This is a genomic window from Roseivivax sp. CAU 1761 (assembly GCF_054482755.1).
The window spans coordinates 1-48,754 of the sequence record NZ_JBTLRM010000027.1; the positions used below are offsets into that span (position 1 = coordinate 1).

Below are 48,754 nucleotides of genomic sequence, written 5' to 3' on the forward strand. Positions count from 1 at the left end.
CCCCCCCCCCCCCCCTCCCCCCCCCCCCCCCCCCCCCCCCCCCCCCCCCCCCCCCCCCCCCCCCCCCCCCCCCCCCCCCCCCCCCCCCCCCCCCCCCCCCCCCCCCCCCCCCCCCCCCCCCCCGGCGGCCTGCGGCCTTGATTCCGCGCCGGGGGACTTGTCCGGACCGTTGGGTGACGGTGCGGGCCAAGTCGCGCGGAGGAATGCTGGGGCGTTGGACGGCAGGTGCTATCCCGGCCCGGCTGTCGGCGTTGCGTAGCACCCTGTCCGGCAGAGCGCCGCCCGTCGCTCCCGCAGACCGCCGGACGCGCCCCGGCGCTCACACCCCGTAATACTCCCGGTACCAGTCGACGAAGCGCGGGATGCCCTCGCTCACCGGGGTCTGCGGCACGTAGCCGGTGAGCCGCTGCAGCAGCCCGGCATCGGCCCAGGTGGCCGGCACGTCGCCGGGCTGCATCGGCATCAGGTTGCGCCGGGCCGGGCGCCCGGTGGCGCGCTCGATCTCGTCGATGAAGTCGGTCAGCCGCACCGAGCTGTTGTTGCCGATATTGACCACCCGCCAGGGCGCCACCGGCGACAGCGTGTCGCCCTCGGGGATCGCGGCGCCGGGCCCGGGCCGCACCGGCGCGGCGTCGAGCAGCAGCCGGATCGCCCGCACCAGATCGCCGACATAGGTGAAGTCGCGGAACATCTCGCCGTGATTGTAGACGTCGATCGGGCTGTCCTCGAGGATCGCCCGGGTGAACTTGAACAGCGCCATGTCGGGCCGCCCCCACGGCCCGTAGACGGTGAAGAAGCGGAACAGCGTCGTCGGGATGTCGTGCAGGTGGGCATAGGCATGGCCCATCGCCTCGCCGGCCTTCTTGGTGGCGGCGTAGAGGCTCATCGGGTGGTCGGCCTTGTGCACCTCGCGATAGGGCATCTCGGTATTGGCGCCGTAGACCGAGGAGGTCGAGGCCATCATCAGGTGCCGGACCTCGGCCGCGCGCGCCGCCTCCATGACGTTGAAGGTGCCGATGACGTTGGCGTCGAGATAGGCGCGTGGGTTCTCGAGGCTGTAGCGCACCCCGGCCTGCGCCGCGAGGTGGACGATGGCGTCGGGGGCAAAGTCCCGGGCCAGCGCCGCCACCGTGCCCTCCTCCTCGACCAGCGCCTCGGTGGCGGCGAAGCCCGGGCTCTCGCGCAGCAGCGCGTGCCGGCGCTCCTTGAGGCGGACATCGTAATAATCGGTCATGCCGTCGAGGCCGTGCACCTCGAAGCCTTCGTCGAGCAGCAGGCGGCAGAGATGGAAGCCGATGAAGCCGGCGCTGCCGGTGACGAGGATGCGGCGCATGACGGCCTCCCTGCGGATGTGGTTGCCGCCTTGTCGCGCAAGCGGGGCGGCGGCGCAACGCCGCGGGCGGGACGGTTTGCCGCTTTTCTCTTCACCGGGCGGCGGGTAAAGACGCCGGCGAAGGAGACGGGGCCATGACCAAGATCGCGCCGCAGCCCGGCATTCTCGACATCGCCCTCTACGAGGGCGGCAAGGCCCATGTCGAGGGCGTCGCCAACGTCGTCAAGCTGAGTTCCAACGAGAACCCCTACGGGCCGAGCCCGGCGGCGCAGGAGGCGGTGCGCCGCAGCCTGCACGAGATGCACCGCTATCCCTCGACCGATCACGCCGGCCTGCGCGCCGCCATCGCCGAGGTGCACGGGCTCGACATGGGCCGGATCATCTGCGGCGTGGGCTCGGACGAGATCATCCACTTCCTGTGCCAGGCCTATGCCGGGCCGGGCGACGAGGTGATCCATACCGAGCACGGCTTCGGCATGTACAAGATCAGCGCCCGCGCCGCCGGGGCGACCCCGGTCGAGGTGCGCGAACGCGAGCGCGTCACCGATGTCGACGCCATCCTCGCCGCCTGCACGCCGCGGACCCGGCTGGTCTTCATCGCCAACCCCAACAACCCGACCGGCACGATGATCGGCGCCGCCGAGGTCGAGCGGCTGGCCGAGGGCCTGCCGGAGCAGGCGATCCTGGTGCTCGACGGCGCCTATGCCGAATATGTCGAGGGCTATGACGGCGGCGCCGGGCTGGTCGAGGCGCGCGCCAACGTGGTGATGACGCGGACCTTCTCCAAGCTCTACGGGCTCGGCGGCATGCGCGTCGGCTGGGGCTACGGCCCGCAGGCGATCATCGACGTGCTGAACCGCATCCGCGGCCCCTTCAACCTGTCCAACGTGGCGCTGGCCGCGGCCGAGGCGGCGATCCGCGACACCGCCTACCTGCAGCGCTCGCGGGCCGAGAATACCCGGCTCAGGACCTGGCTTGCCGAGGCGCTGATGGAGCACGGCGTGCCCTCGGACATCTCGACGGCGAATTTCGTCCTCGCCCGGTTCGGCGACCGGGCCGAGGCCGAGGCCTGCGACCTCTACCTGCAGAGCCAGGGGCTGATCGTGCGCCGGGTGGCGGGCTACAACCTGCCGCAGGCGCTCCGGATCACCGTCGGCGACGAGGCGTCGTGCCGCCGCGTGGCGCATTGCATCGGGCTGTTCAAGGCCGGCGCGCGATGAGCGAAGGTCAGGTCTACGACAAGGTCGCGCTGATCGGCCTCGGGCTGATCGCCTCGTCGATGTTCTGGGCGGCGCGGCGGCGCGGGCTCGCCGGCCATGTCGCGGGCTATGCCCGGACGCGTGAGACGCGCGAGACGGCGCGCCGCATCGGGCTCTGCGACGCGGTCTGCGACAGCGCCGCCGAGGCGGTGGCCGACGCCGATCTGGTGGTGCTGGCGGTGCCGGTCGGCGCCATGGGCGCGGTCGCCGCCGAGATCGCGCCGCATCTCAAGCCCGGCGCCACGGTCACCGATGTCGGCTCGGTCAAGCGCACGGTGATCGAGGCGGTGGCGCCGCACCTGCCCGAGGGGGTCGATTTCGTCCCCGGCCATCCGCTCGCCGGGACCGAGCATTCGGGCCCGGAATCGGGCTTTGCCACGCTCTTCGACAACCGCTGGTGCCTGCTCATCGACCTGCCCGAGGCGCGCGCCGCGGCGCAGGATCGTCTGGCGCGGTTCTGGCAGGGGCTGGGCGCCCATGTCGAGACCATGGATGCCGACCACCACGACCTGGTGCTGGCGGTAACCTCGCATTGCCCGCACCTGATCGCCTACACCATGGTCGGCGTCGCCGACGACCTGCGGCGGGTCACCGACAGCGAGGTGATCAAGTATTCCGCCGCCGGCTTCCGCGACTTCACCCGCATCGCCGCCTCCGACCCGACGATGTGGCGCGACGTGTTCCTCAACAACAAGGACGCGACGCTGGAGATCCTCGGCCGCTTCACCGAGGAGCTCTTCGCCCTGCAGCGGGCGATCCGCACCGGCGACGGCGAGCAGCTGCACGCCTATTTCACCCGCACCCGGGCGATCCGGCGCGGCATCATCGAAGCGGGACAGGATACGGACGCGCCGGATTTCGGCCGCGCCAAGGTGGAACGATGACACGATCTCTGCTGGCCCTCACCCTCGCCGCGCTGAGCCTCGCGCCGGCGCTTCATGCCGCCGCCCCGGACAGCGCCCTGCGGCCGGTGGCGCGGCCCGAGGCGGCGCCGGTGGCGCGCTTCGCCAGCGACGGGCTGGAGGCCGGCCGCCGGCCCGAGGCCCGGCCCGAGGCGTTCCGCAGCGCGCTGGCGGCCAAACTTGCGCAAAGCATGGCGGCGCCGGCCGCGGCTGCCGGTGCCTCTGCCCCCGGGGAGCTTTCGGCCCGCGGCTTCGCCGCCGCCGCCAGCAGCCTTGCCGTGGCCGCGGCACCGCGGCCGCAGCGGCGCGAGGGCGGCCAGCTGCACCAGGCCATGGCGCGCCAGGTCGAGCGCGCCGGCAACGGGCTCTGCGGCGATCCCTCCATCGAGGGCGAGCCGGTGGGCTTCGTGCCGGGCAAGCTGCCGGCCTGCGGCGTCGACGACGCGGTCCGGGTGCGCGCCGTCGGCGGCGTGCGCCTCAGCCAGGCCGCGCTGATGGACTGCACCACCGCGCGGGCGCTGAAATCCTGGGTCCAGGGCGGGGTGAAGCCGGCGGTGGGCCGGGCCGGCGGCGGCGTCGCCGAGCTGCGGGTGGCGGCGCATTACGCCTGCCGGACCCGCAACAACCAGCCCGGCGCCAAGGTCTCCGAGCACGGCAAGGGCCGGGCCATCGACATTTCGGCGATCCGGCTCCGCGACGGCACCGACCTGACGGTGCTGGGCGGCTACCGGGCGGCCGGGCAGGGGCCGATCCTGCAGCGCATGTACCGCGCTGCCTGCGGCCCGTTCGGGACCACGCTGGGCCCCGATTCCGACCGCTACCACCAGGATCATTTCCACTTCGACACGGCGCGCCACCGCGGCGGCAGCTTCTGCCAGTGACCCGGCCGGGCGGGGCCGCCGCGGGGCGCTCCGCTCAGCCGCCGACCAGCTCCCGCAGCACCGCCTTGGCCGATGCCGAGGACCAGTCGGCATCGCCCTGCAGCCGCGCCACCTCGCGGCCCTCGGGGTCGAGGATCAGCGTCACCGGCAGGCCCAGCACCGCCATGTCGCGGGCCAGCGCCGATTTCGGATCGCGGTGCAGCGGCAGGTTCGACACCCCGATCTCCGAGAAGAATTTCTTCATCGCCGGCTGCGGGTTGCGCCCGGTGGCGATGGTGACGACCTCGAAGCCGGCGCCGCCCATCTCGCGCTGCAGCTCCGAGAGCATCGGCATCTCCTTGCGGCAGGGCGCGCACCAGGTCGCCCAGAAGTTCACCAGCACCCATTTGCCGCGGAAATCGGCGAGGTCGAGCGGCTTGCCCTCGAAGGTTTCGAAGCCGGTCCCGGGCGCCGGCTTGGCGGCGGAATGGAAGACCAGCTTCTTCATGTCGCCCGAGCGCAGCGCCGCGGCGGCCTCGGTGCCGGCCTGGGCCGGAATTGCAAGCAGCGAGGCGGCGGTATAGAGCGCCAGGAGAACCCGTTTCATCTTTCCTCCGAAGGGTCTGAGCACATGACGGACACGACCTCGAACCAGATGTGGGGCGGCCGCTTCGCCGCGGGACCCGATGCCATCATGGAGGCGATCAACGCCTCGATCGGCTTCGACAAGCGGCTCGCGGCGCAGGACATCGCCGGATCGAGGGCCCATGCCGCCATGCTGGCAGCCACGGGCATCGTCGAGGCTAAAGAGGCCGAGGCGATGCGGGAAGGCCTTCTCACGGTGTTGTCAGAGATCGAGGGCGGCCGCTTCGCGTTGTCCACCGCGCTCGAGGACATCCACATGAACGTGGAGGCCCGCCTGAAGGAGATCGTCGGCCCGGCGGCCGGACGGCTGCACACCGCGCGGTCGCGCAACGACCAGGTGGCGACCGATTTCCGGCTCTGGGTGCGCGACCAGCTCGACGCCGCGGCCGCGGGGCTCGAGGCGCTGATGCGGGCGCTCTTGGCGCAGGCCGAACAGGGCGCCGACTGGGTGATGCCCGGCTTCACGCATCTGCAGACCGCGCAGCCGGTGACCTGGGGCCACCACATGATGGCCTATGTCGAGATGTGCGGCCGCGATCTGGGCCGGGTGCGCGACGCCCGGGCGCGGATGAACGAATGCCCGCTCGGCGCCGCGGCGCTGGCCGGCACCTCGTTCCCGATCGACCGCCACATGACCGCCGAGGCGCTGGGCTTCGACCGGCCCTGCGCCAATTCGCTCGACGCCGTGTCGGACCGCGACTTCGCGCTGGAATTCCTCTCCGTGGCCTCGATCTCGGCGATGCACCTGTCGCGGCTGGCCGAGGAGCTGGTGATCTGGTCCTCGGCGCAGTTCCGCTTCGTGACGCTGTCGGACCGCTTCTCCACCGGCTCCTCGATCATGCCGCAGAAGAAGAACCCCGACGCGGCCGAGCTGATCCGCGCCAAGATCGGCCGCATCTTCGGCGCCAACGTGGCGCTGATGACGGTGATGAAGGGCCTGCCCTTGGCCTATTCCAAGGACATGCAGGAGGACAAGGAACAGGTCTTCGACGCCGCCGATCACTGGCTGCTGGCGCTGGCCGCGATGGAGGGCATGGTGCGCGACATGGCGGCCAACCGCGACGCGCTCGCCGCCGCGGCGTCGAGCGGCTTCTCCACCGCCACCGACCTCGCCGACTGGCTGGTGCGCGAGGCCGGCCTGCCGTTCCGCGACGCCCATCACGTCACCGGGGCGCTGGTGGCGCTGGCCGAGCGCAAGGGCTGCGACCTGCCGGAACTGACGCTGGACGACATGCGGGGCGTGCATCAGGATATCACCGAGTCGGTCTTCGAAGTGCTCGGGGTCGACAATTCGGTGGCCAGCCGCACCAGCTTCGGCGGCACCGCCCCGGTCCGGGTGCGCGAGCAGGTCGCGGCATGGAAGGAGAAACTGGGATGACGGCGCGTCTCGCCCTCGTGCTGCTGACGCTGGGCCTCGCCGGCTGCGGCGCCGATGGCGACCCGGTGCCGCCCGAACCCGCCGCGGCGCGGCCGGGCGTCGGGCTGGAGGTCAGCGGCAGCGCCGCCATCGGGGTGGCGCGGCGATGAGACGGGCCGGGCTCCTCGCGGCGGCGGGCCTTCTGGCGCTGGCCGGCTGCGCGGCGCCGAAGTCCGGCGAGAAAGCTGCGACCGAGCCCGAGCGGCCCGCCGTCGAGACCACCGGCTATACCGAGATCGGCATCAGCAACCGCGGCGTCGTCGGCGGCGCCGGGGTGCGGATGCGGCGCGGCAACTTCACCTTCGGCCTGGATTTCTGATGACCGGATTGCGGCCGCTCTGGCTGGCGCTGGCGCTTTGGGGCGCGGTGCATCCGATGTACTGGTTCGTGACCTTCCTGGCCGCCAATGGCTGGTCGCCGGCGGCGCTGCTGGACGCCTGGCACGCCAATGCCGCGACCACCGGGCTGACCTGGGACCTGACCATCGCGGCCGTCACCCTGACGCTCTGGATCCTCGCCGAGGTGGCGATGCGGCGCAACTGGGCGGCGCTGCTGGCGGTGCCCGCGACCTTTCTCATCGGGGTGAGCTGCGGGCTGCCGCTCTATCTCTGGTTCCGCTCCCGTCCGGTCGTCTGACCGGGCGCCGCGCCCGCTTGCCTCCGCCGCCGCCGCTCAGAGCGGCAGCCAGGGCGTGGTGCCGCTGTCCTCGAGCTCCCAGCGCGCCTGCCAGACGCCGTCGCGGCGCTCCACCTGCAGCCAGTTGCGCTCCGCGGCGTAGAGCCGGCGCTGCCCGGGCAGGGGGCGGATGCGGATCGGGTGCTGCGGGATCGGCGCCTCGCCGAACCGCGCCAGGAGGCCCAGCACCCTTGCATAGGCGCCGGGCGGGGCGCGGTGCGAGATGCCCGAGGCCACCAGCTGGTGCACCGGCGCCGCCCCGGTGGTCAGCTCGGCCCGGGTGGCGAGGTGGATTTCGCCGGAGATCGCCGTGACGCGGTGCCCGGCGCGTTCCAGCCCCAGCACCTTCTGCAGCATCTGGACCCATTCGCCGCGGTGGGCGCGGCTCTGCCACTGGTCGCGCAGGTCGTCCTCGTAGCGTTCCATGCGCCGGGTCAGGCCCATCAGCCATTCCAGCACCGAGAGCCGCGGCCCGAGCAGCGGCACCGAGGAGATCAGCAGCACGCGCTCGCGCAGATCCTCGCAGGCGCGCTCGAATCCGGCCCAGCCGGCCGGCCCGATGACCCGCCGCCGCTGCCGTTCGGAGCGCAGGTCGGGGGCGACGATGCTGAGGCCCGGCAGGTCGCGGCGCCAGCCCAGCGAGGTGCCGGTGGGATCGAGGAACAGGTCGTCGCGCTCGTCCTCGGTGGCGGCGTGCTGGTAGAGCAGGAAGGCCTCGCGCGCCGCGGCGAAGAGCGTACGGCCGACGCCCGAGCCCTCGGCCCGCTCGCCGAGCGAGCCCCAGCCGTCGCAGATGTCGTGGTCATCCCAGATCATCAGCGACGGCACGCGCGCCGCCACGCGGGCGAAGCCGGGCGCGGAATAGGTCGCGGCATAGCGCTCCAGCAGGCGTTCGCGCAGATGCGCCCGCAGCCCGTCGAGCGCCGCGGCATCGGGCTCGGCCGCGGGCACCTCGGGCCAGTCGCGCGACAGCGGGTGATCGTCGGTGACCTCGTCGGCATAGACCTGGTCGCCGCCATGCAGCATCAGGTGGAAGGGCGCGCGGTCCTGCGCCGCCTCGAGCCGGCGCCACATCCGGTTGCGCTCCTCCTCGTCGCGCTCGAGATCGCCCGCTTCCTCGCCGTTGCAGGACACGAAGGCGAGGTTGAGGTCGCCGTCGAAATCGGTCGCCACCGTGTGGCTCTCGCCGCCATGCGAATAGTGCCCGGCGCCGCCGCGCGGCAGCGCGAAGTCGATGCGCCAGATGCCGTGGCCGGCGATCTCGGCCAGGCGCTTGGGCGCGTGTTCGGCGCCGTCCACGATCACCGGCGGCGGCGGCTCCGGGCCCTCGCGCACCAGCAGGGCCGCCAGCTGCAGCTCGGTCTCGGTCAGGCGGCGGAAGATCAGGACGGGTCCGAACTGCACGTCGAGGGCTCCTTTGTCGTGCCGTTTGACGGGCGCAGCGCCCCGGTGCGCGGCGCGGCCCCGGAACGTGCGACCAAAACATACCCTTGCAGGGCCGGGCGGCTCACGTAGATGTAAGTTATGACGAGAATTCCGAAAGTCCCCATCGCCCATGCCCGCTATCGCGCCGCCGGGCGGGCGGTTCCGCACATCGGCCGCCGCAATGGATGACGGCGCCGGATCGCAGACCGAGGCGCCGCCGCGCCGCGGCCGCCCGCCGGCGCTCGATGCCGAGGATCGCCGCGACCTGATCCTCGACGCGCTGCAGCGCGTCTTCGACGTCTCCGGCATGGCCGGGGTGTCGATGGCCGCGGTGGCGCGCGAGGCCGGCATGTCGAAGCGCACGCTCTACGCGGTGTTCGACGACCGCGCGGCCCTGCTCGAGGCCTACACGGCGCGGCGGCTGCGGCGGATGATCCGGCCGCTGGGCCCGGCCGAGGAGGACCTGCCGCTGGCCGAGCGGCTGCGCCTGCTCCTGGCGCCCAACATCGCCACGCGGTCCCTGGCGCTGCCCTTCGCCATCCTGCGCACGGTGATCGCCGAGGCGCCGGAGCGTCCCGACATGGCGGCGCGGATCTTCCGCCGCGGCCTGCCGCAGATCCGCGCCATGATCCAGGCCGAGCTCGACCGCGCGGTGCGCCGCGGCGAGGTCGAGATCGCCGATACCGGCGCCGCGGCGGCGCTTCTGGCCGACATGGCGCGGCCCTCGCCGCTCGACCGGCTGGTGGATCCGGCGCGGCCCGTCGATCTCGCCGCCGTGGAGGCGCGCTTCGAGCTTGGCCTCGCGGTCTTCCTGCGCGGCATCGGCGCCGATCAGAGCGCCGCGCTGCGGTAGAGCCGGACCTTGAGGCCGCCATGCGCGACCTGCGGGCCGGGCTCGGCCCAGGGCAGGGCGGTGGCCTTGGCGAGGCCGGGATCGGAGGTCACCAGCCCGACCCGCCAGCCGCCGAACCGCTCCTTCAGCACCGCGCCGAGCGCGCCGTAGAGCGCAAACAGCAGCTTGCGGTCGCCGATCCGCGCGCCGTAGGGCGGGTTGACCATGACCAGTCCGGGCGGGCCGTCGGGCCGCGCCAGGTCGCTGACCGCGTGGCGGCGGAAGGCGGTGAGCGCGGCCAGCCCGGCGCGCTCGGCATTGGCCGCGGCGTTCTGCACCGCGCCCTGGTCGCGGTCGGAGCCGAAGAAGCGCGGCGGCCCGGCGATGTCGGGGCAGGGGCCGCGCAGCGAAGCCACCGCCGCGGCGTCGAGGCTCGCCAGATCCTCGAAGGCGAAGCGCCGCGCTCGGCCCGGGACCAGCCCGGCGGCGATCTCGGCGGCCTCGATCACGAAGGTGCCGGAGCCGCACATCGGGTCGACGACGCTCTGGCTGCCGTCGAAACCCATGGCGCGCAGGAAGGGCGCGGCCAGGGTCTCGCGCAGCGGCGCCTTGCCCACCGCCTGCTTGATCCCGCGCTGGTGCAGCGGCGCCCCGGTGGTGTCGAGGCTGATCGCCGCGATGTTGTCGTCGATGCGCAGCTTGAGGGTCAGCGGCGCCTCCGCCGAGACCGCGATGCCCGCCGCCTCGAGCGCGGTGGTCAGGCGCTCCGTCGCCGCCCGGTCGTGGTAGATCTTCGAGCGCCGGCAGGTCGCCTCGACCCGGACCGGACGGTCGGGCCGCAGGATCTCGGACCAGGCGACGCGCCGGCAGCGTTTGTCGAGCTGCGCCAGGTGGTGCACCGGAAAGCCCGCGATCCGGGCCAGCACGCGGGTGGCGCCGCGCAGCCTCAGGTTGGCGCGCCAGACCTCAGGCCAGCCGCCGCTGACCGTCACGCCGCCCGGTTCGACCGCCGGATCGGCGAAGCCCAGGCCGACGGCCTCCTCGGCCAGCAGGGATTCGAGCCCCGGGGGGCAGACCAGAAACAGTTCCATCAGACTCTCCCGCGGGCCGACAGCATCACCGCGATCGGCCGCGTCGCCGGCACCTCGGCCAGCACGATCACCAGGCTAGCGGTCAGCGGCACGGCGAGGATCGCCCCGGCAATGCCCCAGAGACCGCCCCAGAAGGCCAGCGCCAGCAGCACCACCGCCGGCGACAGGTTGAAGGTGCGGCCCATCAGCCGCGGCTCCAGCACCGCGCCGACATAGACCTGCGCGATGGTCAGGGTGACCAGCGACAGCACCGCGAACTGGTAGGAGCCCGATTGCACGAGGCTCAGCAGCACCGGGAACAGCACCCCCACCAGCGAGCCGAAATAGGGCACGTAGTTCAGGAAGGCGATGAGCACCGCCCAGAACAGCGCGAACTCGATGCCGATGGCCCACATGATGGCGTAGGAGATGGCGCCCAGCACGACGTTCACGAAGGTCTTCACCAGCAGGTACTGGCTGATCCGCGTGTTGATGCGGTCGATGAGCTGCACCGCGCGCACGCCCTTGCCGGGCCCGCCGAGCGCGATCGCCACCTTGTCGGCGAACTGCACCCGTTCGGCGAAGAAGAAGGCGGCGTAGAGCACGATCAGGAACAGCGTGGTGCCGATGCCGCGGATCTGGTTGGCGAAGGGCGCGATCAGCCCCGCCGTGTCGATCCGCCCCAGCGTGCTGTCGCGGACGATCTCCCAGTTCGGCTCGTCCTCGATGCCGAGGAAGGTGGCGCCGCGGGCCACCAGCGCGTCGAGGTTCTGCTCGTAGCCCGGGATCGCATCGACCACGCGGGCGAAGTTCACCACGATCAGGAAGAAGAGCAGCACGATGCCGGCGGTGAAGGCCAAGAGCACCAGCACCCGCAGCGCCCAGAGCGGGGCGTGGCGGAGCAGCGGCAGCCGCTTCAGCGCCGAGGCCCCAGCGGTCAGGACGTAGAGCGCGATCACCGCGGCGATCACCGGCAGCAGGATCGGTTTGCCGATCCAGAACAGCCAGCCCAGCATGATGGCCAGCGCGGTGCCGAAGGTGATGGGACCGAGTCGCATGGCGGCCAGATTAATCAGAGCCATAGCGGCGGGGCGAGAGTGCGCGCGGCCCTCGCGGGCGGATTGGCCGCGAAAAAACCGCCGCCGCCGCCGCCGCGGCCCGGATCCCGCCGTTCACGGCTGGAAGGGGAAGAAGATCGGCAGGATCAGCACCGCCAGCACCGCGAAGATGACGTTGAGCGGCAGGCCCACGCGCAGAAAGTCGGCGAAACGGTAGCCGCCGGCGGAATAGACGAAGGTGTTGGTCTGGTAGCCGATCGGTGTGGCGAAGCTCGCCGAGGCCGCGAACATCACCGCCATCACGAAGGGCCGCGGGTCGTAGCCCAGCGTCTCAGCCAGGGCGATGGCGATGGGGCCGATCAGCACCGCCACGGCGTTGTTGGAGATCAGCTCGGTCAGCGTGCTGGTGAGCACGTAGACGAAGGCCAGCATGACCACCGGGGGGACGTCGCCGATCGCCGCCGCGGCGGAGGAGACGATGAGCTCGGCGGTGCCGGTCTTCTCCATGCCGAGCCCGAAGCCCAGCATGCCGAAGATCAGGAACAGGATGCGCCAGTCGATGGCGGCGAAGGCCTCGTCGGGGTCGATGCAGCCCGCGGCCATGACGATCACCGCGCCGATCACCGCGAGCCCGGCAATGTCCATGACGCCGAGCGCCGAGAGCGTCACCACGGCGAGGATGGTGAGGATGGCCAGCGGCGCCTTGGGCCGGCGCATCGGGCGTTCGCCGGGATCGGACAGGTTGATCACGCCGCCATCCTCGAGCAGCCGCGCCATGCCCTCGGCCGAGCCCTCCAGCAGCAGCGTGTCGGCGAATTGCAGGCGCAGATCCTCGAGGTTCTCCGACATGTTGCGGTCCTGCCGGTGCAACGCCGCGATGTAGACGCCGTATTTGCGCCGCAGCCGCAGGTTGCCGACCTTGCGGCCGCGGAGCGGCGAGTTCGGCCCGATCGAGGCCTCCATGACGCGGACCTTCTCGGCCTCGACCGGGGCGAGGTCGGGCCCGGCGGCGCGGAACACCACCTGGCCGCCCTCGGTGAGGCCGAGGATCTCGCCGGTGCCGGCGCGCAGCACGATGCGGTCGTCGGCCTCGAGCTGCACGGCGCGCAGGTCGGTGCGCAGCGACACGCCGCGGCGGATGACGTCGATGACCCGCGCCTCGTCGGGGTCGAAGGGCAGGTCGGCAAGACGGCGGCCGATATGGACCGAGCCCGGGGGAATGCGCAGCGAGGCGGTGAAGTGGCGCTTCGAGGCCTGTCCCAGCGCCGCGGTGAGGGTGGTGCGGTCGGGCAGCAGCCGGTGCCCGGCCCAGATCATGTAGAGCGCGCCGGCGGCGGCGAAGACCAGCCCCGGCAGGGTCATCTCGAACATCGAGATCGGCCGCAGCCCGGCCTGTTCGGCGACCCCGGACATCAGGATGTTGGTGGAGGTGCCGACCAGCGTCAGCGTGCCGCCGAAGATCGCCGCGAAGGACAGCGGCATCAGCAGTTTGGAGGCCGAGACCCGGACGCTGGCGGCGACCCCGATCATGATCGGGGTGAGCAGGATCACCACCGGGGTGTTGTTCATCAGGGCGGAGGCGCCGATGGTCACCACCATCATCATGCCGATGGCCCGCAGGTAGGAGCCGCGGGCGGCCTTCTGCAGGCGCCGTCCGATCGATTGCAGCACCCCGGTCCGCTCCAGCGCCGCCGACAGGATGAACATCATCGCGATGGTGATCGGGGCCGGGTTCGCGAACACCGACAGGAAGTCCTTGGAGGTCAGGATGCCGGTGGCCAAAAGCACCGCCGAGGCGCCGAGCGCGGTCAGTTCGGGCGGGAAGACCTCGCGGAAGAACAGCGCGAAGATCAGTGCCAGCAAAACCAGCATCACTACATGTTCGAGGGTCATGGCTCAGCGCCCCGTAGCGCCGGCCCGGTGCCGGTGCGACGCCGAACTAGGGGCCGAGTCGGGGCCGCGCGCAAGAGCCGTTTTGCAGGACGCGCGCCGAAGCGTGCCGTCCGGCGCGCGGTCAGGCGGCGATCGGCACCAGGTGGTGGTCCCAGCGCAGCCCGGCATGGCGGGCCAGCGGCGCCATGCCGGCGGCCAGCGACAGCACGCCGCCGGCCCCGTCGGTGGCGGTGCAGCCCGAGAAGCGGCACCAGCGCCGCGTCCGGCCCGCGCCATTCCATCGCGAAGGCGACCTCGCCGGTGGCGCTCTGCGCCAGGTGGCGGATGGCGTTCGCGGCAAGCTCGGGCGGCAGCACCGCTTCCTCGAGGATCTCGCCGAGCAGCGACAGATAGGTCAGCGCCGGGCGGCCGGCCCCGGCCGCCGCGCCGCCGCCGCGGCCGTCATCGCGCCGGCCCTCATGGGCCACCGCCAGCACGTCGCCGAGCCGCAGGATGTCGTGCGGCCCGATGCCCCCGGTGGCGATCTCGCCGACCCGGCGGTAGCCCTCGGGGCGCGACCACAGCCCGATCCGGCCCTCGCCGGTGGCGATGTCGCTCTCGGCGGTGCAGAGCAGGTCACCCGCCGCGGCGAAGACGCCGTGGCCGCTGAAATGCCGCCCCGCCGGTGCCGAGAGCCGGTGCGCCACGCAGCGCCGGGCGCAGTCGATGACCAGCGCGAAGGTGCCCGGACGGCGCGCGAAGGCGACCGCTTCGGGGGCCTCGGGATGGGCCGCGGCGGCATGGCCGCGGTCGGGGATGCGGATGCGGAACAGCTCTGCCCCGGCGGCGCTCAGGCCGATCAGCCGGTGGCTGCCATCGGCCAGCTGCGCGGCGCTCAGATAGGCCGGCGCCCCGGCATCGGCCCAGCTGCTGGGCGGCGGGGCAGGGGTGAGGCGCAGGCGGGCGAGGAGGCCGCATCGTCTGGTCATGGGCGAAATCCCGAGGCAGGGGCGGCAAGCATCCGGCCCCTTGGAAACCGAGCTTGTGCTTCTCAATCCTTGAAGGTCGCCCCGGGGTTCCAAGTATTCACAAAAATCTCCGGCGGGCGGGTTTGCGTTTTCGGAGCCCGCACGCCCCGGCATGAAGCGGCGCGCGCCCCGGGCATGAAAACGGCCGCCGCGCTGCCGCGGCGGCCGTTTCGGCCGGGTGGCCGGCGGCGGTGCTCAGCCGTCCTGCTCGGCGTCGTTGGACGGCGTCGCGTTGAGCAGGCCGTAACCCTGCTCGCCGAGCTTGGCATAAAGGTCGAGCTGGGTCTCGAGATAGTCGATATGGCCTTCCTCGTCGGCGATCAGCTCCTCGAACAGGTTCTTCGAGACGTAGTCGCTGACGCGCTCGCAATGGTCGCGGGCCTCGACATAGAGATTGCGGGCATCGTGTTCGGCGGCGAGGTCGGCCTCGAGCGTTTCCTTCAGGGTCTCGCCGATGCGGAGCGAATCGAGCTTCTGCAGGTTCGGGTGTCCCTCGAGGAAGATGATTCGCTCGATCAGCCGGTCGGCATGGTGCATCTCCTCGATGCTCTCCTCGCGGCTCTTGGCCGCGATCTTGCCGAACCCCCAGTCCTCCTGCAGCCGGTAATGCAGCCAATACTGGTTGACCGCGGTAAGCTCGCTGCGCAGAGCCTGGTTGAGATAGTCGATGACCTTATCGTCGCCCTTCATGTCCGGATTCCTTGCGCATCGTTTCTGGCTGAGCCGCGCGGCGCAGGCCGCGCAGGTTGGCTGGCACCTGAAAACTATCGCAGGATTGCAGCGTGTCCATGAAGATGGGCAGGCAGCCGCCGCAATCGGCCTTCTTGCCGAGCGCGCGGTAGACCTTGCCGGGGGTGATGATGGTGTCGGGATCGGCCGCCCGCATCCAGTCCACCGCCTGGCGGATGTCGCGGTCGCTGATCGACATGCAGTGGCAGACCATCATCACGAGTGGCTCCTGTTCGGCCCGCGGCGGCGCGGGTCTTTCGCCGCCCGTGATACATAAGAACTTTGCTAAGGAATAGAACCGAACCGGGCGGCCGCAATCACGTTTTGCGTCAGCGGCCGCCGGCGGCGCGGTCGGTTCGCGTCATTTGGTCAGGATGAGCTTGCCGGCGCGGGTGATGCGCAGGGTGTAGATCTGGCCGTGCAGGTCGATCCGGGCCAGGCTGCCGCCGCCGGTCAGCGCCTCGGCGTCATGGCAGGGGATGGCCGGGGCGGCGGGCTCGGGGCGGTCGACCTGCCGGGCCGAGGCGGTCTCGATGCGGCGGGTCAGCATGGCCGCTCCGATCCCGCCCGCCGGGCGGCGAAGAGGGCGGCGAGCAGGGACAGCGCGCTGCCGGCATAGGCCTCGCGGTCGGTGACGAAACCGCCGCGCATCGGCGGGAACGGTCGGGGAAGGGCGGGTTTGGGCATGGCGGATCTCCTCGCTGGGAAACGGGACCGGGCGGCTCCCCTGTCTGGCAAGGTGGCTGGAATAATTCCTGACGGTTGTTGTTGGTTTTGTCAAACGCCGCGTGGCCGCCCCGTCGCCGCACCGCGGCGCATGGGGGCAAACCCGGGATTGCCCATGTATTGGCATCAATGCACCACCAGAGTGGACAATATTCGCGCACGCGAAACGGTATCGTTGCCAAATCCGCAATTGATCGCGCAATCTTCCAGACGGGAGGCACGGCATGCGAATTCATGGCACAGGTCGACGCGGCGATCCCGGCGGTCGCCAGCACGGCGGCGGTCCGCCGCGGACGCGCTGCCGCCTCTCGGCGATCGGGGTGATCATATTGTCGGTTCCGCCCGCTCTGCTGGCGACGCTGGTGGCGGTAATCGGTTTGAACCTTTCGATTTTCTGGGCCCTGCCGGTCTATTCCGGAGCCGGGATCGCCAGCAGCCTTTTGATCGCGATTCTGTGCTGCGCGTTTCGCGGCGACGCCTGACCGGGACCGCATCCCGGGCGGGTGGCGAATCGTCCGCCACCGGAGGCGACTCGGCCGCAGCCGGCAACTGATTGATACACGAACAATTCTATCTGTGATTGAATCGTATCTTGAATGGCCCCGGAATGCGCAGCCCGTTCCGCGACAACGCCCAGAAAACGGGCAGGAATGTGGCGAATTCCGGGCCGGCGCGTGAATTACTTTTGACCGATGCCGGGATTCTGCCTTAAACCGAATGTTGCGTCGCAGCACGGGCGACGCGGCAGGGCATCGGGCCGGTGGAAGGTCGGTCCCGGAACCCGCGCAGAAATTTGAATAATGGGAACGCCACGGGGCATCCGTCGGCGGTTCGGGGGTGCAGGAATTTATTGCACCGCAGGGGAATGATCGGGGGCCGGCCTTGTCGGTGCCCGCTCGATAGCGGCTCAATTTATGGCTTGACGCGATTTCCGCGACGCTGGCCGGCTTGCCTATAGGACGTGATTATGACCGACACATTTGTGAATCGTCGCCCGGAACTTGGCGCGGAGGCTCCCGCCCAGAGCTTTATCCTTCGCGATGTCTACCGCAGCTTCGTGAAGCGGAGCTTCGACATCGTTCTCGCCATCTTCCTGCTGCCGATCCTGCTGCCGGTGATCGCCATGCTCTGGGCCGCGGTGCGGCTCGAGGGCGGTCCGGGCTTCTTCGGCCACAGCCGCGTCGGCCGCCACGGCGCCACGTTCCGCTGCTGGCAGATCCGCACCATGGTGCCCGACGCCCAGGCGCGTCTCGAGGAGCTGCTGGAGCGCTGCCCGCAGGCCCGGGCCGAATGGGCCAGCGACCGCAAGCTGCGCAACGATCCCCGCATCACCCGCCTCGGCGCCTTCCTGCGCCGCACCTCGCTCGACGAGCTGCCGCAGATCTTCAACGTCCTGAAGGGCGACATGAGCTTTGCCGGCCCGCGCCCGGTCACCGCGCCGGAGCTCGAGCGCTACGGCGCCAGCCAATGGGCCTATCTCGAGATGCGCCCCGGGATCACCGGGCTCTGACAGGTCTCGGGCCGCAACGAGGTGAGCTACGACGAGCGGGTGCGGCTCGACCGGGAATACCATGACACGGTGGGCCTGCTGGCCGATCTGAAGATCATCTGCCGCACCGCCGGCGTGGTGGTGAACCGCACCGGCTACTGATCGCCGCGCAGGGGGACCGGCCGACTGTCGTCAAAATTGTGATGACAGTGCCGGATTCTCCCCTTCATATCCGACCGCTTTCCCTGATATCCCGCGTCTTGTCCATTCAGACGCGGGATTTCGTGCGACCATGACCAGCCTCTCCGTCCTCGCCGGAAAACTCTCCCGTCGCCGGCGCGGCCGCGACCGCGCGGCAGAGGGCGAGGCCGGGCCCGGCGGCGGCTTCGGCGCGGCCTTTCTCGCGGTGCCGGTGGCGCTGGTGGCGGCGCCGGCGCTGGTGGTCTGGCTCGACCTGTCCTGGCTCTGGCTGCTGCCGCTCTACTCGGCGGTGGGCGTGCTCGCCTTCGCGGTGGTCGCCCTGCTGGCGGGCCGGCGCCGCTGAGGCGCCGCCGGCCCGAGCCGCGTCAGCTTTGCGCGGCGGTGCGGCGCACGATGTCCATGCGCTGGGCGTTCGGCGGGTGGGTGCCGAGGAAGCGGTTGCCGGGATCGGGAATGCGGGTGAAGAACTCCGCGCCGTTCACCGGGTCGTAGCCCGCCCGCTTGGTGATCACCGTGCCCAGCTGGTCGGCCTCGAGCTCGAAGTTCTTGGAGTAGGAGCGCGCGCCCACCGTGGCGCCGAACCGCTCGGCCGAGCGGACCGCGTCGGCCCCGGCCCCTGTCATCGCGGCCAGCCCCGAGAAGATCACCGCGCCGGCAGCGGCGTTCTGTCGGGTGCGGTCGAGATGGCCGAGGATGTGATGCGCCGCCTCGTGGCCCATCACGAAGGCCAGTTCGTCGGAATTCTCCACCGAGGCGATCAGGGCCAGGTTGAAGGCCAGGACCGGGCGGCCGGCGGCGTCCACGGTCTGGTAGGCGTTGGGCAGCTGGTTGGGGCGGTCGTCCACCACGATGATGAAGTTGCAATTGGCGTTCGAGGTCACCCGCCGGCATTCCTGCTCGGCCACCGGCTCGACGGTCCGCACGACCTGGACAAAGGTGCGCGCGGCCCGGTCGGCGCGGGTCTTGAGCTCCCCGCCTTCGGTGATCAGGGGGCCGCCGGGCCGCGTCGTCGGCACGTCGGGCGTGGCGGGATCGACCCGCTGGACCGTCACCGGCTCGCAGGCGGCGAGGGCGACGAAGAGGAGCGGCAAGAGGCGGCGCATGATGTCTCCCGGTGGTTGCGGTGCCCGACAGGGATAAGCGCGGAATCGCCGGCGCGCCAACCCTTTTCGCGGCGCCGGCGCCGACCTGCCCATGGCCTCGCGCGGCCGGCGCGGCGGGGGCTGGGCAAGCCCCGCGGCGGCGGTTAGGCTCGGCGCCATGTTCAGCATCGAGCACGAATTTGACTGCACCGTGGTGACCCTCGTCGACGAGGGCGAGGCACCGCTCCAGGAAGACGTGGTGATCACCGGCTTCGAGGAATGCATCACCATCGAGCAATACGATGCGCGCATCGATTCGATGATGAAGATCACCCTGTCGATCAGCCAGATGCACGATTTCGCCGCGGCGCTGGAATTGCCCGAGGGCGTGTATCGCCGCAAGACCGACGGCGCCGACTGACGCCGCAGCGCGCGCCCGGCTCAATGCGGCGGGATGCGCCGCAGCACCGTCGCCAGCATCAGCCGCAGATCGAAGCAGAGGGTGCGCTTTCGGGCATAGATCAGGTCGAGCCGGGCCTTGCGCGGCACGCAGCGGCGGACATAGACCGCCTCGGTTTCCTCGGCGGTGGCGCAGCGCGCCAGCATGCGTTCCTCGGCGCGGTGATAGACCAGCGTGGCGAGCCCGGTCAGCCCGGGCCGCGCCCGCAGCACCCTTGCATAGAGGTCGGGGAACATCTCCACGTAGCGGCGCAGCGGCGGCCGCGGGCCGACGAAGCTGATATCGCCGCGCAGGATGTTGACGAGCTGCGGCATCTCGTCGAGCCGGTAGCGCCGCAGCACCCGGCCGGTGGCGGTGATCCGCGCCGCCTTGTCGCCGCCCGAGACCCCGGCATCGCGGTCGGCCAGCGTCATGGTGCGGAACTTCCACAGCAGGAAGCCCTGATCCGGGGTCTTCATGCGCTCGGCGCGGTAGAGCACCGGGGCGCCGTCGCGCAACCGGATCCAGAGCGCGATGGCGAGGATCGGCAGCGCCAGCACCGCGCCCAGACCCAGCGCCGCGGCGATGTCGAAGAGCCGCTTGCCGGGGGTCACGGCGTGCCGCCCGGGGCCGGGCACCAGCCCGCCAGCAGATGCTCCGGCGCCGCCGCATCGGCGGGCAGGGGGCAGAGGGCGGCGAGCCGCGCGGTGTCGAGCTGGACGCGCTCCGCGGCCCCGGGCGGCGCCGGGCGCCAGCGGATCTCGCGCCCCGCCGCCGCCGCGAGCGCGGCCATGGCGGTGGGCCGCGGCGCGGCGACGTTGAGCAGGGCGGGGACGCGCTCCGGCTCGGCGGCGTCGAGCGCCAGCAGCACGCGGGCGAGATCGGCCGGCGCGATGTAGCTGCGCACCGGCCCCGCGCCCGAGGCGAAGCGGTCAAGGGTGACGGGGCCGCCTTCGTAGAGCGTCGCGGCCAGGCTCTCGGCCCCGGCGACATTGCCGATCCTGAGCGCCACCGCGCGCGGGCCGGCGGGGCGGCGCGCCCGCTCCTCCGCGATCGCCCGCTCCATGTCGAGCTTCGCCGCGCCGTAGGCCGAGGGCGGGTCGGCGGCATCGGTCTCCCGCAGCGCGGCGGGGCCGGGGCGGTACACCGCGGCGCTCGAGCAGTGGATCACCAGCCGCGCCCCGAGTTCGGCGCCGAGCGCCATCGCCGCCCGCGCCAGGCGCGCATTGTCGGCGAGATCGGCGCCGGGCACCGGCACCGCGCCCCAGAGCGCGGCGACGGTCCGCACCCGCGGCAGCGCCGAGACCGGATCGCCGGGCTGCCAGCGCAGCGCCCCGGGCGCGGTGCGCGAGACCCAGACCGGCGCCGCGGGTCCCGGCCAGGCGGCGCGCAGCAGCCGGCCGACCCGGCCGCCGGCACCGAGCAGCAGGATCGTGCCGGTTCCGGCGGTTTGCGGCATCTGGGATCCATTCGCTGCTGAAATCGGGCGCGGCCCTGTTTATCACCGGGAGGGCGGTCTACAACAACCGCAAGACGTCTATGCAAATCCAGGGGGACTTGCAGGTGCCACACCGTTCCGCCGCGATCCTTGCCGCTCTCGCGCTGTTGCTCGCCGCCTGCTCCGTGCCGCGCGGCGCGGCGCTCGAATCCGAGATCGTCGGCGCGGCGCGCGCCGAGGAGCCGGATTTCCAGGTCGTGCCGGTGACCCGCAACACCATGAAGGCGATCGCGCATTGGCCGGCCACCGGCGGCTTCCGGTCGTTCTCCTGGATCGGCGCCGGCGCGGTCCCCGACAGCAAGGTGATCGCCGCCGGCGACGTCATCGACCTGACCATCTACGACAGCCAGGAAAACTCGCTGATCGCCGACCAGGCGCAGCGGTCGTCCTCGATGAAGGGGCTCGAGGTTGATGCCGGCGGCATGATCTTCGTGCCCTATGTCGACCGCGTGCGGGTCGCCGGGATGACGCCCGCGGCGGCGCGCTCGGTGATCCAGCGGCGGCTGGAACCGATCGCCCCCTCGGCCCAGGTGCTGCTCTCGGTGGTGCCGGGACAGAACAATTCCGTCGACCTGGCCGGCGGGGTGGCGCGGCCCGGCACCTACCCGATGCCCAGCCGCGACTACCCGATCATGAGCCTGCTCTCGGCCGGTGGCGGCGTGCTGACCGCCTACGAGAACCCGGTGGTGAAGCTGCTGCGCGGCGGCGCGACCTACGAGATCTTCGCCGCCGACCTGTTCCGCTCCGGCGCCGGCAACACCCCGCTCCGGCCGCGCGACATCGTGGTGGTCGAAGAGGACGACCGCACCTTCACCGCCATCGGCGCCTCGGGGCGCGAGGACCTCGTGACCTTCCCGAAGCCGCGGGTCACCGCGCTGGAGGCGCTGGCGCTGATCGGCGGCCTGCAGGAGACCCGCGCCGACCCGCAGGGCGTGCTGGTGCTGCGGCAGTACCAGCCGACCGCCCTGCGCGCCGATTTCAGCGGTCCGAACCGGCAGGACGTGGTCTTTGCCTTCGACCTGACCTCGGCCGACGGGCTGTTTGCCGCGCGGCAGTTCAACATCCATCCCGACGACACCGTTCTGGCCACCGAATCGCCGGTGACGCGGGCGGAATCGATCCTGTCGCTGTTCGGCTCGGCGCTGGGCTTCACCCGGCAGGTCTCGAGCACCGCGCAGGGGCTCTGACGCCGCCGCGGCGGCGGCGCGCGTCGGTCAGCCGGCGCCCTGCTGGCGGACCTGGGTCATCGCCGCGATCACCGTGGCGCGGGTCTGCTCGTCGAGCGCCGCGAACAGCCGCTGTTCCTGCGCCTCGGTGGCGGCGATGGCCTCGCGCGCCAGCCGCGCGCCCGCCGGGGTGGCGGTCAGCGCATGGGCGCGGCGGTCGGTGGGCACGCGCGAGCGCACCACCAGCTTGCGGCTTTCCAGCTCGTCCAGCACCGCCACCAGGTTCGGCCGTTCGATGGCCAGGATGTCGGCGAGCTGCGATTGCCGCAGGCCGGGATGCTCGACGATCACCGCCAGCGTCGACATGGTCACCATGCGCAGGTCGTAATCGCGCAGGGTGCGGGCGAGATCGGCCTGCACCAGGTTGGTGACCCGGCGCAGGTGGTAGGCCATGAAGCGGTGCAGCACCCGGTCGGACGCCTCCACGGTCTCGACCGGCTCGGCCTCGGCCGGCGACGGTTTCTTGTCCAGTTGTCCCATGGCGTACCCGTTCGGCAAAGATCGGTTGAACCCCCGTCCGCACGCGGGCGGGGGCGTGGCGTGTCAGCGGGGCGGCAGCCGCACGGCGCCGTCGAGGCGCAGCGTGGTGCCGTTGAGATAGGAATTTTCGACGATATGCGCCGCCAGGGCAGCGTATTCCTCGGGCGCGCCGAGACGGTCGGGAAACGGGATGTTGGCGGTGATCGCCTCGGTGGTCTCGGGCGGCAGCGCCTCCATCATCGGGGTGTGGAAGAGCCCCGGCGCGATGGCCATGACGCGGATGCCGGATTTCGCCAGGTCGCGCGCCGCCGGCAGGGTGAGGGCGGCGATGCCGCCCTTCGAGGCGGCATAGGCGGTCTGACCGACCTGGCCGTCCTGCCAGGCCACCGAGGCGGTGTTGACGATGACGCCGCGCTCGCCGCCCTCTAGCGGGTCGCACGCCGCCATGCCGCGGGCGGCGTGGCTCATCACGGTATAGGTGCCGATCAGGTTCACCCGCACGACGCGCTCGAACACGTCGAGGGCGAGCTTGCCCTCGCGTCCGACGACCCGGGCCGCCGGGGCAATGCCGGCGCAGGTGACGACGATGCGCGGCGCGCCGCCAAGCGCCTCAGCGGCCGCGGCAAAGGCCGCCTCGACCGCGGCCGCCTCGGTGACGTCGGCCGTGACGGCGAGACCGCCGCAGGAAGCGGCCACCGCCCTGGCGGCGTCCGCGTCCCGGTCCAGGACGGCCACACGCGCACCGCGTCCGGCGAGGTGCCGGGCGGTGGCTGCGCCGAGACCGCTTCCGCCGCCCGCGACCAGCGCGGGCGTTCCGTCGATCTTCATATATTACTGCCTTTGCGCTTCCGCGTCGTCATATTCAAATGACGTTATGCAGCATACCTTCTTTTGCAAGCCCCGCAGCGGAAAAATGCCGGACCGTGCCCGTCAGGCGATCAGAAACAGGGTGATCGAGGGAAACAGCACCAGGATCGCCACCCGGACGATGTCGGTGGTGACGAACCACATCACCGCGCGGTAGGTCTCGCCCATCGGCGTGGCCCGGTCCATGGCGTTGATGATGAACAGGTTCATGCCCACCGGCGGGGTGATCAGCCCGACCTCGACGACGATCAGCACGAGGATGCCGAACCAGATCGCCATGTGTTCGAGCGACATGCCGAAATCCAGCACCGAGATCACCGGGAAGAAGATCGGGATGGTCAGCAGGATCATCGACAGGCTGTCCATCAGGCAGCCGAAGAGCAGGTAGAAGCCGAGGATCATCACCAGCACGGTCCAGGGCGAGTAGCCCTGCCCGACGACCCAGTTGGACAATTCCTGCGGCACCTGGCTGAGCGCCAGGAAGGAATTGTAGAACCCCGCCCCGAGCACGATGAAGAAGATCATCGCGGTCGCCGTGGCGGTGGCGATGATGCTCTGGCGGAACACCGCCCAGGTCAGGTTGCCCGAGGCCAGCGCCGCGAGGCCGGTGCCGGCGGCGCCGACCGCGGCCCCCTCGGTCGGGGTGAACCATCCCAGATAGATGCCGCCGACCACCAGAAGGAACACCGTCAGCACCGGCCAGACATCGGCCAGCGCGCGCCAGCGCTCGGCCATCGGCACCGCCTCGCGGGTGCCGGCCGCCGTCGGGTGGACGCGGACATAGATCGAGATCGCCAGGATGTAGCCGAGCGCGGCGAGGATGCCGGGCACGAAGGCGGCGAGGAACAGCTTGGCGATGTTCTGCTCGGTCAGGATGGCGTAGATCACCAGGATCACCGAGGGCGGGATCAGGATGCCGAGCGTGCCGCCGGCGGCGAGGGTGGCGGTCGAGAAGCCCCCCGAATAGCCGTAGCGGCGAAGTTCCGGCAGCGCCACGCGGCTCATCGTGGCGGCGGTGGCGAGCGACGAGCCGCAGATCGCGCCGAAGCCCGCGCAGGCCCCGACCGCGGCCATGGCGACGCCGCCGCGGCGGTGGCCGAGCCAGCTTTCCGCGGCCTTGAAGAGCGATTGCGACATCCCCGACAGGGTCGCGAACTGGCCCATCAGGAGGAACATCGGGATGATCGTCAGCGAGTAGCTCGAGAAGGTCGAATAGGTCTCGGATTTGAGCTTCGACAGGAACATGTTGGGCTGGCCCATGGCCAGCCACAGCCCGCCGATGCCGCAGATCAGCATCGCCGCGCCGATCGGGGCGCGCAGGAAGATCATCAGCAGCAGGACCGGGAAGGAGAGGTAGCCGAGCTCGAGATTGCTCAATGGTCCGCCTCCGTGGAATGCGGCAGGATCTGGATGCCGGTCGCCGCCTCGTAGATTCGCGCCCAGCTCGCATAGAGCGCCACCAGCACCGCCACCGCCGCCGCCACGAGGCTCGCCGCATAGGCCCACCAGATCGGGAATTGCAGGATGAAAGTGGTCTCGCCGTAGCGCATCTTGTCGAACATGCCGATGGTCAGCCGCCAGGTGATGAGCACGATCAGCGCCGTCAGCACCACCTCCCAGAAGGCCAGGATGACGCGGTTGGCCTGGCGCGACAGGAACGAGGTGAAGACGTCCACCGTGGCATGCGCGCCGTAGAGCTGGCAGATCGGCAGGAAGGCGAAGATGGCGAAGGCCACGCCGGCCTCGACAAGCTCGAAATCGCCGTTGATCGGCCCCACGCCGAGCGCGATCAGCCCGTCCGCGAGGCCCGAGGCGAGGTCGGTCAGGAAGCCGGAATGGCCGATCGTGTTGAGCGCCCGGCCCAGCACGCTGGCGCAGGTCAGCACCACCAGAGCGGTGAGAACCGCGCCGCCGAGGACGGCCATGCCCCGGGCCAGACGGTCGATCACTGCCAGCATCCCGCCCCCTTTCCGGTGCGCCGGGACGCCGCGGCCTGCGCGGCGTCCCGGGCCAGGATCACTGCGTCGCGCTGTCCATGAGCTCGACGGCGCGGTCGTAGAGCGCCTGGCCCTCGATGCCGCGGCCCTCCATCTCCTCGATCCAGGCGTCGATGGTCGGGGCGGCGGCCTCCTTCCACGGCGCGATCTGTTCGTCGGTCAGGGTGATGATGTTGTTGCCCGCAGCGACCGCCTTCTCGCGCTCGGGCGCGTCCGAGGCCTGCTGGGTCTTGCCGGCGAAGGCGGAGAATTCGAGACCGGAATTGTCGTCGATCACCTTCTTCAGGTCGTCGGGCAGGGACTCGTACTTGTCCTTGTTCATCGCGAAGATGAACGACGTGGTGTAGAGCATCTCGGGGCCGAACTCGGTGTGGTTGTCGACCAGCTCCTGCACCTTCAGCGCGCCCACGACCTCCCACGGGATCACCGCGCCGTCGACCACGCCCTTGGACAGGGATTCCGGGATCGCCGGGACCGGCATGCCGACCGGGGTCGCGCCGAGCCGCTCGAACATCGTGTTGGTGGTGCGGGTCGGGGCGCGCAGCTTCAGACCATTGAGGTCGGAGACCTGCTCGATCGGCCGGTTGGCGTGGATCACGCCGGGGCCGTGGACCCAGACGCCGAGGACTTTGAAATCCTTGAAATCCTCGTCCATCATCGTCTCTTCGGCCAGCGTCCAGTAGGCGCGGCTCGCCGGTTCGGCATCGCTGACGGTGAAGGGCAGCTCGAAGACCTCGGCGCGCGGGAAGCGGCCCGGCGTGTAGCCCGCCACCGTCCAGACGATGTCGGCCACGCCGTCGATCACCTGGTCGATGAGCTGCGGCGGGGTGCCGCCGAGCTGCATCGAGGGGTAATGCTCGATGGCGATGCGGCCCTCCGACTGCTCCTCGACATTCTTCTTCCAGACCTCGAGGACGTGCTGCGGCACGTTGGCCTGCAGCGGCAGGAACTGGTGCATGCGCAGCGTCACCTCCTGCGCCAGCGCGGCGCTGCCGGCGCCGAGCCCGAGCGCCAGCGCCGCGGCGCCGCCGAGAATGGTTCTTCGTGTCGTGGTCATTCTGTGTCCTCCCCTGACCGGCGGCCCGGACCGGGCGCTCCTCCGCGCCGCGGACCGCTCCGCCCGGCGGCCGGAACTGCGCCCGGTCCGCCCTTTGTGCGGTTCATGGAGACATGGCCCCGGAGGATTTGCAAGCGATGCCCGAGGGTCAGAACCGCTCCAGCAGGCGTTCGAGATAGTCGAGTTCCTCGGTCGGGCGGGCGCCCTCGCCGGAGCGCCGCCGGATCTCGTCGAGGAGCTCGCGGGCGCGGCGGTAGACATCCTCGCCCTGCAGCAGCTCCTCGTTGCTGCCGATCTGGCCGTTGGCGCCGGATTCGCGGCCCAGCGGGTCGCGCTGCTGGCCCGGCTGCTGGCCCTCGGCCTGGCCCTCCAGGCCAGGCTGGCCGGGCTGCTGGCCCTGTTCCTGGGCCATCGCCTCGCCGAGATTGCGCAGGCCTTCGCGCAGCGCCTCCATGGCCTCGGACTGGCGGTCGATGGCGCGGGCGAAATCGTCCTCGCGCAGCGCCTCCTCGGCGCCCTCCATGGCGCCCTCGGCGCGGTCGAGCGAGCGCCGCGCGGTCTCGCCCGGCTCGGTTCCGGCGCCGGGCAGGTTCTGGCGCTGGCGGTTGAGTTCGTCGCGCAGCGCGCGCTGGCGGTCGGCCAGACCCTCCTCGAGCGTCTGCGGCTCGCCGCTGCCGGACTGGCCGCCGCCCTGACCCTGGGCCTGCCCCTGGCCCTGGCCCTGCTGCCCTTGCTGACCCTGCTGGCCCTGCTGGCCCTGCTCGCCCTGCTGGCCCTGGCCGGGATTGAACTGCTCCTGCAGGTCGCGGAACGCCTCGTCGGACAGCTCCTGCTGGTCGCGCAGGGTCTCGGCCAGGCCCTCCATCGCCTGCTCGCCGGGCGAGGGCTGGCCCTGGCCCTGGGTGACGCGCATGTTCTCCATCATGCGCTGCAGCTCCTCCAGCGCCTGCTGGGCCTCGGCCATGCGGCCCTGCTCCATCAGCTCCTGGATGCGGTCCATCATCTCCTGCAGGTCGGTCTGCGACATCTGCATCATGTTCTCGCCGGGATTCTGGTTCTCGGCGCTGTCGGGGTTCTGTTCGGCCTCGCGCTGGGCCTCGCGGGCGAGCTGGCGCATGTAATCGTCGGTGGCGCGGCGCAGCTCCTGCATCAGCTCGGCGATCTCCTGCTGCGAGGCGCCGTTCTTCATCGCCTCGTTCAGCCGCTCCTGGGCCCGCGCCAGGCGTTCGCGCGCATCCTCGAGATCGCCGTCCTCGATCAGCACCGCGAGATCCCAGAGCGCCTCGGCGGCGGCGTCCCGGGCCTCCGCGTCGAGCCCGGCCGCCACCGCCGTCTCGAGCCGGCGCAGCAGGGTGCGCAGCCGCAGGTAATGCTTGGCCTCGCGGAAGACGTCATCGGGCAGGTGGCTGACGGCGCGCAGGATGCGCGCCACGTCGCGGCCGTTCTCGCGCGACCAGAGCAGCGCCCGGCGCTGTTCCACCAGCGCCGCCGCCATCGGATCGAAGAAGCGCCGGCCCGGCAGGGTCACGACCTCGGCTGCGCTCTGCCCGCTCTGGCCGGCATCGTCGACCACCTCGAAGGTGAGGCGCACCGGCAGGTTGGCCCAGGGGTGCTGGGAGAAGTCGCCGATCAGCGTCTCCTCGAAATCCGCCCGGTCGCCGGTCACCGGCATCGGCAGCGCCACCTCGAAGCCGTCGCGCGGTTCGGGCGCGGCGGCGAGGCCGTAGCGCCGGTCGACCTGGTCGAGCGCCAGCTCGATCCGGGCATGGCCGGCGGCTATGCCGTGATCGTCGGAGGCGGCGAAGGGGATCGAGGCCTCGCCGTCCCAGGTCGCCTCGATCTCGCCGGCGCGGGCGACCTCGGGCGCGGCGTCGGGCAGCACCGCGACCTCCCAGGCCTGGCCGCCGGGCCCCTCGACCGCGATGCGGCCGGACTGCGCCACGATGAAGTCGCGCGCGGTCGCCGTCTCGGGTCCCTCGGGCGCCGGGAGCGGCGCGCCCGAGACGGTTTCGCGGATCTCCAGCGCGCCGGGTTCGCCATAGAGCCGCAGGGTTACCCGGGCGCCCTCGGGCACTGCCAGCTCGGCCTCGGCGATGTCGTTGAGATAGAGCGTCGGCAGCCGCGTATGGGCCGGCGGCTCGACCCAGCCCTCCCAGCTCGGCCCGGAGGCCGGGCCGCCGCCCGGCGCCATGCCGGTGACCGAGCCCACGCGCATCACCGAGCCGAAGAGCAGCGCCACGATCAGCGCCAGCAGCGCCACGTAGCGCAGCGCGTAGGGGTCGGCCGCCGCGACGCGGAGATCGGGCTTCACCCGCTGCGCACCGGCCAGGCGCGCCCGCATCCGGGCCTGGTGGACGCGCCACAACGCCGCCGAGGCGCCGTCGGTGTCGCCGATCGCCTGGCGGTCGAGGGTGGCGGCGATGGGCCGCCCGGGCAGCGTCGCGTCGAGCCGCTCCAGCGCGCCCTGGCGCGACGGCCAGGCGAATCGCCTTATGCCGCGCACCAGCGCCCAGCCGGCGGCCACCAGGGCGAGCGCCGCGACGGTCCAGACCGCCTCGGGGGTGAGGGCCTCGTGCAGGCCCAGCATCAGGGCGGCGAGCACCGCGAAGAGCAGCGACCAGAGCGGCCAGAAGCCGCGCACCAGCCGCTCCGCCACCATCCCGGCCCGGGTCAGGGCGAGCGGGCGGCGCACCGCCTTCAGGATCTCGGCGGGGCTGTGGTCGGGATCTCGCATCACCTCTCCCGGTCGGGGATCACCGGCCGGAGGGCGCGCGCCTCACAGCCATTCGGGGATGGTATCGCGGGAAATGATCTCGTCAAAGCTTGGCCGCGCGCGAATGACGGCATGGTGATCGCCCTTCACCAGCACTTCCGGCACCAGCGGGCGGGTGTTGTACTCGCTGGCCATCACCGCGCCGTAGGCGCCGGCCGAGCGGAACGCCACCAGATCGCCGGCGGCGAGCTCCGGCAGGGCGCGGGCGCGGGCGAAGGTGTCGCCGGTCTCGCAGACCGGGCCGACCACGTCGTAATCGTGCCGCGGCGCGCCGGGCGCCGCCTCGCGCACCGGCACGATGTCGTGCCAGGCATCGTACATGGCCGGCCGGAGCAGGTCGTTCATCGCCGCGTCGAGGATCAGGAAGCGGCGGCCCTCGCCCTCCTTCACGTAGATCACCCGGGCCAGCAGGATGCCGGCATTGCCGGCGATCAGGCGGCCCGGCTCGATCTCGATCTCGCAGCCGAGATCGCCGACGGTGCGGCGGATCAGGGCGCCGTAATCGAAGGGCAGGGGCGGCGCCGCGTTGGTGTTCTGGTAGGGAATGCCCAGCCCGCCGCCGAGATCGAGCCGGCGGATGTCGTGGCCGTCGGCGCGCAGCGCCCGGGTCAGGTCGGCGACCTTGGTGAAGGCCGCCTCGAAGGGTTCCAGCTCGGTCAGCTGGGAGCCGATATGGACATCGACGCCCACCACCTCGATGCCGGGCAGGCGGGCGGCCGCGGCATAGACCTCGCGGGCGCGCGCGATCGGGATGCCGAACTTGTTCTCGGACTTTCCGGTGGCGATCTTGGCATGGGTGCGGGCATCGACGTCGGGATTGACCCGCAGCGCCACCGGCGCCGCGATGCCGCGCTCGGCCGCGGCCCGGCTGATCGCCTGCAGCTCGGGCTCGCTCTCGACGTTGAATTGGCGCACGCCGCCGTCGAGGGCGGCGCGGATCTCCGCCTCGGTCTTGCCGACGCCGGAGAACACGATGCGCTCGCCCGGCACGCCGGCAGCAATGGCGCGGGCATATTCGCCGCCCGAGACCACGTCCATGCCGGCGCCGAGCCGCGCCAGGGTCTTCAGGATGGCCTGGTTCGAGGCCGCCTTCATGGCGAAGCAGACCAGGTGCGGCAGGCCGTCCAGCGCCTCGTCGAAGAGCCGGAAATGCCGCTCCAGCGTGGCGGTGGAATAGACGTAGACCGGGCTGCCGACGGCGGCGGCGATCTCGGTCAGCGGCACGTCCTCGGCGTGGAGGATGCCGTCGCGATAGAGGAAATGGTCCATGATCGGCTCCCGTCCTGCCGGCCCCGCGCCCCCGATAGACCAGCGGATGCGGGGCCGCCAGTCCCCGGGGCGGCGCTCAGTGGCCGGAATGCGCGTCGTGGGCGGCGTCTTCGGCCTCGGGGCGCTCTTCGACCACGAACTCGACCTCGGCGCGGGCGCCGTCGGCGAAGACCAGCGTCGCGGGCAGGCGGTCGCCGATCGCCAGCGGCTCCTCGATCCCCATGAACATGACGTGCAGCCCGCCCGGCGCGAAGGTGACGGTCTCGCCCGGGGCGACGGTCAGATCCTCGACATGCTGCATGGAGACCACGCCGTCGCTCTCGACGCTGTCGTGGATCATGCTGCGCGGCAGCTCGGCCTCGACCGCCACCAGCACCGCCGGGGCATCGCCTTGGTTTTCCAGCGTCATGTAGCCCGCGGCGCTGCGCGCGGCGGCGGGCGCGGCATGGATGTAGGGATGGCCGATCGTCACCGCGCCGGCGCGGTACTCGTGGGCAGGGGCGGCGAGCGGCGCCAGGACGGCCAGCAGGGCCAGGGCGAAACGGGTCATTCGGAACGGCTCCGGGACAGGGTCAGGTGAGGACGGAGGCCAGCATCCGCAGCGCGGTGATGGCCAGGAAGACGGCGAAGACCCGCTTGATCCACTTGCGGTCGACGCCGTGGGCGATGCGGGCGCCGAGCGGCGCGAAGAGCGTGGTGAAGGGCAGGATCAGCGCCGCGGCGGCGAGGTTGACGTAGCCCAGCGAGAAGGGCGGCCGCCCCGGCACGCCGAGCCCGGAGATCGCGAAGCCCAGCGTCGCCGGCACCGCGATCAGGAAGCCGAAGGCCGCGGCGGTGCCGACGGCGCGGCGGATCTCCACCGAGAAGGCCGACAGGATCGGCACCGACAGGGTGCCGCCGCCGATTCCCATCCAGGCCGAGAGCAAACCGATGCCCGAGGACATCGCGTGGCTCACCGCGCGCCGCTCGGGCAGCCGGTCGCGCAGCACCAGCGTGCGGGTGCTGGCCATGTTCACCGCCACCACCAGCGCGATCAGGCCGAACACCGTCTTCAGCCCGTCGGCGTCGATGAAGCGCGCCACCAGCCCGCCCAGCAGCGCCCCGAGGATCATCCCCGGCGCCCAGCGTTTCAGCAGCGCCCGGTCGACCGCGCCGCGGCTGTCATGCGCCCGCGCCGACGAGATCGAGGTGAAGACGATGGTCGCCAGCGAGGTCGCCACCGCCATGTGCATGGCCACCGCCTCGGGGAACTGCGTCAGGGTGAGGACCCAGAACAGCACCGGCACGATGACGATGCCGCCGCCGACGCCGAGCAGCCCGGCCAGCACCCCGGCACAGCAGGCCGCGATGATCACGCCGACGAGGATCGACAGCAATTCCGGGGTGGTGAAGGCGGACATGGCGGCTCCGGCGGCTTCTGCGCGCTGCAGCTATGCCCGGGCCCCGCCCGGCTGTCCAGCCGGGGGCGGCCAGCGGTCACACCCCGGACGCCGCCCCGCCGGGCGCCGGCCCGGCCGGGGCGATCCGCCCGGACGGCGCCGCCGGGCCGTGCCGCCGCGCGCCCGCAGGGACGGCGCGGCGCCGGCGGTCGGAGGACGGGGCGGCCCCGCCCCGCGGCCGCCCGGCGCGGCGGCGGAGGCGCGGGCGGATGGCACCCGCCGCGGTCAGTCCGGGCGCACCATCTTGCCGGGGTTGAGGATGTTGGCGGGGTCGAGGGCGCGCTTGATCCGGCCCATCACCGCCCAGGCCGGGCCGTGCTCCTCCGCCATGTACTTCATCTTGCCGGAACCGATGCCGTGCTCCCCGGTGACGGTGCCGCCGAAGCTCAGCGCCAGCCGGTTGACCTTGTGGGCGAGCTCCTGGGCGCGGGCCAGTTCCCCGGGGGCCTCTGGGTCGATCAGGATCAGCAGGTGGAAATTGCCGTCGCCGACATGGCCGACCAGCGGCGCCACGAGGTTCGAGGCGGCGATCTCCTCCTTGGTGCGGGCGATGCAATCGGCGAGCGCGGAGATCGGCACGCAGACATCGGTGAGCACGGCGTTGCCGCCGGGCTTCAGCGCCTTGCCGGCGTAATAGGCGTCGTGGCGCGCCTTCCAGAGCCGGTTGCGCTCCTCGGTGCGGCTGGCCCAGGCGAAGTTCTCGGCGCCGTGCTCCTCGGCGATGGCGCGGAAGCTCTCGACCTGCTCGGCGACGCCGGCCTCGGTGCCGTGGAATTCGAGGAACAGGTGCGGCGCCTCGGGCAGGCCCATATCCGGGTTGTAGAGCGCCATGCCCTTCATCTGGACCTCGTCCAGCAGCTCGATCCGGGCCAGCGGCAGGCCGGACTGGATGGCGAGGATCACCGTGTCGACCGCCGCCGCCACCGAGGGGAAGGCCGCGGTGGCGGCCGAGATCCGCTCCGGCACGCCGTGCAGCCGCACGGTGAGCCGGGTGATGATGCCGAGCGTGCCCTCCGAGCCCACGAAGAGATGCGTCAGGTCGTAGCCGGCGGAGGATTTGCGCGCCCGGGTGCCGGTCTCGATCACCGTGCCGTCGGCCAGCACCACCTCGAGCGCCAGCACGGTCTCGCGCATGGTGCCGTAGCGCACCGCGTTGGTGCCCGAGGCGCGGGTCGCCGCCATGCCGCCCAGCGTGGCGTCGGCGCCGGGATCGACGGTGAACATCAGCCCGGTGGCGCGCAGCGCCTCGTTGAGCCTGGTGCGGGTGACCCCGGGCTGCACCACGGCGTCGAGATCCTCCGCGTGGATCTCCAGCACCCTGTTCATCCGGGACGTGTCGATGCTGATGCCGCCCGCGACCGGGATCACGTGGCCCTCGAGCGAGGTGCCGACGCCGAAGGGCACCACCGGGCAGCCGGCCTCGGCGCAGAGCGCGACGATGCGGCTGACCTCCTCGGTGGTCTCGGGAAAGGCCACCGCGTCGGGCAGGGCCGGGCGCGAATAGGCCTCGTCCCGGCCATGCGCGGCGCGGATCGACTCGCCGGTGGACAGCCGGTCGCCCAGAAGCGCGCGCAGCCGCTCGACGGTTTCGCAATGATCTGCCATCTGGTCTCTCCCCCCGGCCTGTGTGGCGACTCCTAGCAACCCGGCCCGACCGGGGCCAGAGGCGCCGCGGCGCGGCGCGCGGCGCCGGGGTAAAGCCGTTGCAGCCGGAGCGATCCGCCGCCTATCCCGTCGCGGGTGATCCCGCGCGGGCCGCGCCCGCGACCCGAATCGCTGATGACAGGACCCCGCCCATGCGCCTCGCCCGCCGCCTTGCCGCGCTGGCCCTCGCCGCCCTGCCCGTCCTCGCGGCGCCGGCGACGGCCGAACGGGTCTATGTCTACGGCAATTCCCTGGTCCACCACCCCGAGGCGGCGGCGACCAACGTGCCCTACTGGCTGGCCGAGATGGCCGAGGCCGGCGGCCGGAGCCTGGCGTTGGCCGGGCAATGGGGCTTCCTGCGCGACTTCGCCGCCAAGCCGCCGGCGCCGCAATGGTCGGGGCCGGGCATCGCCGAGTTCCGCCCCGAGGGCGCCGGGGCCCCCGACACGGTGATCATCGCGCCCGCCAACTTCATCCAGGACCAGCCCGCCGACGCCGCCTATCGTGGCGATGCCACGAGCCCGCTCGAGGCCACGCTGGCGGTGATCGACCGGAGCCTCGAGGCCGCCCCCGGGGCACGCATCCTGATCTACGAGGGCTGGCCCGACATGGCGCCCTTCCTGCGCCGCTTCCCGCCCGCGGAGCGCGGGCTGGCGCGCTACCACGCCTTTGCCCAGGGCGCCTATCACGCCTGGTTCCGGGACTACGTCGCGGCGCTCCGCGCGGCCCGGCCGGAGGCCCGGATCGCGCTGGCGCCGGTGGCGCCGCTGCTGTCGCGGGCGATGGGCGCGGCGCCGCTCGACGCGCTGGCCGCGGAGGATTTCTACCTCGACGACGCGCCGCACGGCACCGAGGCGACCTACTTCCTCGCCGCCATGGCGCTCTATGCGGCGCTCTTCGACGCCGCCCCGCCCGAGGGTTACGCGCCGCCCGAGAGCCTGCCCGAGGCGCTGCGCAGGGCCTACCCGACGCTGCGTCTGACGATGCAGGAGGGGCTGGCCGAGCTGGCCGCGGCGGCACCCGAGGCCGCGGCGGCGACGGTCCGGTCCGCCGGGACCGCGCCGGACGCGGAGACCGGGGCGCAGGCCGGGGCCGACACGGCGCCCTTGCCGGCCCGGGAGACAGTCGAGTTGCCGCCGCGCGGCGCCCGCCCGGACGGCGCGCCGGCCCTCGCCATGGGGCTCAACGGCATCGCCGACTGGTCGACCCAGCACCCGTTCCTCGACGTCATGAAGACGGCGCGGGAATGGATCGGCCACCTGCCCGGACAATGGGGCGGGGTGAGCGCGGCGGAGCTGCGCGCCGCGGGCGATCTCGACGCCGAGGGCTGGCCGCTGCGCATCCCCGAGGGCGTCGACCGGCTGGAGACCTTCGTGCTCACCGACCAGCCCGAGGCGGCGCAGCACCTGCGCGGCCATTACGTCCTGCGCCACCAGGGGCAGGGCCGCATCGAGCTGTCCGGGCGGGCCCGCCGGGTGCATTACCAGCCGGGCGAGATCCGCTTCTTCTACGAGCCCGGCGACGGCCCGGTGGGCATCGTGCTGCACGAGACCGACGCCGCGGATCCGGTGCGGGCGATCTCGATCGTCCGCGAGGCGCATCTGCCGCTGCACGAGGCCGGGGCGCTGTTCAACCCCGAATGGCTGGCGCGGATCGAGGATCTGCGGGTCGTGCGCTTCATGGACTGGATGCTGACCAACGGCTCCCCGGTCGAGAGCTGGGCCGACCGGCCGCGGCTCGGCGACTACACCTGGTCGGCCTGGGGCGTGCCGCTGCCGGTGATGATCGCGCTGGCCAACCGCATCGGCGCCGATCCCTGGTTCACCCTGCCGCACCGCGCCGACGACGCTTACGTGCGCCGCTTCGCCGAGGCGGTGCGCGACGGGCTCGACCCGCGGCTCAAGGCCTATGTGGAATATTCCAACGAGGTCTGGAACGGCATCTTCCCGCAGCACGCCTGGGCGCAGGCCCAGGCCGAGACGCGCTGGGGCACGGCCGGGGACGGCTTCGCGCAGTTCTACGGCCTGCGCGCGGCCGAGATCATGGACATCTGGTCCGAGGTCTTCGGCACCGAGGCGCCGCGCCGGCTGGTGCGGGTGATCGCGGTGCATACCGGCTGGCCGGAGCTGGAGGAGGCGATGCTGACCGCGCCGCTGGCCTATCTCGACCTCGGCCGGATGCCGCGCGAGAGCTTCGACGCCTACGCCGTGGCGGGCTATTTCGGCCATGACCTCGCCGACGAGGACAATGCTGCCCGACTGGCCGGCTGGCTCGACCGCGCCGAGGAGGCGGCGCGCGCCGAGGGCGAGGCCCAGGGCCTGCGCCGCGTGGCCCTGCGCGAACATGTCCGCGCCCGGCGCTTCGCCCCGGCCTTCGGCGCCGCGGCGGAGGCGATCGCGGCGGGGTCGATGCGCCGCCTCACCGAGGAGCTGCTGCCCTACCACGTCGCCGCCGCGCGCGAGGCCGGGCTGAGCGCGGTGATGTACGAGGGCGGCAGCCACGCGGTGGCCCGCGGCGCTGCGCTCGAGGAGGCGCGGATCACCGATTTCCTCGCCGCCTTCGCCTACAGCCCGGAAATGGCCGGGCTCTACCGCGACCTGATGGCGGAGTGGCTGAGCCTCGGGGGACGGCTCTTCAACGCCTTCGTCGATGTGGCGGCGCCCAGCAAGTGGGGCGCCTGGGGGGCGCTGCGGCATCTCGACGATGCCAATCCGCGTTGGGACGTGCTGATGGCGCACAACGCCACCGCGCCGGTGGACTGGGAGAGCCGCGATCCCGCCGCCTTCGCCAACGGCGTGCTGCGGCGCGCCGGGACCGGCGGGGCGGAGCTGTCCGGCACCGCGGAGGAAGACGTGCTGATCGGCGGCCCGGGCGCCGACGTGCTGATCGGCAATGGCGGCTCCGACCACCTGCATGGCGGCGCCGGGCGTGACCGCGCGGTGCTGCCCGGGCGCCGCGCCGAGTACGAGGAACGCCGCGCCCCCGACCGCCTGACGCTGCGGCGCGGCCGCGAGACGGTGATCCTGGTCTCGGTCGAGGAGGTGGTCTTCGCCGCCGACGAGGCCGCGAACTGAGGCGCAGCCGGCGCGGTCGGCACCCTTGAGGGCGGCGCTTTCCGCCGCAGCATGGTGTCAGCGTGGGGAGGTGCCCGCGAACCGATCCGCATTGCGGGCGCGCCACCGCCGCGCCGTCGGGCCCCGGCCCCGGCCGGCGGATCAGCCCCGGGGCGCGGTGTCGAGCGTGGCGGCGATCTCCTCGGCCAGCCGCGCCGCGCTCTGTTCGCTGCGAAAGCTCTCGGCGACATGGACGCGGGCGGCGGCGGAGAGCCGGGCGGCGTAATCGGGGTTGTGGGCGAGGTCGCGCAGCGCCCGGGCCAGCGCGCCGGGATTGCCCGCCGGCACCACGATCCCGGTATGGCCGTCGCGCAGCAGGCCGGGCACGATGCCGGCCTCGGTGGCCACCACCGGCAGCCCCGCCGCCATCGCCTCGGCCGAGGCCGGACCGCCCGGATCCTCGCGCCCCGGCAGCACGAAGGCGTCGGAGGCGTGCAGCCGGGCGCGCACCGCCTCGGTGCTCAGCGCCGGGCGCAGCTTGACGTGGTCGCGCAGGTGCAGCTGTTTCAGGCTGGCCTGCAGCACGGCGCGGAACCCGGTGCCGCCGGCCTCGTCCTCGCCGGCGATCTCGAGCCGCACATCGACCCCCATGTCGAGCAGCTGCCGCATCGCCGAGAGCAGGTCCTGCTGGCCCTTGTCCGGCCCCAGCCGGCCGCAGGAGAAGAGCCGCATCGGGCGGCCGTGGCGCGCCGGCTGGTAGGGCTCGGGGCGGGCGAAGAGCTCGGGATCGACCCCCATCGGGGAGATCATCAGCCGCCCGCCCGCGGCGTGCCCGCCCAGCCGCTCGGCGACCTCGTCGGCAAGCCCCGGCGTCGCCACCCGGGCGAAGGCCGCCTGCTGCCATTTCAGCCGCGTCCCGGGACCGGTATCGCCGAGCGGCCGGTGCAGGGTCAGCGAATAGCTGGGCCCGCCCATGCGGTGGCAGAGCGCCGCGATCAGCGCCGGGCGGGCGGCGGAATGGACGTGCAGATGGTCGAGCTGGCGGGAGCGGCAGAGCCGCAGCAGCCGCTCCGCCGGTCCGAGCGCGAGCAGCACCTGGCGCAGCAGGCCGGGCCGCGCCGCCAGAAGCTCCGGGCCGGCGCCGCGCAGCGGGCGCCGCGGCAGCGCCCGGAGGCTGGCCAGCGGACCGAAGCCGTCGAGGTAGAGCGTGCGCGCGGCGGCGCGGTCGCGCCAGTCCTGCTCGGGGCCGGGAAAGCCCGGCCGGCGCGGCGAGATCGGCAGCACGGAATGGCCCATCGCCTCCAGCGCGCGCAGCTCGCACCAGATGCTGAAATGGGTGTAGCCCGGGAACCGGGGCACAAGATATCCGATCCGCAAGGGCCGGGTCACGCTCACCGCCTGTTGTCGCGCCGGTGCGGGCCGGCGTCGGTCTCTGGTTGCGCAGAGGCTTTCGCATCTTTCATGCTTTTGCCACACTGACCCGGCATCACCGGCCGCCATGCGCGCCCGAATTTCCGCAGGTGAGACCGAATTGCATCGGACCGGTTCCCAGCCCGAGAGCCCCGGCCTCTCGGTCATCCTGCCCGCCGCCAACGAGGCCGGGCAGATCGACGCCTGCCTCGCCGCGCTGCTGGCCTCGGAGCCGGTGCCGGGCGGCGCCGAGGTGATCGTGGTGGCCAATGGCTGCCGCGACGACACCGCGGCCCGGGCGCGGCGCGCGGCGCCGGACTTCGCCGCCCGCGGCTGGCATCTCGCCGTGCTGGAGCGCCGCGAGGGCAACAAGCTGGCGGCGCTGCAGGCCGGCGATGCCCGGGCCCGGGCCGGCATCCGCGCCTATCTCGACGCCGACGTGACGGTCAGCCCGGCGCTTCTGGCTCAGCTCTTCGCGGCGCTCGACCGGGCGGCGCCGCTCTATGCCAGCGGCCGGCTGGAGATCGCCGCGCCCGACGATGCGGCGAGCCGCGCCTATGCCCGGTTCTGGGCCCGGGTGCCGTTCATGCGCGACGCCGTGCCGGGCTGCGGGCTCTTCGCGGTCAACGCCGCCGGGCGGGCGCGCTGGGCGGGCTTTCCCGACATCGTCTCGGACGACACCTTCGTGCGGCTGCATTTCGCGCCGCATGAGCGGATCGCCGTGCCGGCGCCCTATCGCTGGCCGGTGGCGCGCGGCTTCGGCCGGCTGGTGCGGGTGCGGCGGCGCCAGGATCGCGGCGTGGCCGAGATCGCCGCGCGCTTCCCCGAACTGATGGCGAACGAGGCCAAGGCCGGCTTCCCCGCCGCCCGCAAGGCGCGGCTGGCGCTGGCCGACCCGGCGGGCTTCGCGGTCTATGCCGCGGTGGCGCTGGCGGTGCGCCTGACCGGGCGGCGCGACCACGGCTGGAGCCGCGAACGATGAGGACGCTGGCCGCGGCGCCGATCCTCGACCGCCTGCGCGGCACGTCGCTGGGCGCGCGGGTGCTGCGCTCCTCGATGCTGACCACCGGCGGCTTCGCCTTCAGCCAGCTCCTGCGGCTGCTGTCGAACCTCGTCCTGACCCGGCTGCTGTTTCCCGAGGCCTTCGGCCTGATGGCGCTGGTCGCGGTCTTCCTGCAGGGCCTGGCGATGTTCTCGGATGTCGGCGTGTCCCCGGCGATCCTGCAATCGAAGCGCGGCGACGAGCCGGCCTTCCTCGACACCGCCTGGACCATCCAGGTGATCCGCGGCGCCCTGCTCTGGCTGGCGGCCTGCCTGCTGGCCTGGCCGGTGGCGCAGATCTACGGCGAGCCGCTGCTGGCGCAGATCCTGCCGGTGGCGGCGCTGACCCTGCTGATCGCGGGCTTCAACCCGACCCGCATGGACAGCGCCAACCGCCACCTGCTGCTCGGCCGGGTCACGGCGCTGGAACTGCTGGCGCAGCTTGTCGGCCTCGCCGCGGCGATCGGCCTGGCCTTCGCGCTGCGCTCGGTCTGGGCGCTGGTGATCAGCGGCATTCTCGGCCAAGTGGCGACGCTGATCCTGTTCTCGCGCTTCCTGCCGGGACCCGCGAACCGCTTCCGCTGGGAGGGCCCGGCGGCGGCCGAGCTGATCGGCTTCGGCAAGTGGATCTTCCTGTCCACCGTCTGCGGCTTCGTGTTCCTGCAGGCCGACAAGCTGCTGATCGGGCGCTGGCTGCCGCTCGACATCTTCGGGATCTACAATATCGGCTACTTCCTCGCCGCCTTCCCGCTGCTGCTGGGCGGCATGGTGACCCGCAAGGTGCTGATCCCGATCTACCGCGAGACGCCGCCCCGGGCCGGGCGCGCGAACTTCCTGCGGCTGCGCCGGATGCGGGTGGCGGTGACCGCGCTGCTGCTCGGCCTCCTGGCGCTGGCGGCGCTGGCCGGGCCCTGGGCGGTCGCGCTGCTCTACGACCCGCGCTACCACATGGCGGGCGCCGTGGTGCTGCTGCTGGCGCTGGTGCAGATCCCGCAGGTGGTGGGGCTGACCTACGACCAGGCGGCGCTGGCGGCGGGGGATTCGCGGCGCTTCTTCCTGCTGTCGCTGGGCCGCGCGGCATTCATTGTGGCGGGGCTTCTGGCCGGGCTCGAGGCCGCCGGGCTCGCCGGCGCCATTCTGGGGCAGGGCGCGGCCTATCTCGCCGCCTATCCGCTGGTGGCGCGGCTGGCCCGCCGGCTCGGGGCCTGGGACCCGATGCACGACCTTGGCGCCTTCGCCGCCGGGACGCTGATCGTCGCGGCTGCGCTCTGGTGGCACGGGCCGGTACTGGCGGTGCTGGCGGGATTTGCCGGCTGAGCCGCGCGGCCCCTTTTGCATTCGCCGAAGTTTTCGCAGAATTGCCCCACTTGCCGCGCAAAGACCGATTACACACGTGCTCGGAGGAGCTGGTGGAGCAGCATGACAGAGGGGCGCGATAACGTGGAGCCGGGCGAGACCGACATCGCCATCGTCGGCATGGCGGCGCAGGTCCCCGGCGCCGCGACGCTGGCCGGATTCTGGCGCAACCTGCGCGACGGCGTGTCCGCGATCCGCCGCTTCGGCCCCGAGGAGCTGGAGGCCGCGGGCGAGGCGCCGGGCCTGCTGCGGCACCGCGACTACGTGCCCTTCGGCGCGCCGCTCGACGGCTTCGACATGTTCGATGCGGAGTTCTTCGGCCTGTCGCCCAAGGATGCCGCGGTGATGGACCCGCAGCACCGCAAGTTCCTCGAGGTGGTCTGGGAGGCGCTGGAGAATGCCGGCCACCCGCCCGACCGTTTCGCCGGGGCGATCGGCGTCTTCGCCGGCTGCGGCGAGAGCCGCTATTACCACGACAACGTGCTCAGCCATCCCGACCTGGTGGCCCAGACCGGCACCTTCCTGTTGCGCCATACCGGCAACGACAAGGACTTCATGGCCACCCGGGCGAGCCATGTCTTCGACCTGCGCGGCCCGTCCCTGAACCTGCAGACCGCCTGCTCGACCTCGCTGGTGGCGGTGCATTACGCCATCCAGTCGCTGCTCAACGGCGAATGCGACCTGGCGCTGGCCGGCGGCGTCACCATAGAGCTGCCGCAGACCCGCGGCTATCTCTGGCGCGAGAACGAGATCCTGTCGCCCGACGGCGCCTGCCGGGCCTTCGACCACCGCGCCGGCGGCACCGTCTTCGGCTCGGGCGCGGGCTGCGTGGTGCTGCGCCGCGCCGCCGACGCGCGGGCCGCGGGCGATCATGTCTGGGCGCTGATCCGCGGCAGCGCGGTCAACAATGACGGCGCCGCCAAGGCCGGCTACCTCGCGCCCTCGGTCGAGGGCCAGGCCGCCGCGGTGGCCGAGGCCCATGCCGTGGCCGGGGTGGCGCCCGACACCATCGGCTATGTCGAATGCCACGGCACCGGCACCCGGCTCGGCGACCCGATCGAGGTGGCGGCGCTGGCCCGGGCCTTCGGCCCGCAGGCGTCCGGCGCGTCCTGCCGCATCGGCTCGGTGAAGAGCAATATCGGCCATCTCGACACCGCGGCCGGCGTGGCGGGGCTGATCAAGGCGGCGCTGGCGCTGCACCACCGCCGCATCCCGGCCTCGCTGGGCTACGAGGCGCCGAACCCCGCGATCGACTTCGCCGCCACGCCGTTCCGGGTCAACGACCGGCTCAGCGACTGGCCGGAAGGGCCGGCGCCGCGCCGCGCCGGGGTCAACGCGCTGGGCGTCGGCGGCACCAACGCCCATGTCGTCCTCGAGGAGGCGCCGCCGCGCCCCGCCCCGGAGGCGCCGGCCTTCCCGTTCCAGATCCTCGCGCTGTCCGGCCACAGCCGCGCCGCGCTCGACGCCAATGCGGCCCGCCTGGCTGCGCATCTGCGCGCCCATCCCGAGCAGCCGCTGGCCGATGTCGCCTGGACCCTGAAGGAGGGCCGGCGCGCCTTCGCCCGGCGCCGCGTGCTGGTCGCGGCCAGCCATGAAGAGGCCGCGGCGCTGCTCGAGGCGCCGGATGCCCGGCGGGTGCACGACCACCAGGCACTCGACGCGCCGGACATCGCCTTCCTGTTTCCCGGCGGCGGGGCGCAATATCCCGGCATGGCGCGCGACCTGGCCGAGACCGAGCCGGTCTTCGCCGAGGTTCTGGAGCGCGGGCTGGCGCATCTCGAGACCCTGACCGGGGAGGATCCGCGCGCCGTGCTCTTCGCCGCCGAGGGCAGCGCCGAGGCGGCCCGCCTGCGCCGGCCCTCGGTGCAGCTGCCGCTGATCCTGATCGTCGAATACGCGCTGTCCGAGCTCTGGCAGAGCTGGGGGGTGCAGCCCGCGGCGCTGGCCGGGCATTCGATGGGCGAGAACACCGCCGCCTGCGTCGCCGGCGTGATGGGGTTCGAGGAGTGCATCGGGCTGGTGCATCTGCGCGGCCGGCTCTTCGACCGGGTGGCGCCGGGCGGCATGCTGTCGGTGGCGCTGGCGGCGGGCGATCTTGCGCCGCTGCTCGGCCCCGATCTCGACCTCGCGGCCGAGAACGCGCCGGATCTCTCGGTGGTGTCGGGGCCCGAGGCGGCGCTGGAGCGGCTGGCGGCGCGGCTGCGGGCGCGCGGCGTGGAATGCCGACCCGTGGCGATCGACGTCGCCGCGCACAGCCGCATGCTGGAGCCGATCCTCGACGAGTTTCGCGCCCATCTCGCCACCATCGACCTGCAGCCGCCGCGGCTGCCGCTGACCTCGAACCGCACCGGCACCTGGATGACGGCGGAACAGGCGACCTCGCCGGATTACTGGGTCGAGCATCTGCGCCATACCGTGCGCTTCTCCGACTGCCTCGGGACCCTGGCGGCGGAGAACCGGGTCTATCTCGAGGTCGGGCCCGGGCATGCCCTGTCGGCGCTGGCGCGCCAGCATGGCGGCATCGCCGGCAACCGGGTGCTGGCCAGCCTGCGCCATCCCGACGACGCCGTCCCGGACGACCGGCACTTCCTCGAATGCCTGGGTCGGCTCTGGGCGCTGGGCGCGGCGGTGGACTGGGACCAGGTCTGGGGCGAGGGGCGGCGGCAGCGCGTGGTGCTGCCCGGCTACGCCTTCCAGCGCGCCCGCTACTTCCTCGAGCCGCAGGCCGCCGCGGCGCCCGAGGCGGAGGAGTTCCTGACCCGCAGCGACGACATCGCCGAATGGGGCTGGGTTCCGGTCTGGCGGCCGCGCGCCGCGCCGGTCGCGCTCGCGCTCGAGGACGGGCTGGCCGAGGCCGCGCCGCTGACCTGGCTGTTCTTCAGCGATGCCGAGGGCCTGGCCGATGCCGCCGCGCGCCGCCTGCGCGCCGCCGGGCACCGGGTGATCGAGGTGCGGCCCGGCGATCTCTTCGCGCGGGTCTCCGACGATGCCTACCGGCTGGCGCCGGAGCGCGGCCGCGAAGGCTACGACCTGCTGCTGCGGGACCTCGTGGCGCGCGGGCTGGCGCCCGACCGGATCGGACATTTCTGGCTGGTCACCGGCGACGCGGGCCACCGGCCCGGGTCGAGCTTCTATCACCGCGTCCAGGAACAGGGCTTCTACGCGCTGCTGTTCCTCGCCCAGGCCATCGAGGAGGCGGGCCTGCCGCGGCCGCTGCACCTGACCGTGGTCAGCAACGGCGCCGCGCGGGTCCGCGACGAGGCGCTGCCCTGGCCCGAGAAGGCCACCCTGGCCGGCCCCGCCCGGGTGATCCCGCGCGAGCTCGAGGGCGTCACCGTGGCGAGCCTCGACGTGGCCTTGCCCGAAGGCGCGCCGCCGCCGCCCTGGCAGCGCGCCGCCCGGCGCGCGCGGGCCGAGGCGCGGGCGGCGCTGGAGGCGGCGCTGCTCGAGGAGCTGCTGGCCGAGCCCGGCAACCGGATCGCCGCCTTCCGCGGGCGACGCTACGAACAGGACATGGCGCGCCGCAGGCTGCCGCCGGCGGCTTTGCCCGAGGGCGGCGTGGTGCTGATCACCGGCGGCTTCGGCGGCATCGGGCTGAGCCTTGCCCGCGACCTCGCCGCGGCGGGGGCGAAGATCGCGCTGATGGGCCGCGGCGCGCTGCCGCCGCGCGCCGAATGGGACGGCTACCTGCTGCGCCACGCGCCGCAGGACCGCGTCGCGCGGCGCCTCCGCGCGGTGCTGGCGCTGGAGGCCGCCGGGGCCGATGTGCTGCCGCTGGCGGGCGATGTCTGCAACGAGGACGAGCTGCGCGCGGCGGTGGCCGCGGCCGAGGCCGCCTTCGGCCCGGTGACCGGCGTGATCCACGCCGCCGGGGTGATCGATGACGGCCCGATCCTGGCCCGCGGCCCGGCCGCGATCGAGGATGTCTTCACGCCGAAGATCCTCGGCCTCCAGGCGCTCGACCGGGTGTTCCCGGACGGCCGGCTCGACTGGCTGGCGCTCTGCTCGTCGAGCTCCACGGTGACGGCGCCGGCGGGGCAGGTCGATTACGTCGCCGCCAACGAGGTGCTCAACGCCCATGCCCGCGCCCGGGCCGGCGGCCGCACCCGGGTGGTGGCGATCGACTGGGGCATCTGGGCCGAGGTCGGGATGGCGGCCGAGGCGGTGGCGCGGCGCGCCGGCCACCACGCCGAGGCGCCGGTGACCCGCCCGGACCTGCCGCTGCTCGACCGCGCCAGCTTCGATGCCGCCGGCCGCCGGGTCTTCACGACCCGCCTCGCCAGCACCGACTGGCTGGTCGACGAGCACCGCCTCCGCGCCGGCGGCGCCGTGCTGCCGGGCAGTGCCAGCCTGAGCTTCGCGGCCCATGCGCTGGCGGCGCAGGGCGAGACCGGCAGCGTCGAGATCCGCGACCTGACCTTCCTGCGCCCGGTCGCGGTGCCCGAGGGCGGCGCGCGCGAGATCACCCTGCGCCTGACCCGCGACCCGGTGGGCTACCGCTTCGAGATGCTCGCCGATGCCGACGCGGGCGGCCGCGCGGGCCGGGTGCTCTGCGCCGAGGCGATGCTGGCGCTGCGTCCGCTCCCGGCGCCGCCGCGGCTCGACCTGAAGGCGCTGCGCGGCCGCCTTCCGGCACCGCTCGAGGCAGCGGCGGGCGGCAAGCTCGCGGCGGCGCAAGCCGCGCAGCTCGAGTTCGGCCCGCGGTGGCAGGTGCTCGACACGATGGCGCTGGGCCGCGGGGAGGGGCTGGCGGACCTGTCCCTGCCCGAGGCCGCGGCGGGCGATGCCGGCCACCTGCTGCATCCCGCGCTGCTCGACATCGCCACCGGCTGGGCGATGGCGCTGCTGCCGTCCCACGACCCGGGCGATCTCTGGGTGCCGGTGGGCTATGCCCGGCTCCGGCTGCACACAGCCCTGCCGGCCCGCATCGCCAGCCATGTCCGCTTGGGCGCGGGGTCTGCGGCCGGGGACGCGGTCTTCGACGTCACACTGGCGGCGCCGGACGGCTCGGTGCTGGTGGAGATCGAGGGCTTCCGCATGCAGCGCCTCGCCGAGGCCGCGGCCCTGACCCGGTTGCCGCGGCTGACCCCGGCCGAGATCGAGACCGACGCCCCCGCCGCCGCGGCGCCGCTGTCGCCGGGCGAGGACCGGCTGGCGCACAACCTCGCGCAGGGCATCCGCCCGGCCGAGGGCGGTGAGGCCTTCGCCCGGGCGCTGGCGCTCGGCCTGCCGCAGGTCGTGGTCTCCTCGCTCGACCTCGACGCGCTCTGCGCCCAGGCCGCCCGCCCGGCGCGCCGCGCGGCGGCCGCGGCGCGCTTCGAGCGGCCCGACCTGCAGGGCGATTACGTCGCACCGGAAAGCCAGATCGAACGTGTCCTGGCCGGGTTCTGGCAGGAGCTGCTGGGCGTCTCCCGAGTCGGGGTCGAGGACAGCTTCTTCGATCTGGGCGGGCATTCGCTGATCGCGGTGCGGCTCTTCGCCATGATCAAGCGCAGCTTCCAGGTCGATTTCCCGATCTCGGTGCTGTTCGAGGCGCCGACGATCCGCGCCTGCGCGGCGCTGATCGCGGAGCGCACCGGAGCCGACCCCGAGGCCGGCCCCGCCGCCCCGGCCCGGACACGCCCGGCCCGGACCCGTCCGGAAAGCCGCTTCACCCACCTCGTGGCGATGTACGAGGGCGAGGGCGGCACGTGCCGGCCCTTCTTCCTCGTCGCCGGCATGTTCGGCAACGTGCTCAACCTGCGCCACCTGGCGCATCTGCTGGGCGCCGGGCGGCCGTTCTACGGCCTCCAGGCCCGCGGCCTGTTCGGCGACGAGCGCCCGCATGACAGTATTCCCGAGGCGGCGCGCGACTGCATCGCCGAGATGAAGCAGGTCCAGCCCGAGGGGCCCTATCTGGTCGGCGGCTTCTCGGGCGGCGGCATCACCGCCTACGAGATCGTCCGCCAGCTCGAGGAGATGGGCGACCGGGTGGCGCTTCTGGTGATGCTCGACACGCCGCTGCCCCGGCGCGACAAGCTGCGGCGCCGCGACCGGCTGCTGATCCAGCTTCAGGAGCTGCGACGCAAGGGGCCGCTCTATCCGCTGCTCTGGGCCCGCAACCGGGTCGCCTGGGAGATCGCGCGGCGGCGCGCGCCGGAGACCACCGAAGCGCCCGCGGTCTTCCACAATGCCGAGATCGAGGCCGCCTTCCTGGCTGCCGTGGCGCGCTACGAGGTGCGGCCCTGGTCCGGGCCTCTGGCGCTTTTCCGGCCGCCGCAGCGCGGCCACTGGACGGTGTCGGGCGGCCGCCGGGTCGACATCCAGCGCGCCTATCTCCTGGGCGATAACGGCTGGGGCCGCGCGGTCGCCGACATCGCGGTGCACGAGGTGCCGGGCGATCACGATTCGATGGTGCTTGAGCCCAATGTGCGGGTGCTGGCGCAGAAGCTCCGGCGCGAGATCGAGAGCGCCGAGGCGCGCGCCACGGAATGCGGCACCGTGCTGTCCTTCCGCGACCGCACGGCGGCGGAATAGGCGATGGATCGGGGATCCGACATGACCGACCGAAAACCCGGGAGGGCGGCGCAGCGGCTGCTCTGCGTGGTGCTGAACTGGCGCACCCCGGAGATGACCCTCGACGCCGTGGCGGCGCTGGCCCGGGCCTGCGCCGGGCTCGACGCCGAGATCGTCGTCGTCGACAACGATTCCGGCGACGGGTCGGAGGAGCGGATGCGCGCGGCGCTGGCCCGGGGCGCGGGCGCCGGCGTCGGTGCCGGTGCCGGCGGCCCGCCGGTGCGGGTGGTGCAGGCCGGGCGCAACGGGGGCTTCGGGGCCGGCAACAATGCCGGCATCGCCGCCGGGCGCCGCGACGGCGTCGACCCCGACCTCGTCTACATCATGAATTCCGACGCCTTCCCCGAGCCTGACGCGCTGCACCGGCTGATCGACTGGCTCGACGCGCATCCCGAGGCCGGGCTGGCCGGAAGCTGCCTCGTCACCCCCGACGGTGCGCCGCCGCTGGCCGGGTTCCGCTTCCCCACGCTCTGGTCCGAGATCGAGGGCGCGATGCGCTTCGGCCCGCTGAGCCGCCGGCTGCGCCGCCATCAGGTGGCGATCCGCGACGCTGCGCGGTCCGGCCGGGTCGACTGGATGGCCGGCGCCTCGCTGATGATCCGGGCCGAGGCGCTGCGCGCGATCGGGCTCTTCGACGAGGCCTTCTTCCTCTATTTCGAGGAGACCGATCTCTGCCGCCGGGCCAGCCGGGCCGGGTTCGAGGTGCATTGCGTGGCCGAGAGCCGGGTGCGCCATCTCGGGTCGGTCTCCACCGGCATGCGCGACTGGCCGCGGGTGCCGGATTACTGGTTCGACAGCCGCTGGCGCTACTTCGCCAAGCATCACGGCCGCGGCTATGCCGCCGCGGCGACGCTTCTGCACCTGGCCGGGGCGGCGTTCTGCTGGGGCAAGGAGCGGGTCAAGCGGCGGCGGCCCGCGGACCCGCCGCATTTCCTGCGCAGCCTGGCCCGGCACGGCCTGCGCTCGGCCCTGCGCCGCCCGGCGCCGGCGCGCGAGCCGCGCTTCGCGCCGGGCCCCGCACCCCTGACCCCGGAGGGCGAGCGATGACGGCGCCAGGCGTTCTGCTGATCGGCAACGACACCCTGACGCAGGAATGCGGCGCCCGGCTTTTGGCGCGCGGCTTCCGGATCCTGGCCGTGGTGACGCGGGCGGCGGCGGTGGCGGACTGGGCCGGCGGCGCCGGGCTCGCCGAGCGGCCGCCCGGCAGCGACCTGGCCGACCGGCTCCCCGCGGGGCCGGTGGACTGGCTGTTCTCGGTGGCCAATCTGGAGCTGATCCCCGGCGCGGTGCTGGCGCGGCCGCGGCGCGGCGCGATCAATTTCCACGACGGCCCGCTGCCCCGCCATGCCGGGCTCAACGCCCCGGCCTGGGCGCTGATCGCCGGCGAGCCCCGGCACGGCATCGCCTGGCACCTGATCGAGGGCGGCATCGACGAGGGCGATCTGCTGGTCACCCGCGAGGTCGCCATCGCCCCGCGCGACACCGCGGTGTCGCTGAACCTGAAATGCTTCGAGGCCGGGCTCGACGGCTTCGGCGAGCTGCTCGACCGGATCGCCGCGGACCGGCTGGAGCGGCGCAAGCAGGCGCTGGCGGCGCGCAGCTTCCATTACCGCGCCGACCGCCCCGAGGGCCTGGGCTGGCTGGATTTCCGGCGCGAGGCCGCGGTGCTCGACCGGCTGGTGCGGGGGCTCGATCACGGCCCCTACCGCAATCCGCTCTGCCTGCCGAAGCTCTGCGTGGCGGGCCGCCTGCTGGCGGTGGGCGAGGCCCGCCCCGGCCCCGAGGCGGCCGCGCCGGCGGCGCCGGGCACGGTGCTGGCGCAGGAGGCGGGGGGTGCGATCCTCGCCTGCGGGGCGGGCACGCTCTGGGTTTCGGGCCTGCGCGACATGGACGGGCAGCCGGTCGCCGCCACCGACCTGGCGCCGGGCGCACTGGCCGTGCCGCCGCCGCCGGTCCCGGACGGTCTGGCCCGGCGCGAGCCGCATTGGCGCGCCGCGCTGGCCGCGCTGCGGCCCGCCGCGCTGCCGGGGGCCGGACCCGCCTCGGG

Annotated in this window: 43 protein-coding genes and 1 pseudogene; 19 read left to right on the forward strand and 25 right to left on the reverse strand. The window is 72.7% G+C overall.

Annotated elements, in window-relative coordinates:
* Window positions 1-319: 319 nt before the first annotated feature.
* Window positions 320-1,333, reverse strand: a complete 1,014-nt coding sequence (locus ACXYMW_RS14870; RefSeq protein ID WP_459036112.1) for an NAD-dependent epimerase/dehydratase family protein — start codon at window positions 1,331-1,333, stop codon at window positions 320-322.
* Window positions 1,334-1,467: 134 nt separating this feature from the next.
* Between ACXYMW_RS14870 and hisC the strand changes: the two genes are divergently transcribed.
* From hisC to ACXYMW_RS14885, 3 genes are read left to right on the forward strand one after another with little or no spacing between them, the layout of a single operon-like run.
* On the forward strand, window positions 1,468-2,553 hold the full coding sequence (gene hisC, locus ACXYMW_RS14875; protein WP_459036113.1) for a histidinol-phosphate transaminase: 1,086 nt from the start codon (window positions 1,468-1,470) through the stop codon (window positions 2,551-2,553).
* A complete protein-coding gene (locus tag ACXYMW_RS14880; protein WP_459036114.1) occupies window positions 2,550-3,476 on the forward strand; it encodes a prephenate/arogenate dehydrogenase family protein in 927 nt (308 codons plus the stop codon). Before hisC ends, ACXYMW_RS14880 begins: the two co-directional genes overlap by 4 nt.
* Entirely contained in the window at window positions 3,473-4,375 is a 903-nt protein-coding gene (locus ACXYMW_RS14885) for an extensin-like domain-containing protein (RefSeq protein ID WP_459036115.1), read from the forward strand. Before ACXYMW_RS14880 ends, ACXYMW_RS14885 begins: the two co-directional genes overlap by 4 nt.
* 34 nt (window positions 4,376-4,409) lie before the next feature.
* Here ACXYMW_RS14885 and ACXYMW_RS14890 read toward each other — a convergent pair whose 3' ends face one another.
* The gene (locus ACXYMW_RS14890; protein WP_459036116.1) at window positions 4,410-4,961 is read right to left on the reverse strand and encodes a TlpA family protein disulfide reductase; all 552 of its coding nucleotides are present in this window, start codon (window positions 4,959-4,961) and stop codon (window positions 4,410-4,412) included.
* Window positions 4,962-4,985: 24 nt separating this feature from the next.
* Between ACXYMW_RS14890 and argH the strand changes: the two genes are divergently transcribed.
* Genes argH through ACXYMW_RS14910 form a run of 4 tightly spaced genes read left to right on the forward strand, consistent with a single transcriptional unit; the run spans window position 4,986 to window position 7,052 of the window.
* Window positions 4,986-6,377 carry an argininosuccinate lyase gene (argH, locus tag ACXYMW_RS14895; protein ID WP_459036117.1) on the forward strand — a complete coding sequence of 464 codons (1,392 nt, stop codon included), beginning with the start codon at window positions 4,986-4,988 and terminating at the stop codon, window positions 6,375-6,377.
* Window positions 6,374-6,526, forward strand: coding sequence for an argininosuccinate lyase (locus ACXYMW_RS14900; RefSeq protein ID WP_459036118.1), 153 nt, complete (start codon window positions 6,374-6,376; stop codon window positions 6,524-6,526). The genes argH and ACXYMW_RS14900 overlap by 4 nt, the downstream gene beginning before the upstream one ends.
* Complete coding sequence (locus ACXYMW_RS14905; RefSeq protein ID WP_459036119.1) at window positions 6,523-6,735, forward strand: hypothetical protein; 213 nt, start codon at window positions 6,523-6,525, stop codon at window positions 6,733-6,735. Before ACXYMW_RS14900 ends, ACXYMW_RS14905 begins: the two co-directional genes overlap by 4 nt.
* Window positions 6,735-7,052 (forward strand): DUF2834 domain-containing protein, encoded by a 318-nt coding sequence (locus ACXYMW_RS14910; protein ID WP_459036120.1) that lies wholly within the window; start codon window positions 6,735-6,737, stop codon window positions 7,050-7,052. The genes ACXYMW_RS14905 and ACXYMW_RS14910 overlap by 1 nt, the downstream gene beginning before the upstream one ends.
* A gap of 36 nt (window positions 7,053-7,088) precedes the next feature.
* Here ACXYMW_RS14910 and ACXYMW_RS14915 read toward each other — a convergent pair whose 3' ends face one another.
* Window positions 7,089-8,495 (reverse strand): alkaline phosphatase D family protein, encoded by a 1,407-nt coding sequence (locus ACXYMW_RS14915; RefSeq protein WP_459036121.1) that lies wholly within the window; start codon window positions 8,493-8,495, stop codon window positions 7,089-7,091.
* Between the two features lie 202 nt (window positions 8,496-8,697).
* Here ACXYMW_RS14915 and ACXYMW_RS14920 point away from each other — a divergent pair, with 202 nt between their 5' ends.
* Window positions 8,698-9,369: a TetR/AcrR family transcriptional regulator gene (locus ACXYMW_RS14920; protein WP_459036122.1), complete on the forward strand. Its 672-nt coding sequence runs from the start codon at window positions 8,698-8,700 to the stop codon at window positions 9,367-9,369.
* On the opposite strand, the gene ACXYMW_RS14925 is transcribed toward ACXYMW_RS14920, so the two are convergent.
* The 8 genes from ACXYMW_RS14925 to ACXYMW_RS14960 form a co-directional block, all read right to left on the reverse strand.
* Window positions 9,348-10,439: a THUMP domain-containing class I SAM-dependent RNA methyltransferase gene (locus ACXYMW_RS14925; RefSeq protein WP_459036123.1), complete on the reverse strand. Its 1,092-nt coding sequence runs from the start codon at window positions 10,437-10,439 to the stop codon at window positions 9,348-9,350. The genes ACXYMW_RS14920 and ACXYMW_RS14925 overlap by 22 nt on opposite strands.
* Window positions 10,439-11,476 (reverse strand): AI-2E family transporter, encoded by a 1,038-nt coding sequence (locus tag ACXYMW_RS14930; protein WP_459036124.1) that lies wholly within the window; start codon window positions 11,474-11,476, stop codon window positions 10,439-10,441. Before ACXYMW_RS14930 ends, ACXYMW_RS14925 begins: the two co-directional genes overlap by 1 nt.
* A gap of 114 nt (window positions 11,477-11,590) precedes the next feature.
* Window positions 11,591-13,369: an SLC13 family permease gene (locus tag ACXYMW_RS14935; RefSeq protein ID WP_459036125.1), complete on the reverse strand. Its 1,779-nt coding sequence runs from the start codon at window positions 13,367-13,369 to the stop codon at window positions 11,591-11,593.
* Window positions 13,366-14,337, reverse strand: coding sequence for a DUF1513 domain-containing protein (locus ACXYMW_RS14940; protein ID WP_459036126.1), 972 nt, complete (start codon window positions 14,335-14,337; stop codon window positions 13,366-13,368). Before ACXYMW_RS14940 ends, ACXYMW_RS14935 begins: the two co-directional genes overlap by 4 nt.
* Before the next feature lie 234 nt (window positions 14,338-14,571).
* Entirely contained in the window at window positions 14,572-15,066 is a 495-nt protein-coding gene (gene bfr / locus ACXYMW_RS14945) for a bacterioferritin (RefSeq protein ID WP_459036127.1), read from the reverse strand.
* Window positions 15,050-15,322, reverse strand: coding sequence for a (2Fe-2S)-binding protein (locus ACXYMW_RS14950; protein WP_459036154.1), 273 nt, complete (start codon window positions 15,320-15,322; stop codon window positions 15,050-15,052). Before ACXYMW_RS14950 ends, bfr begins: the two co-directional genes overlap by 17 nt.
* A 144-nt stretch (window positions 15,323-15,466) precedes the next feature.
* Window positions 15,467-15,655, reverse strand: coding sequence for a hemin uptake protein HemP (gene hemP, locus ACXYMW_RS14955; protein ID WP_459036128.1), 189 nt, complete (start codon window positions 15,653-15,655; stop codon window positions 15,467-15,469).
* Entirely contained in the window at window positions 15,649-15,792 is a 144-nt protein-coding gene (locus ACXYMW_RS14960) for a hypothetical protein (protein ID WP_459036129.1), read from the reverse strand. Before ACXYMW_RS14960 ends, hemP begins: the two co-directional genes overlap by 7 nt.
* Window positions 15,793-16,055: 263 nt before the next feature.
* Here ACXYMW_RS14960 and ACXYMW_RS14965 point away from each other — a divergent pair, with 263 nt between their 5' ends.
* The 3 genes and pseudogenes from ACXYMW_RS14965 to ACXYMW_RS14975 all read left to right on the forward strand — a co-directional run bounded on the left by ACXYMW_RS14965 (window position 16,056) and on the right by ACXYMW_RS14975 (window position 17,864).
* Complete coding sequence (locus tag ACXYMW_RS14965) at window positions 16,056-16,313, forward strand: hypothetical protein (RefSeq protein WP_459036130.1); 258 nt, start codon at window positions 16,056-16,058, stop codon at window positions 16,311-16,313.
* A 485-nt stretch (window positions 16,314-16,798) separates the two neighbouring features.
* Window positions 16,799-17,482, forward strand: a pseudogene (locus ACXYMW_RS14970) (sugar transferase).
* Between the two features lie 130 nt (window positions 17,483-17,612).
* Entirely contained in the window at window positions 17,613-17,864 is a 252-nt protein-coding gene (locus ACXYMW_RS14975) for a hypothetical protein (protein WP_459036131.1), read from the forward strand.
* A gap of 22 nt (window positions 17,865-17,886) precedes the next feature.
* Here ACXYMW_RS14975 and ACXYMW_RS14980 read toward each other — a convergent pair whose 3' ends face one another.
* Window positions 17,887-18,624, reverse strand: coding sequence for a M48 family metalloprotease (locus ACXYMW_RS14980; RefSeq protein ID WP_459036132.1), 738 nt, complete (start codon window positions 18,622-18,624; stop codon window positions 17,887-17,889).
* A 157-nt stretch (window positions 18,625-18,781) separates the two neighbouring features.
* Between ACXYMW_RS14980 and ACXYMW_RS14985 the strand changes: the two genes are divergently transcribed.
* On the forward strand, window positions 18,782-19,024 hold the full coding sequence (locus tag ACXYMW_RS14985; protein ID WP_459036133.1) for a hypothetical protein: 243 nt from the start codon (window positions 18,782-18,784) through the stop codon (window positions 19,022-19,024).
* A 20-nt stretch (window positions 19,025-19,044) separates the two neighbouring features.
* Here ACXYMW_RS14985 and ACXYMW_RS14990 read toward each other — a convergent pair whose 3' ends face one another.
* Together ACXYMW_RS14990 and ACXYMW_RS14995 are read right to left on the reverse strand one after the other, a co-directional pair.
* Complete coding sequence (locus ACXYMW_RS14990; protein ID WP_459036134.1) at window positions 19,045-19,656, reverse strand: sugar transferase; 612 nt, start codon at window positions 19,654-19,656, stop codon at window positions 19,045-19,047.
* Entirely contained in the window at window positions 19,653-20,501 is an 849-nt protein-coding gene (locus ACXYMW_RS14995) for an NAD-dependent epimerase/dehydratase family protein (RefSeq protein ID WP_459036135.1), read from the reverse strand. Before ACXYMW_RS14995 ends, ACXYMW_RS14990 begins: the two co-directional genes overlap by 4 nt.
* Window positions 20,502-20,605: 104 nt before the next feature.
* Between ACXYMW_RS14995 and ACXYMW_RS15000 the strand changes: the two genes are divergently transcribed.
* Entirely contained in the window at window positions 20,606-21,727 is a 1,122-nt protein-coding gene (locus ACXYMW_RS15000; protein ID WP_459036136.1) for a polysaccharide biosynthesis/export family protein, read from the forward strand.
* 27 nt (window positions 21,728-21,754) lie between these two features.
* Here the strand turns inward: ACXYMW_RS15000 and ACXYMW_RS15005 are convergent, their stop codons facing one another.
* The 10 genes from ACXYMW_RS15005 to ACXYMW_RS15050 all read right to left on the reverse strand — a co-directional run bounded on the left by ACXYMW_RS15005 (window position 21,755) and on the right by ACXYMW_RS15050 (window position 33,253).
* The gene (locus tag ACXYMW_RS15005; protein ID WP_459036137.1) at window positions 21,755-22,246 is read right to left on the reverse strand and encodes a MarR family winged helix-turn-helix transcriptional regulator; all 492 of its coding nucleotides are present in this window, start codon (window positions 22,244-22,246) and stop codon (window positions 21,755-21,757) included.
* Window positions 22,247-22,309: 63 nt separating this feature from the next.
* Window positions 22,310-23,074: an SDR family NAD(P)-dependent oxidoreductase gene (locus ACXYMW_RS15010; protein WP_459036138.1), complete on the reverse strand. Its 765-nt coding sequence runs from the start codon at window positions 23,072-23,074 to the stop codon at window positions 22,310-22,312.
* Window positions 23,075-23,176: 102 nt separating this feature from the next.
* Window positions 23,177-24,490 carry a TRAP transporter large permease gene (locus ACXYMW_RS15015; protein WP_459036139.1) on the reverse strand — a complete coding sequence of 438 codons (1,314 nt, stop codon included), beginning with the start codon at window positions 24,488-24,490 and terminating at the stop codon, window positions 23,177-23,179.
* Window positions 24,487-25,071 carry a TRAP transporter small permease gene (locus tag ACXYMW_RS15020; RefSeq protein ID WP_459036140.1) on the reverse strand — a complete coding sequence of 195 codons (585 nt, stop codon included), beginning with the start codon at window positions 25,069-25,071 and terminating at the stop codon, window positions 24,487-24,489. Before ACXYMW_RS15020 ends, ACXYMW_RS15015 begins: the two co-directional genes overlap by 4 nt.
* Window positions 25,072-25,129: 58 nt before the next feature.
* The gene (locus tag ACXYMW_RS15025; protein ID WP_459036141.1) at window positions 25,130-26,167 is read right to left on the reverse strand and encodes a TRAP transporter substrate-binding protein; all 1,038 of its coding nucleotides are present in this window, start codon (window positions 26,165-26,167) and stop codon (window positions 25,130-25,132) included.
* A gap of 148 nt (window positions 26,168-26,315) precedes the next feature.
* Window positions 26,316-28,901, reverse strand: a complete 2,586-nt coding sequence (locus ACXYMW_RS15030) for a TIGR02302 family protein (RefSeq protein ID WP_459036142.1) — start codon at window positions 28,899-28,901, stop codon at window positions 26,316-26,318.
* 42 nt (window positions 28,902-28,943) lie between these two features.
* The gene (gene lysA, locus ACXYMW_RS15035) at window positions 28,944-30,209 is read right to left on the reverse strand and encodes a diaminopimelate decarboxylase (RefSeq protein ID WP_459036143.1); all 1,266 of its coding nucleotides are present in this window, start codon (window positions 30,207-30,209) and stop codon (window positions 28,944-28,946) included.
* A gap of 76 nt (window positions 30,210-30,285) precedes the next feature.
* Window positions 30,286-30,759: a copper chaperone PCu(A)C gene (locus ACXYMW_RS15040; RefSeq protein WP_459036144.1), complete on the reverse strand. Its 474-nt coding sequence runs from the start codon at window positions 30,757-30,759 to the stop codon at window positions 30,286-30,288.
* Window positions 30,760-30,781: 22 nt separating this feature from the next.
* The gene (locus ACXYMW_RS15045; protein WP_459036145.1) at window positions 30,782-31,609 is read right to left on the reverse strand and encodes a sulfite exporter TauE/SafE family protein; all 828 of its coding nucleotides are present in this window, start codon (window positions 31,607-31,609) and stop codon (window positions 30,782-30,784) included.
* Between the two features lie 264 nt (window positions 31,610-31,873).
* The gene (locus ACXYMW_RS15050; protein WP_459036146.1) at window positions 31,874-33,253 is read right to left on the reverse strand and encodes an FAD-binding oxidoreductase; all 1,380 of its coding nucleotides are present in this window, start codon (window positions 33,251-33,253) and stop codon (window positions 31,874-31,876) included.
* Between the two features lie 191 nt (window positions 33,254-33,444).
* On the opposite strand from ACXYMW_RS15050, the gene ACXYMW_RS15055 reads away from it, so the two are divergent.
* A complete protein-coding gene (locus ACXYMW_RS15055; protein ID WP_459036147.1) occupies window positions 33,445-36,366 on the forward strand; it encodes a calcium-binding protein in 2,922 nt (973 codons plus the stop codon).
* A 141-nt stretch (window positions 36,367-36,507) separates the two neighbouring features.
* Here the strand turns inward: ACXYMW_RS15055 and epsE are convergent, their stop codons facing one another.
* A complete protein-coding gene (gene epsE / locus ACXYMW_RS15060; protein ID WP_459036148.1) occupies window positions 36,508-37,704 on the reverse strand; it encodes an exopolysaccharide biosynthesis GT4 family glycosyltransferase EpsE in 1,197 nt (398 codons plus the stop codon).
* 139 nt (window positions 37,705-37,843) lie between these two features.
* Here epsE and ACXYMW_RS15065 point away from each other — a divergent pair, with 139 nt between their 5' ends.
* From ACXYMW_RS15065 to ACXYMW_RS15085, 5 genes are all read left to right on the forward strand, one after another.
* Window positions 37,844-38,737, forward strand: a complete 894-nt coding sequence (locus ACXYMW_RS15065; RefSeq protein WP_459036149.1) for a glycosyltransferase family 2 protein — start codon at window positions 37,844-37,846, stop codon at window positions 38,735-38,737.
* Entirely contained in the window at window positions 38,734-40,113 is a 1,380-nt protein-coding gene (locus tag ACXYMW_RS15070) for an oligosaccharide flippase family protein (protein ID WP_459036150.1), read from the forward strand. The genes ACXYMW_RS15065 and ACXYMW_RS15070 overlap by 4 nt, the downstream gene beginning before the upstream one ends.
* Window positions 40,114-40,215: 102 nt before the next feature.
* A complete protein-coding gene (locus tag ACXYMW_RS15075; RefSeq protein ID WP_459036151.1) occupies window positions 40,216-46,668 on the forward strand; it encodes a type I polyketide synthase in 6,453 nt (2,150 codons plus the stop codon).
* 21 nt (window positions 46,669-46,689) lie between these two features.
* Window positions 46,690-47,754: a glycosyltransferase gene (locus tag ACXYMW_RS15080; RefSeq protein ID WP_459036152.1), complete on the forward strand. Its 1,065-nt coding sequence runs from the start codon at window positions 46,690-46,692 to the stop codon at window positions 47,752-47,754.
* On the forward strand, window positions 47,751-48,754 hold a 1,004-nt coding region (locus tag ACXYMW_RS15085; RefSeq protein ID WP_459036153.1), incomplete at its 3' end, for a formyltransferase family protein. The genes ACXYMW_RS15080 and ACXYMW_RS15085, both read left to right, overlap by 4 nt.

What these genes read in the sequence shown, in the direction of transcription:
- ACXYMW_RS14925 (WP_459036123.1), bottom strand. Translation starts at nt 10,439, where the DNA reads ATGGAACTGTTTCTGGTCTGCCCCCCGGGGCTCGAATCCCTGCTGGCC.
- ACXYMW_RS15020 (WP_459036140.1), bottom strand. Translation starts at nt 25,071, where the DNA reads ATGCTGGCAGTGATCGACCGTCTGGCCCGGGGCATGGCCGTCCTCGGC.
- ACXYMW_RS14935 (WP_459036125.1), bottom strand. Translation starts at nt 13,369, where the DNA reads ATGACCCTCGAACATGTAGTGATGCTGGTTTTGCTGGCACTGATCTTC.
- ACXYMW_RS14965 (WP_459036130.1), top strand. Translation starts at nt 16,056, where the DNA reads ATGCGAATTCATGGCACAGGTCGACGCGGCGATCCCGGCGGTCGCCAG.
- ACXYMW_RS14870 (WP_459036112.1), bottom strand. Translation starts at nt 1,333, where the DNA reads ATGCGCCGCATCCTCGTCACCGGCAGCGCCGGCTTCATCGGCTTCCAT.
- bfr (WP_459036127.1), bottom strand. Translation starts at nt 15,066, where the DNA reads ATGAAGGGCGACGATAAGGTCATCGACTATCTCAACCAGGCTCTGCGC.
- ACXYMW_RS15075 (WP_459036151.1), top strand. Translation starts at nt 40,216, where the DNA reads ATGACAGAGGGGCGCGATAACGTGGAGCCGGGCGAGACCGACATCGCC.
- ACXYMW_RS15010 (WP_459036138.1), bottom strand. Translation starts at nt 23,074, where the DNA reads ATGAAGATCGACGGAACGCCCGCGCTGGTCGCGGGCGGCGGAAGCGGT.
- ACXYMW_RS15005 (WP_459036137.1), bottom strand. Translation starts at nt 22,246, where the DNA reads ATGGGACAACTGGACAAGAAACCGTCGCCGGCCGAGGCCGAGCCGGTC.
- ACXYMW_RS14920 (WP_459036122.1), top strand. Translation starts at nt 8,698, where the DNA reads ATGGATGACGGCGCCGGATCGCAGACCGAGGCGCCGCCGCGCCGCGGC.
- ACXYMW_RS14985 (WP_459036133.1), top strand. Translation starts at nt 18,782, where the DNA reads ATGTTCAGCATCGAGCACGAATTTGACTGCACCGTGGTGACCCTCGTC.
- ACXYMW_RS14940 (WP_459036126.1), bottom strand. Translation starts at nt 14,337, where the DNA reads ATGACCAGACGATGCGGCCTCCTCGCCCGCCTGCGCCTCACCCCTGCC.
- ACXYMW_RS15030 (WP_459036142.1), bottom strand. Translation starts at nt 28,901, where the DNA reads ATGCGAGATCCCGACCACAGCCCCGCCGAGATCCTGAAGGCGGTGCGC.
- ACXYMW_RS14995 (WP_459036135.1), bottom strand. Translation starts at nt 20,501, where the DNA reads ATGCCGCAAACCGCCGGAACCGGCACGATCCTGCTGCTCGGTGCCGGC.
- ACXYMW_RS14975 (WP_459036131.1), top strand. Translation starts at nt 17,613, where the DNA reads ATGACCAGCCTCTCCGTCCTCGCCGGAAAACTCTCCCGTCGCCGGCGC.
- ACXYMW_RS14910 (WP_459036120.1), top strand. Translation starts at nt 6,735, where the DNA reads ATGACCGGATTGCGGCCGCTCTGGCTGGCGCTGGCGCTTTGGGGCGCG.
- ACXYMW_RS15065 (WP_459036149.1), top strand. Translation starts at nt 37,844, where the DNA reads ATGCGCGCCCGAATTTCCGCAGGTGAGACCGAATTGCATCGGACCGGT.
- ACXYMW_RS14905 (WP_459036119.1), top strand. Translation starts at nt 6,523, where the DNA reads ATGAGACGGGCCGGGCTCCTCGCGGCGGCGGGCCTTCTGGCGCTGGCC.
- ACXYMW_RS14885 (WP_459036115.1), top strand. Translation starts at nt 3,473, where the DNA reads ATGACACGATCTCTGCTGGCCCTCACCCTCGCCGCGCTGAGCCTCGCG.
- ACXYMW_RS14950 (WP_459036154.1), bottom strand. Translation starts at nt 15,322, where the DNA reads ATGATGGTCTGCCACTGCATGTCGATCAGCGACCGCGACATCCGCCAG.
- ACXYMW_RS15050 (WP_459036146.1), bottom strand. Translation starts at nt 33,253, where the DNA reads ATGGCAGATCATTGCGAAACCGTCGAGCGGCTGCGCGCGCTTCTGGGC.
- ACXYMW_RS15045 (WP_459036145.1), bottom strand. Translation starts at nt 31,609, where the DNA reads ATGTCCGCCTTCACCACCCCGGAATTGCTGTCGATCCTCGTCGGCGTG.
- ACXYMW_RS14880 (WP_459036114.1), top strand. Translation starts at nt 2,550, where the DNA reads ATGAGCGAAGGTCAGGTCTACGACAAGGTCGCGCTGATCGGCCTCGGG.
- ACXYMW_RS15080 (WP_459036152.1), top strand. Translation starts at nt 46,690, where the DNA reads ATGACCGACCGAAAACCCGGGAGGGCGGCGCAGCGGCTGCTCTGCGTG.
- argH (WP_459036117.1), top strand. Translation starts at nt 4,986, where the DNA reads ATGACGGACACGACCTCGAACCAGATGTGGGGCGGCCGCTTCGCCGCG.
- ACXYMW_RS15040 (WP_459036144.1), bottom strand. Translation starts at nt 30,759, where the DNA reads ATGACCCGTTTCGCCCTGGCCCTGCTGGCCGTCCTGGCGCCGCTCGCC.
- ACXYMW_RS14930 (WP_459036124.1), bottom strand. Translation starts at nt 11,476, where the DNA reads ATGCGACTCGGTCCCATCACCTTCGGCACCGCGCTGGCCATCATGCTG.
- ACXYMW_RS15070 (WP_459036150.1), top strand. Translation starts at nt 38,734, where the DNA reads ATGAGGACGCTGGCCGCGGCGCCGATCCTCGACCGCCTGCGCGGCACG.
- ACXYMW_RS14980 (WP_459036132.1), bottom strand. Translation starts at nt 18,624, where the DNA reads ATGCGCCGCCTCTTGCCGCTCCTCTTCGTCGCCCTCGCCGCCTGCGAG.
- hisC (WP_459036113.1), top strand. Translation starts at nt 1,468, where the DNA reads ATGACCAAGATCGCGCCGCAGCCCGGCATTCTCGACATCGCCCTCTAC.
- ACXYMW_RS15025 (WP_459036141.1), bottom strand. Translation starts at nt 26,167, where the DNA reads ATGACCACGACACGAAGAACCATTCTCGGCGGCGCCGCGGCGCTGGCG.
- lysA (WP_459036143.1), bottom strand. Translation starts at nt 30,209, where the DNA reads ATGGACCATTTCCTCTATCGCGACGGCATCCTCCACGCCGAGGACGTG.
- ACXYMW_RS14900 (WP_459036118.1), top strand. Translation starts at nt 6,374, where the DNA reads ATGACGGCGCGTCTCGCCCTCGTGCTGCTGACGCTGGGCCTCGCCGGC.
- ACXYMW_RS14960 (WP_459036129.1), bottom strand. Translation starts at nt 15,792, where the DNA reads ATGCCCAAACCCGCCCTTCCCCGACCGTTCCCGCCGATGCGCGGCGGT.
- ACXYMW_RS15055 (WP_459036147.1), top strand. Translation starts at nt 33,445, where the DNA reads ATGCGCCTCGCCCGCCGCCTTGCCGCGCTGGCCCTCGCCGCCCTGCCC.
- ACXYMW_RS14890 (WP_459036116.1), bottom strand. Translation starts at nt 4,961, where the DNA reads ATGAAACGGGTTCTCCTGGCGCTCTATACCGCCGCCTCGCTGCTTGCA.
- hemP (WP_459036128.1), bottom strand. Translation starts at nt 15,655, where the DNA reads ATGCTGACCCGCCGCATCGAGACCGCCTCGGCCCGGCAGGTCGACCGC.